The 57,671-nt window shown below is 59.6% G+C and carries 48 protein-coding genes (1 of these 48 running past the window's edge); 34 read left to right on the forward strand and 14 right to left on the reverse strand.

Annotated elements, in window-relative coordinates; genetic code table 11:
* The 18 genes from NP603_RS10410 to NP603_RS10495 all read left to right on the forward strand — a co-directional run.
* Window positions 1–747, forward strand: a 747-nt coding sequence (locus NP603_RS10410; RefSeq protein WP_256610809.1) for a hypothetical protein, incomplete at its 5' end; no start/stop codon positions are given.
* 15 nt (window positions 748–762) lie between these two features.
* On the forward strand, window positions 763–8,289 hold the full coding sequence (locus NP603_RS10415) for a non-ribosomal peptide synthetase (protein WP_256610810.1): 7,527 nt from the start codon (window positions 763–765) through the stop codon (window positions 8,287–8,289).
* 166 nt (window positions 8,290–8,455) lie between these two features.
* Window positions 8,456–8,647, forward strand: coding sequence for an MbtH family protein (locus NP603_RS10420; RefSeq protein WP_256610811.1), 192 nt, complete (start codon window positions 8,456–8,458; stop codon window positions 8,645–8,647).
* The gene (locus NP603_RS10425; protein WP_256610812.1) at window positions 8,644–9,933 is read left to right on the forward strand and encodes a DUF711 family protein; all 1,290 of its coding nucleotides are present in this window, start codon (window positions 8,644–8,646) and stop codon (window positions 9,931–9,933) included. Before NP603_RS10420 ends, NP603_RS10425 begins: the two co-directional genes overlap by 4 nt.
* Before the next feature lie 24 nt (window positions 9,934–9,957).
* Complete coding sequence (locus NP603_RS10430) at window positions 9,958–10,764, forward strand: thioesterase II family protein (RefSeq protein ID WP_256610814.1); 807 nt, start codon at window positions 9,958–9,960, stop codon at window positions 10,762–10,764.
* 19 nt (window positions 10,765–10,783) lie between these two features.
* Complete coding sequence (locus NP603_RS10435; protein WP_256610816.1) at window positions 10,784–11,494, forward strand: ABC transporter ATP-binding protein; 711 nt, start codon at window positions 10,784–10,786, stop codon at window positions 11,492–11,494.
* Complete coding sequence (locus NP603_RS10440; RefSeq protein WP_256610818.1) at window positions 11,494–12,735, forward strand: ABC transporter permease; 1,242 nt, start codon at window positions 11,494–11,496, stop codon at window positions 12,733–12,735. The genes NP603_RS10435 and NP603_RS10440 overlap by 1 nt, the downstream gene beginning before the upstream one ends.
* Window positions 12,728–13,477, forward strand: a complete 750-nt coding sequence (locus tag NP603_RS10445; RefSeq protein ID WP_256610820.1) for an outer membrane lipoprotein-sorting protein — start codon at window positions 12,728–12,730, stop codon at window positions 13,475–13,477. Before NP603_RS10440 ends, NP603_RS10445 begins: the two co-directional genes overlap by 8 nt.
* Before the next feature lie 6 nt (window positions 13,478–13,483).
* A complete protein-coding gene (locus tag NP603_RS10450; RefSeq protein ID WP_256610822.1) occupies window positions 13,484–14,776 on the forward strand; it encodes a hypothetical protein in 1,293 nt (430 codons plus the stop codon).
* A gap of 10 nt (window positions 14,777–14,786) precedes the next feature.
* Entirely contained in the window at window positions 14,787–15,608 is an 822-nt protein-coding gene (locus NP603_RS10455; protein WP_256610823.1) for a 4'-phosphopantetheinyl transferase family protein, read from the forward strand.
* A 585-nt stretch (window positions 15,609–16,193) separates the two neighbouring features.
* The gene (locus NP603_RS10460) at window positions 16,194–16,817 is read left to right on the forward strand and encodes a TetR/AcrR family transcriptional regulator (RefSeq protein WP_256610825.1); all 624 of its coding nucleotides are present in this window, start codon (window positions 16,194–16,196) and stop codon (window positions 16,815–16,817) included.
* Window positions 16,814–18,007 carry an efflux RND transporter periplasmic adaptor subunit gene (locus tag NP603_RS10465; RefSeq protein WP_256610827.1) on the forward strand — a complete coding sequence of 398 codons (1,194 nt, stop codon included), beginning with the start codon at window positions 16,814–16,816 and terminating at the stop codon, window positions 18,005–18,007. The genes NP603_RS10460 and NP603_RS10465 overlap by 4 nt, the downstream gene beginning before the upstream one ends.
* A complete protein-coding gene (locus NP603_RS10470) occupies window positions 18,004–21,054 on the forward strand; it encodes an efflux RND transporter permease subunit (protein WP_256610828.1) in 3,051 nt (1,016 codons plus the stop codon). Before NP603_RS10465 ends, NP603_RS10470 begins: the two co-directional genes overlap by 4 nt.
* 2 nt (window positions 21,055–21,056) lie before the next feature.
* Window positions 21,057–22,562, forward strand: coding sequence for an efflux transporter outer membrane subunit (locus NP603_RS10475; RefSeq protein ID WP_256610829.1), 1,506 nt, complete (start codon window positions 21,057–21,059; stop codon window positions 22,560–22,562).
* A gap of 29 nt (window positions 22,563–22,591) precedes the next feature.
* Complete coding sequence (locus NP603_RS10480) at window positions 22,592–22,747, forward strand: hypothetical protein (RefSeq protein WP_256610830.1); 156 nt, start codon at window positions 22,592–22,594, stop codon at window positions 22,745–22,747.
* Between the two features lie 57 nt (window positions 22,748–22,804).
* Window positions 22,805–23,251: a hypothetical protein gene (locus NP603_RS10485; RefSeq protein ID WP_256610831.1), complete on the forward strand. Its 447-nt coding sequence runs from the start codon at window positions 22,805–22,807 to the stop codon at window positions 23,249–23,251.
* 154 nt (window positions 23,252–23,405) lie between these two features.
* The gene (locus NP603_RS10490; RefSeq protein WP_256610832.1) at window positions 23,406–23,681 is read left to right on the forward strand and encodes a hypothetical protein; all 276 of its coding nucleotides are present in this window, start codon (window positions 23,406–23,408) and stop codon (window positions 23,679–23,681) included.
* 24 nt (window positions 23,682–23,705) lie between these two features.
* The gene (locus tag NP603_RS10495; protein WP_256610833.1) at window positions 23,706–25,028 is read left to right on the forward strand and encodes an HD-GYP domain-containing protein; all 1,323 of its coding nucleotides are present in this window, start codon (window positions 23,706–23,708) and stop codon (window positions 25,026–25,028) included.
* On the opposite strand, the gene NP603_RS10500 is transcribed toward NP603_RS10495, so the two are convergent.
* Both NP603_RS10500 and NP603_RS10505 read right to left on the reverse strand, forming a co-directional pair.
* Entirely contained in the window at window positions 25,008–25,310 is a 303-nt protein-coding gene (locus NP603_RS10500; RefSeq protein WP_256610834.1) for a hypothetical protein, read from the reverse strand. The two genes, NP603_RS10495 and NP603_RS10500, sit on opposite strands and share 21 nt — an antisense overlap.
* Before the next feature lie 49 nt (window positions 25,311–25,359).
* A complete protein-coding gene (locus tag NP603_RS10505) occupies window positions 25,360–26,217 on the reverse strand; it encodes a ribonuclease T2 family protein (protein WP_256610835.1) in 858 nt (285 codons plus the stop codon).
* A gap of 255 nt (window positions 26,218–26,472) precedes the next feature.
* Here NP603_RS10505 and NP603_RS10510 point away from each other — a divergent pair, with 255 nt between their 5' ends.
* The 3 genes from NP603_RS10510 to NP603_RS10520 are packed head-to-tail and all read left to right on the forward strand — an operon-like array spanning window position 26,473 to window position 27,799.
* Window positions 26,473–27,093 carry an STN domain-containing protein gene (locus NP603_RS10510; RefSeq protein WP_256610836.1) on the forward strand — a complete coding sequence of 207 codons (621 nt, stop codon included), beginning with the start codon at window positions 26,473–26,475 and terminating at the stop codon, window positions 27,091–27,093.
* On the forward strand, window positions 27,090–27,674 hold the full coding sequence (locus NP603_RS10515; protein WP_256610837.1) for a TonB-dependent siderophore receptor: 585 nt from the start codon (window positions 27,090–27,092) through the stop codon (window positions 27,672–27,674). Before NP603_RS10510 ends, NP603_RS10515 begins: the two co-directional genes overlap by 4 nt.
* Entirely contained in the window at window positions 27,635–27,799 is a 165-nt protein-coding gene (locus NP603_RS10520) for a TonB-dependent receptor (protein ID WP_256610838.1), read from the forward strand. The genes NP603_RS10515 and NP603_RS10520 overlap by 40 nt, the downstream gene beginning before the upstream one ends.
* A 12-nt stretch (window positions 27,800–27,811) precedes the next feature.
* Here the strand turns inward: NP603_RS10520 and NP603_RS10525 are convergent, their stop codons facing one another.
* A complete protein-coding gene (locus tag NP603_RS10525) occupies window positions 27,812–29,227 on the reverse strand; it encodes an Nramp family divalent metal transporter (RefSeq protein WP_256610839.1) in 1,416 nt (471 codons plus the stop codon).
* Window positions 29,228–29,487: 260 nt separating this feature from the next.
* Here NP603_RS10525 and nhaD point away from each other — a divergent pair, with 260 nt between their 5' ends.
* Genes nhaD through NP603_RS10540 form a run of 3 tightly spaced genes read left to right on the forward strand, consistent with a single transcriptional unit; the run spans window position 29,488 to window position 33,215 of the window.
* Window positions 29,488–30,933, forward strand: a complete 1,446-nt coding sequence (nhaD, locus tag NP603_RS10530; protein ID WP_256610933.1) for a sodium:proton antiporter NhaD — start codon at window positions 29,488–29,490, stop codon at window positions 30,931–30,933.
* A gap of 30 nt (window positions 30,934–30,963) precedes the next feature.
* The gene (locus tag NP603_RS10535; protein ID WP_256610841.1) at window positions 30,964–32,520 is read left to right on the forward strand and encodes a DUF4118 domain-containing protein; all 1,557 of its coding nucleotides are present in this window, start codon (window positions 30,964–30,966) and stop codon (window positions 32,518–32,520) included.
* Window positions 32,517–33,215 (forward strand): response regulator, encoded by a 699-nt coding sequence (locus NP603_RS10540; protein WP_256610842.1) that lies wholly within the window; start codon window positions 32,517–32,519, stop codon window positions 33,213–33,215. The genes NP603_RS10535 and NP603_RS10540 overlap by 4 nt, the downstream gene beginning before the upstream one ends.
* 32 nt (window positions 33,216–33,247) lie before the next feature.
* On the opposite strand, the gene NP603_RS10545 is transcribed toward NP603_RS10540, so the two are convergent.
* A complete protein-coding gene (locus NP603_RS10545) occupies window positions 33,248–33,457 on the reverse strand; it encodes a DUF1289 domain-containing protein (RefSeq protein ID WP_256610843.1) in 210 nt (69 codons plus the stop codon).
* A 329-nt stretch (window positions 33,458–33,786) separates the two neighbouring features.
* Between NP603_RS10545 and NP603_RS10550 the strand changes: the two genes are divergently transcribed.
* Window positions 33,787–36,231, forward strand: a complete 2,445-nt coding sequence (locus tag NP603_RS10550; protein ID WP_256610845.1) for a TonB-dependent receptor — start codon at window positions 33,787–33,789, stop codon at window positions 36,229–36,231.
* A 188-nt stretch (window positions 36,232–36,419) separates the two neighbouring features.
* Here the strand turns inward: NP603_RS10550 and cysZ are convergent, their stop codons facing one another.
* Genes cysZ through NP603_RS10575 form a run of 5 tightly spaced genes read right to left on the reverse strand, consistent with a single transcriptional unit; the run spans window position 36,420 to window position 45,302 of the window.
* Entirely contained in the window at window positions 36,420–37,169 is a 750-nt protein-coding gene (gene cysZ, locus NP603_RS10555; RefSeq protein ID WP_140914349.1) for a sulfate transporter CysZ, read from the reverse strand.
* Window positions 37,163–38,200 (reverse strand): S-methyl-5-thioribose-1-phosphate isomerase, encoded by a 1,038-nt coding sequence (mtnA, locus tag NP603_RS10560; protein WP_256610846.1) that lies wholly within the window; start codon window positions 38,198–38,200, stop codon window positions 37,163–37,165. Before mtnA ends, cysZ begins: the two co-directional genes overlap by 7 nt.
* On the reverse strand, window positions 38,197–39,861 hold the full coding sequence (locus NP603_RS10565; RefSeq protein ID WP_256610847.1) for a bacteriohemerythrin: 1,665 nt from the start codon (window positions 39,859–39,861) through the stop codon (window positions 38,197–38,199). The genes mtnA and NP603_RS10565 overlap by 4 nt, the downstream gene beginning before the upstream one ends.
* Before the next feature lie 17 nt (window positions 39,862–39,878).
* Window positions 39,879–44,165, reverse strand: a complete 4,287-nt coding sequence (locus tag NP603_RS10570; RefSeq protein WP_256610848.1) for a PAS domain S-box protein — start codon at window positions 44,163–44,165, stop codon at window positions 39,879–39,881.
* A gap of 27 nt (window positions 44,166–44,192) precedes the next feature.
* Complete coding sequence (locus NP603_RS10575; protein ID WP_256610849.1) at window positions 44,193–45,302, reverse strand: HD-GYP domain-containing protein; 1,110 nt, start codon at window positions 45,300–45,302, stop codon at window positions 44,193–44,195.
* 118 nt (window positions 45,303–45,420) lie between these two features.
* Here NP603_RS10575 and NP603_RS10580 point away from each other — a divergent pair, with 118 nt between their 5' ends.
* The 6 genes from NP603_RS10580 (at window position 45,421) to NP603_RS10605 (ending at window position 50,543) form a co-directional block, all read left to right on the forward strand.
* On the forward strand, window positions 45,421–46,731 hold the full coding sequence (locus tag NP603_RS10580) for a TRZ/ATZ family hydrolase (protein ID WP_256610850.1): 1,311 nt from the start codon (window positions 45,421–45,423) through the stop codon (window positions 46,729–46,731).
* A 113-nt stretch (window positions 46,732–46,844) separates the two neighbouring features.
* The gene (ubiG, locus tag NP603_RS10585) at window positions 46,845–47,552 is read left to right on the forward strand and encodes a bifunctional 2-polyprenyl-6-hydroxyphenol methylase/3-demethylubiquinol 3-O-methyltransferase UbiG (protein WP_256610851.1); all 708 of its coding nucleotides are present in this window, start codon (window positions 46,845–46,847) and stop codon (window positions 47,550–47,552) included.
* 2 nt (window positions 47,553–47,554) lie between these two features.
* Entirely contained in the window at window positions 47,555–48,226 is a 672-nt protein-coding gene (locus NP603_RS10590) for an HAD family hydrolase (protein ID WP_256610852.1), read from the forward strand.
* Window positions 48,217–48,945 carry an SDR family NAD(P)-dependent oxidoreductase gene (locus NP603_RS10595; RefSeq protein WP_256610853.1) on the forward strand — a complete coding sequence of 243 codons (729 nt, stop codon included), beginning with the start codon at window positions 48,217–48,219 and terminating at the stop codon, window positions 48,943–48,945. Before NP603_RS10590 ends, NP603_RS10595 begins: the two co-directional genes overlap by 10 nt.
* Before the next feature lie 8 nt (window positions 48,946–48,953).
* Window positions 48,954–49,502 carry a putative Fe-S cluster assembly protein SufT gene (sufT, locus tag NP603_RS10600; protein WP_256610854.1) on the forward strand — a complete coding sequence of 183 codons (549 nt, stop codon included), beginning with the start codon at window positions 48,954–48,956 and terminating at the stop codon, window positions 49,500–49,502.
* Between the two features lie 153 nt (window positions 49,503–49,655).
* The gene (locus NP603_RS10605) at window positions 49,656–50,543 is read left to right on the forward strand and encodes a GGDEF domain-containing protein (protein WP_256610855.1); all 888 of its coding nucleotides are present in this window, start codon (window positions 49,656–49,658) and stop codon (window positions 50,541–50,543) included.
* Between the two features lie 48 nt (window positions 50,544–50,591).
* Here the strand turns inward: NP603_RS10605 and NP603_RS10610 are convergent, their stop codons facing one another.
* The 3 genes from NP603_RS10610 to mrcB form a co-directional block, all read right to left on the reverse strand.
* Window positions 50,592–51,068 (reverse strand): copper resistance protein NlpE, encoded by a 477-nt coding sequence (locus tag NP603_RS10610; RefSeq protein ID WP_256610856.1) that lies wholly within the window; start codon window positions 51,066–51,068, stop codon window positions 50,592–50,594.
* A 71-nt stretch (window positions 51,069–51,139) separates the two neighbouring features.
* Entirely contained in the window at window positions 51,140–51,763 is a 624-nt protein-coding gene (gene lolA, locus NP603_RS10615; protein WP_256610857.1) for an outer membrane lipoprotein periplasmic chaperone LolA, read from the reverse strand.
* A gap of 1 nt (window position 51,764) precedes the next feature.
* Window positions 51,765–54,092, reverse strand: coding sequence for a penicillin-binding protein 1B (gene mrcB, locus NP603_RS10620; protein ID WP_256610858.1), 2,328 nt, complete (start codon window positions 54,090–54,092; stop codon window positions 51,765–51,767).
* Window positions 54,093–54,251: 159 nt separating this feature from the next.
* On the opposite strand from mrcB, the gene NP603_RS10625 reads away from it, so the two are divergent.
* Window positions 54,252–55,493: a glutaredoxin family protein gene (locus NP603_RS10625; RefSeq protein WP_256610859.1), complete on the forward strand. Its 1,242-nt coding sequence runs from the start codon at window positions 54,252–54,254 to the stop codon at window positions 55,491–55,493.
* A gap of 57 nt (window positions 55,494–55,550) precedes the next feature.
* A complete protein-coding gene (locus NP603_RS10630; protein ID WP_256610860.1) occupies window positions 55,551–55,820 on the forward strand; it encodes a PilZ domain-containing protein in 270 nt (89 codons plus the stop codon).
* Window positions 55,821–55,884: 64 nt separating this feature from the next.
* Here the strand turns inward: NP603_RS10630 and NP603_RS10635 are convergent, their stop codons facing one another.
* The gene (locus NP603_RS10635; RefSeq protein ID WP_256610861.1) at window positions 55,885–56,385 is read right to left on the reverse strand and encodes a putative metalloprotease CJM1_0395 family protein; all 501 of its coding nucleotides are present in this window, start codon (window positions 56,383–56,385) and stop codon (window positions 55,885–55,887) included.
* Between the two features lie 56 nt (window positions 56,386–56,441).
* Window positions 56,442–57,509 (reverse strand): tRNA epoxyqueuosine(34) reductase QueG, encoded by a 1,068-nt coding sequence (queG, locus tag NP603_RS10640; RefSeq protein ID WP_256610862.1) that lies wholly within the window; start codon window positions 57,507–57,509, stop codon window positions 56,442–56,444.
* A 151-nt stretch (window positions 57,510–57,660) separates the two neighbouring features.
* Here queG and NP603_RS10645 point away from each other — a divergent pair, with 151 nt between their 5' ends.
* Window positions 57,661–57,671, forward strand: the start of a protein-coding gene (locus NP603_RS10645) for an NAD(P)H-hydrate dehydratase (RefSeq protein WP_256610863.1). It continues 1,453 nt past the right edge of the window; only the first 11 of its 1,464 coding nucleotides appear in the window; it begins with the start codon at window positions 57,661–57,663; its stop codon lies off the right edge, out of view.

Here is a 57,671-nt window from a genome sequence, read left to right on the forward strand (position 1 = left end):
GCCGCCGCCGCCGATTTGGCCGCCGCCGGCGAGCGCGATGCTCAGGCCGAGATCGCCGGCTATGCCGCGGTGCCGGACCAATCCGCAGCGCTGGCAGCGACCGGCGCTTGCGCCGCCGCGGCCGAAATCCGGATCGAGGCCGACCAACTCCAGGGCCTGGAACGCCTGCGCGTCGCGTTGAATCTTGATGCCGAAGATCTGCTGCTGGCGGCATTGGCGGCCAGCATCGGCGAATGCTTCGGTCTGGCGCCGGTCGCGGTCCGCTACGTGCAAACCCATATCGTTGCCGAATCCGGTGCCGTGTTGCGCTACAGCTATCCGCTCTGTCTGGAAACGGACAGCGATGCATTGACGGCGACCACCCTGGCCAAAGCTGCCCGCAAGCAGGCGCCCAGCGCCGGTTTCGGATTTGAGTTAGCCGCTTCCGGGTTGCCGTTGCCGAGCCTGCGTTTCACCTGGCTGGGCCAATGCGGTTGCGGCCGGTTCGAACCGGAGGCCGTGCTGGCCGCCGGCGAGGCCTTTGCCGTCAGCGCCTGTCTGACAGCAGACGGATTGCTGTTGCGGTTGGCTATGGATGCCGAACAGGTAGAGCAATTGCCGCGACTAAGCACGGCGTTGGAAAACACCGTGATTGCCTACTTGGCTGCAGCCGAACAGGCCCAGGGCCGGGGATTTACCGCAGCCGATTTCGGCGACGCCGGTTTGTCCGAAGAAGACTTCGCTACCTTGTTCCAAACCATCGAATAACGAGTTGATAGAGCCATGACCATCGATCGCGCCAACATCGCCGATATTTACAAGCTGACGCCGATTCAGGAAGGGATGCTGTTCCATTCCCTGAGCAGCCCCGACTCGGGGGTGTACGTCGAACAGTTCAGCCAAACCGTGCCGTTCGGCGTCGACCCCGGCCTGTGGCAGCAAGCCTGGAACCGGGTAATCGCCCACCACGACATCCTGCGTAGCGGCTTTTTCTGGGAAGGCCTGGAAAAACCGGTGCAGGTGGTGCAGCGCCAAGCCGAAATCCGGGTCGAAGCCCTGGATTGGTCTGATCTGGCCGAGACGGAACGCGAGCAAGGCCTGCAAGCGCTGCGCGTTGCGGACGCCAAAGCAGGGTTCGATTTGGCCAAGGCGCCGTTGCTGCGCTTGCGGGTGATTCGGACCGGGGCGGAGCAGAGCGTGTTGCTGTGGACCTACCACCACATCCTGCTCGACGGCTGGTCGGCGTTTATCGTGCTGGACCAGGCCCTGCAAGCTTATATGGCATTGGCGGACGGCCGCGAGCCTGAACTGCCGGCCAGTACGCCGTATAAAAATTACTTGCGTTGGCTGGGGCAGCAGGACCGGACCGCGGCCGAGACTTTCTGGCGCGATTACCTGGCCGGCTTCGCCGCGCCGACGCCGCTCGGCCTGGTCGAGGGCAATCCCGGCGCCGAGCCGAACTGCGACTATGCCGTGGTCCGTCGGGCGCTGGGCCAGACGCGGGCGGAGCGTTTGCGCGAATTCGCCCGCGCGGCGCGCTTGACGCCGAATAGCGTGATTCAGGGCGCGTACGCTTACTTGCTGGCTTTGTACAGCGGCGAGGACGACGTCGTGTTCGGCTGCACCGTGTCCGGCCGGCCGCCGGAACTGGAAAGCTCGCAGCACATGGTCGGCCTGTTCATCAATACGCTGCCTTTGCGGGTGCGCATCGGCGCCGAGCAGCCGGTGGCGGCCTGGCTGCGCGACTTGCAGGACGACTTGCTGGCCTTGCGCAGCTACGAACATAGCCCGCTGGTCGAGATTCAGGCCTGGAGCCCGATCGGGCCGGGGCTGTCGCTGTTCGATTCGATGCTGGCGGTGGAATCGTTTCCGCAGTCCAGCCAGGTGCAATTGCCCGATGTCGCGGTGGCGCAAAAGACCAATTACCCATTGACGCTGGTGGTCGAACCGGTGGGCGAGATGAATATCCGCGCCATGTTCGATCCGCGCCGCTATGCGCCGGCTGTGGTCGAACGTTTGCTGGACCACTGGCAAACCGTGCTGGACCAGATGCTGCTGGATGCCGAGCGGCCGCTGGCCACGGTCAGCGCGATGGCGGAAGCCGAACGCCTGCGTCAGGCGGCCTGGAACGCAACCGCGACCGATTTTCCGCGCGAGCGCGACTTGGCCGCGTTGTTCGCCGAGCGGGCGGCGTTGCACCCGGAGCGGACCGCGCTGGCGGTCGGCGACGTCCGCCTGAGTTATGCCGAACTGGAGCGGCGCGCCAATAGTCTGGCCCATTTTCTGTTGGCGCAGGGTGCCTCAGCCGGCGGCCAAATCGCGCTATTGCTGGAGCCTTCGGCGGAACTGATCATTGCGATACTGGCCGTGGTCAAAACCGGCAATGCTTACGCGCCGCTCGATCCGAAGGCGCCCGCCGCCCGGCTGGCCGGCATGTTGCAGGACCTGAGCTTTAGCCAATTGCTCAGCCACCATGGCCGCGGCGACGCGCTGGCGGCGGACGGGCTGCAGATTATCGATCTGGACCGGACTTGGGCGAATTGGAGCAGCCAGCCGGATACCGCGCCGGCCGTGGCTGTCGATACCCGGCGACTGTTCTACGTGATCCATACCTCCGGTTCCACCGGCAAGCCCAAAGCCGCCGGGGTCTACCACGACAGTTTCATTAATTTCATCTTGTGGTGGAACCGCGAATTCGGTTTCGGCAGCGCCGACAAATGTCTGTTGATCAATAAAATTACCTTCGATCTGGCGCAGAAAAACGTCTGGGGCGCCTTGCTCACCGGCGGCGAATTGCACCTTGCCGTCGGCGACCATTTTGATCCCGACTATGTGCGCCGCAGCGTGGCCGAGCAGGGCATTACCTGGATCAACTGCACGCCGAGCATGGGCTATGCGCTGGCCGAAGGCGAAGACGTCGATTACCGCGACTTGGCCTCGCTGCGCTACTTGCTGCTGGGCGGCGAGCCGGTAAACAAGGCCAGACTGGCGCCGTGGCTGTTGTCGGCACACAGCCGCTGCGAATTGGTCAACACCTACGGCCCGACCGAATGCACCGACCTTTGCACCACGCATCGCTTTAGCCGGGAAGAGTTAGAGCATCCGGAGTGGCCGGTCACGGTCGGCAAAAACCTGCCCAACGTGCGCATGCTGGTATTGGACCGCTTCAACAATCCGTTGCCGGCCGGCATTGCCGGCGAGGTGATGATAGGCGGCGTCTCGCTCGGCGTCGGCTATCTCAATAATCCGGGCTTGACCGCCAGCCAGTTCATTCCGCATCCGCAGCCGGAAGTTGCCGGCGAACGCCTGTACCGCACCGGCGACTTGGGCTACTTCCGCGAGGACGGCAGCATCGTCGTCAAAGGCCGGGTGGATTTTCAAGTCAAGGTTCGCGGCTATCGGATCGAGCTGGAGGAAATCGATACGGTATTGCGCGGCCACGCCGCGGTGCAGGACGCCGTGACCGTGGTCAGCGGCGGCGACCGCCAACAACTGGTCAGCTACCTGGTGCCGGCGGCGGCTGTCGCCGAGCCGGCCGAGTTCCGCGCCGAGTTGCGGGCTTATCTGGCGCAACGCCTGCCGGATTACATGGTACCCAGCGTCTTCGTCCTGTTGGCGGCGATTCCGTTGAACGCCAACGGCAAGGCCGACCGTTCCGCGCTGCCGGCACCGGAAGAAACCGATGCGTTGCAGGCTGCGCTGGCGCAAGCGCCGGCCGACGCGGTGGAAGAGGCCTTGCTCGGCGTTTGGCAGAAAGTGCTGGGCCGCGACGACATCGGCGTCAACGACAATTTCTTTGCCTTGGGCGGCCATTCGTTGACGATCACTCAGGTGTTCTCCAGGATTCCGAAGCTGTTCGAGGTCAAGCTGGGCCTGTCCGAACTGTTTCAACAGCCGACCATCGCCGGGCAGGCTGCATTGATCCGCAACCGGCAAGCCGGCGGCGCGCCGGCTTATCCGGCATTGGTCCGGCAGGAACGCCCCGAGCCCTTGCCGCTGTCCTACGCCCAGAGCCGGCTTTGGTTCGTGCAGGAATATGCGCCGGACAATCCGGCCTATAACGTTCCCAACGCGGTGTTCCTCGATGCGCCGGCCGATGTCGAAGCCGTGCGCCTGGCACTGGCCTGGTTGACCCGCCGCCACGAATCGCTGCGCACCTGCTTCCCGGCCGTCGGCGGCGAACCGCGCCAGCAGATTTTGCCCGATTTCGTGCCGCCGCTGGTCATCGACGATCTGTCGGCGTTGGCGGAGTCGGAACGCGAGCTGCGCATGGCCGAGCTGGCCACGGCGGAAGCGCAGGCGACCTTCGATTTGGCCGCCGCGCCGCCGCTACGCTACCGGCTGCTTTCGAGTCCGGAAAATGCCGTGTTGTTGGCAACCTTGCACCACATCGTCACCGACGGCTGGTCCACCGATATTTTCGTGCGCGAATTTCGCCAGGCCTACGCCGCCTACCAACTTGGCACGGAGCCGGATCTACCGGAACTTGCGCTGCAGTACGCCGATTACGCGTTGTGGCAACGCCAGTTTTTGACTGGCGAGCTGCGCGAAACCCAGCTGGCCTACTGGCGCGGCGAGCTGGACGGCGCGGTGCATACCATCGGCCTGCCGTACGATTTTCCGCGGCCGGCGCAACTGTCCTGGCAGGGCGGTATGGTGCGCGACCGCTACGCGCCGGAACTGGCCCAGGGCTTGAAAGCGCTGGCGGAACAGCAGGGAGCGACGCTGTTCATGGCGCTGATGGCCGCCTTCGAATTGTTGTTGTACCGCTGGTCCGGCCAGGACGATTTCGTGCTGGGTACGCCGATCGCCAACCGCCATCTCGAAGAGACCGAGCCGGTGATCGGCTTTTTCGTCAACACTTTGCCGATCCGGGCCCGGATCGACGCCGGCCACAGCTTTAACGATTTGTTGGCGGCGGCGAAACAAACGGCGCAGGCGGCCTACGAACATCAGGATCTGCCGTTCGAAATGCTGGTCGACGAATTGAAACCGGCGCGCAGCGCGGCCTACAACCCGTTCTTCCAGGTCTGTTTCGCGTTGCGTAACGCTTACGAGGACATGTCGCTGGTCGATAGCGACGAGTGGGTGGCGCGCTGGGATTTGTATGTGGTGTTCAACGAGCAGGACGGCCTGAGCGGGCAATGGGAATTCAGCCGCGCGCTGTTCCGCCCGGAAACCATAGAGCGGCTGGCGCAGTCGTTCGCGGTGCTGCTGCCGCAACTGGTGGCCGATCCGGACCGGGCGCTGGCCGATTACGATTTGTTGGATGGCGCTGGTGCCGCCGAGATGTTGGCTTTGGGTAAAGGGCCAAACCTGGATTTGGACAGTCGCCTGTTTCCGCAGATGTTCATGGCGCAGGTGCGCGACCGGCCGGAAGCTCCGGCGGTCCTGTTCCAGGATAGCGTTATCAGTTATGCCGAGTTGAATCGGCGAGCCAATCGGCTGGCTCATTTCCTGATCCGGCTGGGCGCCGGCAGCGAATTGCGGGTGGGTTTGTGTCTGGAGCGCAGCCCCGACTGGATCGTGGCGATTCTGGCGGTGTTGAAATCCGGCGCCGCCTATGTGCCGCTGGACCCGAACTATCCGGCGGACCGGCAGCAATTCATGCTGGAGGATGCCGATTGCCGCTGGTTGATCGCCCACAGCCATATTGCCGAACGCATCGCGCTACCGGCCGGCATCCGTTTGCTGGCTCTGGACGGCGAATACCTGAGGGAAGCGATCGCCCGCGAATCGGTCGAAGAACCGCAGGTCGCCGGCATGCTGCCGGAGCAGTTGGCATACGTGATCTATACCTCCGGCTCGACCGGCCGGCCGAAAGGAACCTTGATCGAACACCGCAACCTGGCGCTGGTCAGCGTGGCGTTGGCGAATCGCTTCGATTTTCGCGGCGGCAGCCGCATGTTGCAGTTCGCCTCGTTCAGTTTCGACGCCTCGGTCTGGGAATGGGCGGTGGCCTTGGCCAACGGCGGTTGCCTGTGCATGGCCGCCGACGACGTGATCAAAAGTCCGGATCGGCTGGCCGATTTCGTCGCTACCGCGACGACCAGCCACGCGCTGTTGCCGCCGTCGTTATTGGCTTATCTCGACCCGGCGAAATTGGCCTGCCTCGACCATTTATTGGTCGGCGGCGAAGGCTACCAACAGGCGCTGGCCGAAGCTTGGAGCCCGAATCGGCACTTTTTCAACGCTTACGGTCCCACCGAAACCACGGTGATCTGCATGGCGGCCGATTACCAGCCGGGCGACGCCAAATTGACGTTGGGCCACGCCTTGGCCAACACCGAATTGTTCATCCTCGACGCCAAACTGCGGCCGGTGCCGCTCGGCGTGCCGGGCGAATTGTGTATCGGCGGCGGCGGCGTCTGCCGCGGTTATCTGAACCGGCCCGAATTGAACAACGAAAAATTCATCGCCCATCCGTTCCGGCCCGAGAGCGGCGAGCGTTTGTACCGCACCGGCGACCTGGTGCGCTGGTTGGCGGACGGCACCATCGAATTCCTGGGCCGGATCGATAACCAGATCAAAATCCGCGGCTTCCGTATCGAGCTGGGCGAGATCGAAGCCCGACTGATGGAACACGAGTGGGTGCGCGACGCGCTGGTGTTGGTGCGCGACATCGATGCCGGCAACCGGCAATTGGTCGGCTACGTGCTGTGCGAAGCGGGCGCCGACGGTTTGGCCGCGGAGCTGATGGCAAGGCTGCGGGAAAGCTTGCCGCACTTCATGGTGCCGATGGCGGTGATGGCATTGGCTGCCTGGCCGATGACGCCCAACGCCAAGATCGACCGCCGCGCGCTGCCGTTACCGGGCGCGGCCGACACGGCAAGCCGGGTTTGCGAACCGGCCGCAACCGAGCGCGAGCGCTGGCTGGCCGAATTGTGGCAGGAGATTCTGGGCGTCGACACGGTCGGCGTCAGCGACGACTTTTTCGAACTGGGCGGCCATTCGCTGAGTGCGACCCGGTTGATGGCGCGGGTGCGGGAAGAATGCGGCCGATCGATGCCGCTGAAGGACTTTTTCGTGGCGCCGACCGTGCGCAGCATGGCGGCCTATCTGGATGCGGCCGGAACGGACACCCAAGCCGAAGCGGAAGACACTGCGATTCTGTTGCCGCCGCGGCCGGTGGATTTGGAAGCCGAATCCGCCATCGCGCTGCCGACGCCGTTGCCGCCGGCCAGCGGCATGATGCAAAACGTGTTGCTGACCGGCGTCACCGGTTTCGTCGGCGCTTATTTGCTGGAACAAATGCTGGAACGCTGGCCGGAGACCACGGTGCACTGCCTGGTGCGCGCCGGCTCGGCCGAAGACGGCTTGCGCCGGATTCGGGCCAATCTGGAGGAATACGGCTTGTGGTGGGACGGCTATGCGCCGCGGATCAAAGTCGTGGTCGGCGACCTGGCCAAGCCCAACCTCGGCTTGAGCGGCGAAGTGCGCGATTACCTGGCCTCGGAAATCGACTTGATTTTGCATAACGGCTCGCATCTGAACCACGTGTTGCGCTACGGCCAACTGGCCGCGGCCAACGTCGGTTCGACCAAGGCTCTGCTGGAATTGGCCGCCTACAACCGCTTGAAACGATTCGCTTACGTCTCAACCGGCGGCGTGTTCAACACCGAAATTTCGGGGCGGAAAGTGGACGAAGACAGCGATCTGGCCGGCGAAGGTTTTAGCGATCTCGAAGGCTACAACGCCAGCAAATGGGTGGCGGAAGCGGCGGTCAGGAAAGCCGGACGGATGGGCCTGCCGATCCAGATCTTCCGGCTGGGCCGGGTGGCGGTGGACAGCCGCAGCGGTGCTGGCCGCGACGACGACTTTATCGGCTTGTATCTGCGCACCTGCATCCAGCTCGGGGTCTATCCGGATTACCCGCTGGTCGAAAAGGCGATACCGGTGGATTACGCGGCGCGGGCGATTATTGCCTTGGCCGGACAGCCCGGCGGCGGCGAAATATTCCATTTGATGGGCGAAGAAAGCTACGACTGGAGCAAATTGCTGTCCCAGCACGTGGCAGGCAGCGTCGGCCTGAAACGCATCCGCGCCGACCATTGGGTGGACCGGGTCAAACAGGCTTCGACCGAAACCCCGCTGCCGTTCGCGCCCTACCTGTTTTATTGGGATACCGACCGCGGCGCGCCGGACAAGGGCAGTTTGCAGATCGGCCAAACGAAAACCCTGCGCCGGCTGGCCGAGCTGGATCTGCCGGCGCCGCAGATCGATCGCGCGGCTTGGCAACGTTACATCGAGCGCTTGTTCGTTAGCGAAGGCCGCGAAGTGGCGTTCAAGCGCCGCGGCTGGTTTTATTAACCCGGCCTAGTTAACACTGGCATTCCGTTCGGGCTGAGCTTGTCGAAGCCCGATGTGGAGAGCCCTTCGACAAGCTCAGGACGAACGATATTTAAACGCCGGGTTAATAAGCGGTGCGGTCGCCCGCATGCATTGAACTTAAATTAAGAATTGGAGAATGGTCGCTATGGCTGAAGAATTGGAAACAGGTTTCGTCGTGGTCTGCAACCACGAACAGCAACACGCCTTATGGCCGGCTTTCAAGCCGGTGCCTGCCGGTTGGCAGCAGGTCAAGGCTGCCGACAGTCGGGAAAACTGTCTGGACTATGTCAATCAACATTGGCCCGACATCCGGCCGTTGAGCTTGAGAACGCTATGAAACCGATGACTGCTCAGGAAGAATTCGGAACGCGGCCGCCGTCGCCGGTGGTGCGCACCGTGACATTGGGGCTGAACCTGGACCCGGACCAGCCGGAGCGGGGCGCGGAAGCGGCGCGGCGCTTTTTCGGGAAGGCCGGCAACAGTTTGGCGGAAAGCGGCCTGCGGGCGCGTTGTTTCCGCCTGGCCGGGCAACCGCTGGACCGCTTGCTGCAAGGTCGCCGAATTCGGGCCAATGCCGCGGCCGAATTTGCGGTGCGGATGGAGAACGCGTTGGGCGATATCTGGTTCTGCATGCCCGGCCCGTTTTTCGTCGATGCGGCCGACGACCCGGAATTGCTGGCGCTGGTGCCGGCCGTGATCGGCGCCACCCGCCACGTATTCATGAATACTTTGGTCAGTTCGGCTGCCGGCATGCACCGCGGCGCATTGCGCCGGGCCGCTGCGGTGGTGCGGGAACTGGCCATGCTGGACCAACAGCACCAGGCCAATTTCCGGTTTGCGGTGATGTCCAACGTCCAGGCCAATACGCCGTTTTTTCCGGCGTCCTGGCACCAGGGCGAGGCCGGATTCAGTATCGCGCTGGAGTTGTCGGAACTGGCCAACGCCGCGTTTTCGCAGCCGTTGCCGTTCGACGAGAAACTGGCCCTGTTCCGCAATCAGGTGCGGCGGGCGGCGCGGGATGCGGCCGAGTGCGCCGAGGCGCTGGCCGCCGAGACCGGCGTCGGTTTTCGCGGTATCGATTTCTCGCTGGCGCCTTACCCCGGCGAGGACACCAGCGCCGTCAGCGCGATCGAGGCGCTGGCCGGCAGTCCGGTCGGCAGTTTCCAATTCCTGTTTTCGCTGTATGCGGTGAACAATTTGCTGAAGCAGGGCTTGGCCGATTTTCCGCAGGTCGGCTACAACGGCACCATGCTGTCGGTGTTGGAAGACAGCCATCTGGCGCGGGCGGTGGGCAACGGTAGCGTCGATGTCAAGGATTTGCTGCTGTACTCTACGGTGTGCGGCTGCGGTCTGGATATGGTGCCGCTGGCGTTGGACGTCGGCGTCGGCCAGATCGCGGCCTTGATCGAAGCGATTTGCACCGAAGCCATCAAATGGAACAAGCCGTTGATTACCCGCCTGTTGCCGAGCAGCGTCGGCGCCAACGGCGAAACCAATTTCAACCATCCGTTTATCGTCAATACCCGGCCGATTGCGCTGAACCGCAATGCGTTTGCGCCGGCCAACGATAGCGAGGCCTTTTTCGATCCCCGACGCTGGGCGCCGACCGCGCTGCCGGCTTGATTTGACTACTACCAAGACAGAGCGATGACTACCGACAATTGGTTTACCGATTTTAATCTGGGCGGCCGCGCGCCGTATCTGCTGGTCTGCTTTCCGTATTCCGGGGCCGGCGCCAACGTGTTTCGCAGCTGGGCCGGCGCGTTGGATAACGCCGACGTGCTGGCGGCGCAGTTGCCGGGCCGCGAACGCCGCATCGCCGAACCGGCCATCGGCGATCTGGACGCGTTGGTCGCCGGCTTGCTGCCGGCGCTGATCGCGCGGATCGACCGGCCCTATCTGCTGTTCGGTCACAGCATGGGCGCGTTGATCGCTTACCGGGTGGCGCTGGAGTTGGAGCGCCGCGGCGTGCGGCCGCCGAAACAACTGATCGTTTCCGGCTACCGTTCGCCGGAACTTGGCAGCCGCAACCGCGTGTTGCATACGCTGAGCGACAGCGAATTCATCGTCGAATTGCAACGCTACGGCGGTACGCCGGACGAGGTGTTGCAACACGAGGAAACCATGCAGTTGTTGTTGCCGATGCTGCGCGCCGATTTTCGCATCCACGAAACTTACCGCCACGCGCCGCAACCGGCGGCGCAATTCCCGATTGCCGCCTTCACCGGCATGGCCGACCATCTGGTGCCGGGCGAGGATATGGCGCCCTGGCGCGACAAAACCGCGGCCGGCTTCGAACAGCGCCTGTTCGGCGGCGGCCACTTCTTTTTACTGGAGAACCGCGACGCCGTGCTGGGCGCGCTTCAGGACATCGTCAACGAGCATATCAAGGACGATATCCTGCTGCCGATGGCGCGGACTCCTGCCGCAGCCGGTTACGAACCGGTCTTTTAAAATGACGAGACTACTAGTTATGACGCAACCGATCATCAAATTGGAACATATCACCAAGTCCTACGGCCACGGCGACGGCGCCGTCAACGTGCTGCAGGACTTGAACCTGTCGATCCAGCAGGGCGAGTTCACCTGTATCTGGGGCGCTTCCGGCAGCGGCAAATCGACGCTATTGAACCTGATGGGCCTGCTGGACCGGCCGGATCAGGGCCGGATCGCGATTAAAAACGCAGAAGTCCTGGGGCTGAACGACAATCGGCTGGCCGATTTCCGCAGCCGGCACCTGGGCTTTATTTTCCAAAGCTTCAATCTGGTGCCGGTGTTGTCGGCCCAGGAAAACACGATGCTGCCGCTGCAAATCCGCGGCGAAGCGGACGATACGGCGCGGCGCAGGGCGCGCGACCTGCTGGCGGAACTGGGGCTGGAGCGGCACTTGCACAAACGGCCGGACGAAATGAGCGGCGGCCAACGCCAGCGGGTGGCCATCGCCCGGGCCTTGATCGGCGATCCGGATATCGTGCTGGCCGACGAACCGACCGCGAATCTGGATTCGGCCAACAGCGACGCGATCATTTTGTTGATGCAAAAGCTGAATCAAAAACGCAAGGTCACCTTCGTGTTCGCCACCCACGATACCCATTTGCTGTCCTACGCGGCACGCTCGATCCAGGTCCGCGACGGCCGGATCGTCGACGACCGCCACAATACTTATTTAAAAGAGGCCTCCTGATGTCCATGTCACTCGCAATGCGCTGCAAACTGGCGGCGCGCAACGTCATGAAAAACCGGCGCAGAAGCCTGGTCACCGTGCTGTCGGTGGCGATCGGCTTTCTGGCGCTGAGCTTGTTCGAAGGTTATTTCACCTACGTCTACCGGATTCTGAAGGACCAGGCCATCGTCGGCGAACGTCTGGGCCACTTGACCGTGGTGCGCCGCGGCTTCTTCGACCAGGGCACGCTGGACCCGGAAAAATTCCAACTCGATGCCGCCGCGCTGGACTTGGTGACCCGCACCGTCCGCCAGGTGCCGGGCGTGAAATTGGTCAGCCCGCGGCTGGCCGTCAGCGGCTTGGTCAGTAACGGCACCACCTCGCATATTTTCATCGGCGAAGCGATATCGGCGGAAGACCAGAAGGCACTGCGCGGCACCGAATACGCCTATCTGCCCGGCAAACTGGCGCCGGGCCAGGACGATGCCGCCGTGATCGGCCAGAAGATGGCGAAGATAATGGGCTTGCAGCAGGGCAGCGACGGCGTGTTGATGGCGTCGACGCTGTCCGGCATGGTCAACGCGGTCGATTTCCGGGTCGGCGAAATCGCCAACACCGGCTCGATGGGCACCGACGACAAGTTCGCGCTGTTGCCGTTGGCCTTGGCTCGTAAGTTGTACGGCAGCGACGGCGCCGACCGGGTAGTGGTGGTGTTGGATGCGGTCGATTCGATTCCGGCCGTAAAGCCGGTGTTGCTGGAAAAACTCAAGGCTGCCGGCTTCGACGCCGACATCAAGGAATGGAGCGAATTGTCGGTGTACTACACTCAAGTCAAAGGTTTGTTCGACATGATGTATCTGTTCATCATGGTGGTAGTGGTGATGGTGGCGATGACCAGTGTGGTCAATACCATGACGATGGCGATTGCCGAACGCACCCGCGAAATCGGCACCTTGCGCGCGATCGGCATGCGCTCGATGACGATCAAGAGTCTGTTCGTGATCGAAGGCGTCATCATCGTCTTCGTCGGCTCGCTGGCCGGGATGGCGCTATCCTATGCCATCGGTGCCGGCATCAATCTGGCGCAGATTACTTATTCGCCGCCGGATTCGTCGGAACAGGCCGCGCTGGTGATCGAATTGTTGTTTAATAACATGTTCGGTTCTTTATTCACTCTGTCGGTGTTGGCCGCGGTCGCTTCGTATTTCCCGGCCCGCCACGCCACGCAAAAAACCATTGTCGGAGCCCTGGGCCATGTTTGAATTCGTCCGCACCCCTTTATTTGCAATATTAATGCTGGCGGCTTCGGCTGCGGCCGCAGAGCCGACGCCGCTGGAGCTTTTAAAAGCCAGCGACCGTGCCCGCGGCGGCGAGATCGGCGGTATTACCATGACCAGTACCGTCATCGCTTATCAGGACAATGTCGAGGATAAAAGCTATACGCTGAAGATCGAGGCCGACCAGGACAATTCCCTGGTGACCTTCCTGAAGCCGGCCACATCCGCCGGTAAGATGATGCTGATGCAGAACCGCAATATGTGGTTCCTGTCGCCCGACGTCAGCAAGCCGGTGCCGATTTCGCCGCGGCAACGCCTGCTCGGCGAGGCCAGCAACGGCGACGTCGCCACGACCAATTACAGTCGTGACTACGACGCGACGCCGGCCGGCGAAGCGGAAGTGGCAGGGCAGCCGTGTTACGTACTGGAATTAAAAGCCAAGGACGCGAACGTGGCCTACGACAAGATTCGATATTACGTCGCCAAGGACAGCCAGTTGGCGTTGAAAGCCGAATACATGACGGTTTCCGACAAGCATTTCAAAACCGCATTGATGGAATACGCCAACCGGGTCGAGGTTGCCGGCAAAAGCCAGCCTTTCGTCAGCAAAATCGAGATTCAGGACGAAGTGCAAACCGGCCAGAAAACCGTGTTGGTTTACGACAAAGTCGAAGCCGCGGCGGTGCCGCCGAGCCGCTTCGATCTGCGGGCCTTGCTCAGCCGCTAACGGCCGATGGCTTCGGGGAATGCTCTGCGCGGCTTGCGGCCGGCGTTGCTGGCCGTATCGCTGCCGGGCATCGCCGCCGCAGCCGACAACAATTTCGAGTTCGAACACAGCTTCATGCTGCAAAGTTTCGGCGCGATTTACGATATTGCCAAGAACAGCAATCTGAATCCGGACAACCAGTTGGCGCAACTGGACAATTTTCAGCAGGGTACCCGGCTGCGGTCGAAATTCACCGCCCGTTACGGCGGCTTCAGTGCCAAGCTTAGCCCGCGCTTCGGTTACTTTTTGAGTAACCAGGCCGACGGCGGCAACGTGGTGGCCGGCGAGCATTATTTCCAGGATTGGCTGGCGCAATATGCGACGGACGATCTCAGCCTGTCCTATAGCCGCGAATTGCTGTACTGGGGGCCGTCGTTGTTCGCGTCGCCGTCCAATCCGTTTTTTCCGAACAGCAACCAGACCAATCCCTTCATCGAGCCCGGCGCCCAGGATTTCGTGCAACTGCAGTATTTTCACGATTATTCCAACACGCTGGCGCTGATCGGCAGTCTGGCCCGGGGCCGTTCGACGCTGGAGACGCCGAATTTCAAGAAAACCGTGGCGCTGAAGTACGACCACCGCGGCGACGATTATTCGCTGAGCGCGATTGCCGGCTACCGCGAAAACGACGGCCTGCCGCAGGGCGGCATGTTCGGCCAGTGGACGCTGAACGATTCGACGCTGCTGTATTTCGACGTCGGCATGAAAGGCAAAAGCTATGGCTTGTATCCGCATGCATCCGATTCGCCGCTGGGTTACGAATTGGCGCCGAACGGCAACGGCCGTGGCTGGTTCGTCGACTTCCTGGCCGGCGGTTCCTATACCTTCGACAACGGCGACGTATTGAACCTGGAATACCGTCACAGCAACGAAGGTTACAGCAATGCCGACAGCTCCGCTTACCGGCGTATGGCGCAGAACGCCGCCGGGCACCTGGTGGGGCCCGACCCCAATTTGCAAGGCTTGGCCGCCGGTACCCTGGCCCAGGCCTCGTCGGTGCAGATCCGTTCGCTGAATCAGCATTATCTGTACGCCAATTACCGGGTGCACGAAATCGTCGAAGACCTCAGCCTTAATGTGCTGTATTCGCAAAACCTGCAGGACGGAGGCGCACAACTGGTACCGATTGTCGAGTACAACCTGTTCGGTCAGGTCAATCTGGCCGCCAACTTGGTATTCAATCTGGGCGGTAGCGATACCGAGTTCGGCGGCTATCTGAATAATATCTATTTCCTGGGCGTGAAATATTACTTCGACTGAGCGCCGGCTGATGAACATGGATAACTCGGGGTCTGGCGCTCTGCCGAATTTCGCGGATTTAAGGCAACGGTTTCCGTTGGTTCCGGCGCCGACGCCGGGGAGGGCGCAAGTCTGGCTGGCCTGGACCGAGCGTTTCGCCGAGCCCGAGGCGCTGGAAATCTGCCGCAATCTGCTGTCGGAGGACGAGCTGAAAAAATGGCGGAAGTTTCATTTCGAGCGCGACCGCCAGTTGTATCTGGTGGCTCACGCCATGGTCAGATTCGTGTTGGCCGCTTATCTGGATACCGAACCGGACAGATTGCAGTTCACGGCCAATCGCTACGGCCGTCCGGAATTGGTCCGCAATCCGGGCATGGCCGATGTCCGTTTCAATCTGTCGCATGCACAGGGTTTGGCCGCGCTGGTCGTGAATTGTGGCGTGGATTGCGGAATCGACGTCGAAGCCCGGCGCGATTTGGGCGATCTGACGGCGATGGCCAGCCAGGTGCTGACTGCAACAGAACGCGATTATCTGTGGCGTTTGCCGGCAGCGGAACGGAATTGGGCGTTTCTGAAGTTCTGGACTCTGAAAGAAGCCTACATCAAAGCGGTGGGCAAGGGGCTGTCGCTGGCACTGAACGAATTTGGGTTTGCCCTCGGCGAGCATATCGCAATCAGCTTCCAATCCGGCTGCGCCGACGATCCTGATGCATGGCAATTCGCGCAACGCTACCCGAGTCCGGACCATGTTTTGGCGCTGGCATTGCACCGCGGCGAGGGCCCTGAACTGCATACGTCTTATCGCGAATGGCTGCCGCGCCGGGAGGTTGGGTCGAGCGTTGCGGGGCTATAAAAGGGATACACCGCGATGACCTGTCCGCCGGTATCAGATTATCATGGGGTTGAGGTTAAATTTTTTAGATTTAATGAAATTGGACAGCTCGGTTACGACCCTTTCCCGCCGTCGCGTTTCTCCAAAGCGGACAGTCAGCCAAATCCAGAATCTGCGAACTGGGGGTCTACAAAGCAGCCATCGAAGCCGCTCCCATTCAGACTCGACGGATCGATATAAAAACGGCGGCTACGTTTTGAGTAGCCACCACCAAAGGTTTCCCCCTCAGGTTCTGCCCCTCTGTAGATACTCCCTACGTTTATACGTGCCATCGCTGTGCTTGCCAAATGCAGCCTTGACTTGGGTTCCTTATCCTCCGGACGTTTCCAGCTACTAGGGAAATAACTGAAGCGATTTCAGCTTTGAGACGTTCAACTTCACCAAAAAATTGCATCGGTGACTGGTCGAAGCCCCCTAACCCGTATATGGCATCGATGTAATCAGATGTCCGTCTCTCAAAGCTACTAAGCCACCCTGAGATTGTTTACTTGACAAAACATAACTACGATTTTTAAGATAACAATGTTAAGTAAATAAATGGTGTTTATGAGCATATCCGAACGGCGTGAGCGGGATCGCCTGAAAGTCCGCAACAAAATTCTCGATGCGGCGCGCTGGTTATTTGCTAGCGAAGGTTACGACGCAGTGACCATGCGCCGCGTTGCCGAGGAAATTGAATATTCTCCCACCACCATTTATCTCCATTTCAAGGACAAGGATGCCTTGATTCGAGAACTGTGCCGGTTGGATATGATGTCGTTGATGCAGGCGATTCAAAACGCCGCCGACGAGCCCGAGCCGCTGGAGCGGCTGCGTAAGACCGGGATGGCTTACGTGAAATTCGGCATCGAATATCCCAATCACTTTCGGCTGATGTTTATGAGCAACCGGCTGCATGAAGTGGAACAACTGGCTGAAATGGGGCACGGCAATCCGGAGACCGACGCTTATCTGCTGCTGTTGAATACCTTCGAAGAAGCCATCGCAAAGCAATTACTCGCTCCCGAATTCACCGATCCCCATTTGTTGGCACAAGTTTTCTGGGCCGGCACGCACGGAGTCGTCGCCATTCATATCAACCTCTACGGCGACCCCTGGATAGAGTGGCGTAGCGTCGAAGAAACCGCCAAAATGACCATTAACGCGATGATCAGAGGAGTACAACGATGAATCATAACGTTTTGATGATGTTGGGTTACGCTAGGTTCGGCAACAGCTTTCTAAGTTGCCTTAACTTCTACGTCCATGCCGTCGCAACCCACGCGACACATCTACCGCTCGTTTGCCGTGCCAAACTCATTGCCATGGTGACCGTAAGCGCAATTTTCCTGACGGCCTGTTCCGAATCCAAGACGGCCGAGCCCCAGCCCCGACCGGTTAGAGTGGTCAAGGCGCAATACCGGCAAACGGCGACCACCGCCCGCTATTCCGGCGAAATCAGGGCTAGACACGAGAGCCCTTTGGCTTTCCAGGTAGGCGGCAAGCTGGTCAAGCGTGTGGTGGACGTGGGAGCGAGCGTCGAACGCGGCCAATTGCTGGCGACCTTGGATCAGGCCGACGTGCGTTTAGACGAAGCCGGGGCCGAGGCGCAACTGGCGGCGGCGCAGGCCGAGCTGGATCAGGCCCGCAAGGATCTCGACCATCTCGCCAATCTGCAGGAAAAAGATCTGGCCAGTCCGGCCGCGTTGGAGCGCCGCCGCGACCAGGTTCGTGGCGCCAAAGCCCGCGTCGCTGCCTTACACGCCTCGCTGGGAAGTTATGCCCGCAAATCCGCCTACGCGGAACTGCGGGCCGACCGTGCCGGCGTCATCACCGCCGTCGATGCCGAGCCGGGACAGATCGTTGCCGCCGGCCAGGCCATCGTTCGTCTGGCGCAAATCGACGAGAAGGAAGTCGTGATCAGCGTGCCGGAAAACCGCTTACAGGACCTGCGTGCCGCCACTTCTATCAAGGTTAATCTCTGGGCCGAGCCTGAGCATTTCTACCAGGGCCGGCTCCGGGAAGTCTCGCCGGGCGTGGATGAGCTGCTACGCACTTATACCGCCAAGGTAGCGCTGGCGGACGCCGACGCTAGCGTCGGCCTGGGCATGACCGCCACCGTGCATGTGCATAAGGACGAGGCACGGCCCGTGGCCAGTCTGCCGTTGACGGCGCTGACCCAGGATAACGGTAAAGCGGCGGTATGGGTGTTCGACCCGCCGACCGAAACCGTTAACCCGCGTGCCGTCACGGTGGCAGGATACGACAGCGAGAATGCCAAATTGATCGAAGGGGTGGCCGAGGGCGAAACCATCGTCACCGCCGGCGTGCATAAGCTGGTTGCGGGGCAGAAGGTACGCCTGTTTGGAGTAAGCCCATGAAGTCATTGAACCTCTCCGACTGGGCCTTGCGCCATCAGTCTTTCATCGCCTATCTGTTTGTGGCCGTCACCTTGGCCGGAACGTTGGCTTATTTCACGCTGGGGCGGGCCGAAGATCCGGATTTCACCATCAGGACCATGGTCGTCAGCGCCGAATGGCCGGGGGCGACGGCGCGGGAGATGGAACAGCAAGTAACCGATCGCCTGGAAAAGAAATTGCAGGAGACGCCCTGGCTGGATTACGTGAAAAGCTATTCCGAGTCCGGCCGCTGCTTCATTTTCGTCAACCTCAAGGAATACGCCCCCAATACCCAAGTGCCCGATGCCTGGTATCAGGTTAGGACGAAACTGAAAGACATCGCCCATACGCTGCCCGAGGGCGTGCGCGGGCCGTTTTTCAACGATGAATTCGGCGATACCTACGGCACGATTTACGCCTTCACTGCCGACGGTTTCAGTCATGCCGAACTAAAGGACGCTGTGGACGACGTGCGCCAGGAACTGCTGAGAATTCCCGGTGTCGCCAAGGTCGATTTGATCGGCGTGCAGCAAGAGAAGGTCTACATCGAGGTCTCGCACCGCAAATTGGCAACGCTGGGCATAGACCCGATGATCATCGCTAAGACCCTGCGCGAGCAGAACGGCCTGAATCCCGCCGGCAGCATCGAAACCTCCAGCGATAAGCTCTACCTGCGCGTCAGCGGCGACTTGAAAACGGTCGAAGCGATCCGCGAAATCGGCATCGAAGCCAACGGTCGGCAGTTCCGGCTGGGCGACATCGCCCGGGTTTATCGCGGTTACGCCCAACCCATGACGCCCAAGTTCCGTTACAGTGGCGAGGACGCCATCGGCTTAGCGGTATCTATGACCAAGGGCGGCGACATCCTGGCCTTGGGCGAACAACTATCCGCCGAAATCAACCGGCTGTCAGCCAACCTGCCGATTGGCATCGACGTGCATCAGGTGTCCGATCAGCCGGGCGTCGTCAAGGAGTCGGTCGCCGAATTCATGAAGAGCCTGGAAGAGGCGCTGGTCATCGTGCTGGCGGTCAGCTTCCTGTCGCTGGGATGGCGTACCGGCTTGGTAGTGGCCTTGTCCATCCCGTTGGTATTGGCCATTACCTTTTTGGTGATGAAGTTGTTGGGCATCGATTTGCAGCGCATCTCACTGGGTGCGCTGATCATCGCCTTGGGGCTATTGGTGGACGATGCCATCATTTCGGTCGAAATGATGGTGGTGAAGATGGAACAGGGTTGGGACAGGATCAAGGCTGCTACTTTCGCTTACACCTCCACGGCCTTTCCCATGCTGACCGGCACCTTGGTGACGGCGGCAGCTTTCACGCCGGTCGGCTTCGCCAAGTCTTCCGCCGGCGAATATTGCTTCACGATTTTTGCGGTGGTGGGCATTGCCTTGTTGGTGTCCTGGCTGGTCGCCGTGATCTTCACGCCCTATATCGGTTATCTGCTATTACCGGATCTCACGGGTCACGATGTGCATGACGAGGCAGAGGTCTATAACAGGGGTATCTATCCTAAATTTCGGCGGTTGATGGCCGGCTGTCTGCGCCGCCGGCGTTGGGTGCTGACGGCGACCGCCGTGGCATTCGTGCTGGCGATGGCTTCGTTACGCTGGGTCGAACAGCAGTTTTTCCCGTTTTCCGCACGTCCCGAAGTGCTGGTGGATCTTTGGCTGCCGCAAGGATCGTCGATCCTGACCACGGAGCGCGAAACCCGAAAAGCCGAAGCCTTGCTGAAAGACGATCCGGACATCGTCAACTTCGCCAGTTACGTCGGCGCCGGCTCGCCCCGCTTTTATCTGCCCCTGGATCAGCAGTTGGAGCACGACAACTTCGCTCAGATCGTGATACTGACCAAGGATATGGCAGCGCGGGAAAAGCTGATCGCCCGCTTGCTTGCCGAGTTCGACAACGACTTTACCTTGCTGCGCGCACGCGTCAACCGTCTGGAAAACGGGCCGCCGGTCGGCTTTCCGGTGCAATTTAGGGTGTCCGGGCGCGACATCAAACAAACCCGCGCCATCGCCGAGGAAGTCGCTACCGTCATGCGCGGCAATCCGCATACCCTGGATGTGCAGATGGATTGGAGCGAGCCAAGCAAGGCGGTGCATCTGGAAGTGGATCAAGACAAGGCGCGGGTATTGGGCGTCAGCTCCAAGGATATTTCCCTGACACTCAATACCGTGCTGTCGGGATTCGGAATCACCGATTACCGGGAAAACAACAAATTGATCGAGGTGCTGGGCCGCGGCGAATCCGACGAACGCAACGATCCGTCGCTGATCGAGGAGATCAATATCCAGACCCGAAACGGCAAGTCGGTGCCGCTGAGCCAGTTGGTGCGTGCCGAATACGGTTTCGAGGAAGGCATCATCTGGCGCCGGGATCGCTTTCCGACCTTCACGGTGCGTAGCGATATCCGCGACGACACCCAAGCGCCGGAAGTGACCGCGCAAATCGAGCCCTTGCTGGAGCCCCTGCGTGCCAAACTGCCCGACGGCTATCGGATAGAAGTGGGCGGTGCGGTGGAGAGCAGCCAAAAGGCTCAGGCCTCGATCAACGCGGTGATGCCGGTGATGCTGTTCGGTCTGGCGACCTTGCTGATGATGCAGTTGCAGAGCGTCAAGCGTACCGCGATGGTACTGTTGACGGCGCCGCTGGGCCTGATAGGCGTGACAGCCTTTTTATTGATCTTCGATCAGCCTTTCGGCTTCGTCGCTACATTGGGTGTGATCGCGCTGGCCGGGATGATCATGCGCAATTCGGTGATTCTGGTCGATCAGATCGAGCATGACATCGCCGCCGGCGTCAGGCCTTGGGATGCGGTGATCGAGTCCGCCGTGCGTCGCTTGCGCCCCATCGTGCTGACCGCCGCCGCAGCGATCCTGGCGATGATCCCCTTGGCCGGTAGCGTGTTTTGGGGCCCGATGGCCGTGGCGATCATGGGCGGCTTGCTGGTGGCCACTGTGCTAACACTGTTGTTCCTGCCGGCTTTGTATGCTGCTTGGTTTGGCATACGGGAGGAGTGAAGATGGCTATGCACCTTTCTGATTCCTGCGCGGCGCGCGGGAACGATACCACACTTATTTTTCGGCGGCTAAGTTTGCTGGGTCTTGCCTTCCTGCTCACCGCCTGCGCGGTGGGTCCCGATTATCAGCCGCCGCAACCGGCCATGCCGGAGCGCTGGACCGAAATCGTGCCTACGGCCTCCGCTGCTGCCCGTAACGATCTGGCCGAATGGTGGCGGGGCTTCAACGACGACAGGCTGAATCGGCTGGTCGAGCGGGCGCTGCAAGGCAACCTCGACCTTAAGGCTGCCGAGGCTCGTATCCTGGCTGCCAGAGCCCAACGCGATGCGACCGACGCGGAACGCTGGCCCAGCGTCAACGCCTCCAGTGCGTTTCAACGGCAACGGATCAGCCCCAATGCCTTATTGGGCGCGCTGGGTTCGATACAAGGAGGAGGACAAAGCAACAACGGCCTGCTTTCCACTTTGGGTTCTATCGGCACGCCGTTTAACTTGTTTCAGGCCGGTTTCGACAGCTCCTGGGAACTGGACCTATTCGGCGGCATTCGCCGCCAACAGGAAGCGGCCGAAGCCAACGCCGAGGCGATAGCCGATAGCCAGCTCGACGTTCAAGTCAGCCTAATCGCCGAAGTGGCTAGGGCCTATCTGGAATTAACGGCGCTGCATTCCCGGCTAGCCATAGCCGAAGATAACCTGAAAAACCAGCGTGAGATCTTGCGTCTGGCTGAAGCCGGCTTTCAGGAAGGCATGGCGACGGCATTGGATGTGCAGCGAGCAACGGCAGAGTTGGAAACGGCCGAGGGTAGCGTTGCGCCTATCTCCGCGCAGATCAAGAATACCCGGCATGCTCTGGCGCTGCTGGCCGGCTTGCCGCCGGCCGGATTGGAAGGCGAATTGGCCGAAGTCCAGGCGGCGATTCCCGTCCCGCCCGCCGTTCAGCCCGGCATGCCCTCCGATTTGCTGCGGCGGCGGCCCGACATCCGCCAGGCCGAACGCACAGTGGCATCGGCTTCCGCATCCATCGGCGCGGCGGTGGCGGAGTTATTCCCCAAATTATCCCTGACCGGTGCGGCCGGCTTTCAGAGCCAGGATTTGAGCAACTTCACCAGCCTGTCCAGCGGCTTCTACGGCTTCGGTCCGCGCGTTTCGCTGCCGATTTTCCAGGCCGGCCGCCTGCTGGCGAACATCGATGCTCAAGAAGCCCGTCACCAGGAAGCGCTGATGGCCTATGAAAAATCGGTTTTAGCGGCGCTGCGGGAAGTCGAAGACGGGCTGTCCACGCTGCAGGGCGAACACAGCCGGCGGTTGGCCCTGGAAAGCGCCGTGCAGTCGGCAAAAAAGGCCGCGGAAACCGCGGAGGCTTATTACTCCGAAGGCGAGGCCGATCTCTCAAGTGTGCTGGATAGCCGCCGCAGTTGGCACAATGCCCGCGAGCAGCTGTTGCAAAGCCGTTTGGCGTGGGCGACGGGGCATGTTGCTTTATATAAGGCTTTGGGCGGGGGATGGTGACGGTGGCTTTACCTCGCATGAGTCGGCGGATGGGTAACCTCTGCAACTTAAGAGAAGGCAGCGATCGCTCCGGTATTTTCTCCAAGGGGCTGGGTTTCGCCGACCTAAGTCTCGGCATACTGTCTCTGGTCATCGCCATTCCGGTAATCCAGGGCATGAGCGGCGCACTGCTGAAAGAGCAGTAGTTTTGTTCGCGCGGAAAAACCAACGGATTTTTCAAATCCATATAAGAGGTACCAGCAATGGATCAATCTATCATCAGCGGGCTTTCCGCTGTTCTCGGATCTTTGGTAGGTGGGGTTTCCAGCATCGCGACCGCGCGGTTTACTCAAAAAGCCCAGAGCAAGCGTGAATCGATCAATGCTGAAATACGCCGGCGCGAGCTGGTCTATACCGAGTTCATTGATGAATGCTCCAAGTTGGCGATGGATGCCTTCGATCGCACGCTGGAGCATCCCGAAACCCTGATGAATGCCTATGCGCTGCTGAACCGTATCCGACTTACTTCTTCGGATTCGGTCGTTGATGCCGCGGACCAAACCATAAAGCGCATCGTGGAACAGTATTTTCGACCCAAACTGTCTATAGAAGAACTACCCAAAATGGCGGCTTCTGGACTTGCAGACCCGCTGAAAGACTTCAGTTTTGGCGCCAGGCAGGAACTGCTCAGACTGAGCCGAGATAGCTAAGCTTCCGGAGCCGGTGTTCCGAATTTATAAAGCAGCCTCGACCACGATACCAAGATGTTGGTGAGCGGCGACGAAGACCGCTCATTGTTCAGTAGGCACTAATTTCATCTGCAAATCGTTAGTGCCGTAAATCCAACAATTAGGAGGAATTAACATGACTGAATTTTCAAACGACCAGGGCATCGCGATAGTGCTATTAGAGAGACTTACCAGCGAGATCATGCCAAGAGCTAAAAGTATTCAGGAAAGGCTGGCAAATGGGGAGCAGTTAGATCATTGGGATAGGCAGTTTTTGGAGGAATTGATTAGGGAGGCCCAACGAATCAAACCATTAGTAGACCAGCATCCTGAGTATCAAGCGTTATATTCTCAAGTCGCTCATTTGTATAAACAAATTACTGATCAAGCGTTGTTGAATGAAAAAAATTAGAATCGCATACTAATCGGCTTATCGATGAAATCACGAATTGGTTCTTTACGGAAGATATTGATAGTCCGGCTGATAGCCTTGTCGACCGTAGTGTCCATTCTGGTTGGAGGCAGCGTATTTTGGCTGGAGCGCGGCCGCTTCGAAGCCGTCATTGCCGAGCGTACCCATCTATCCATCGAATTACTGAAACTAAGGATCCAGGATATTGAGGCACTCAGCCATCGCCCTTGGGAATCGCAAGTACAGCAAGCGGTGGACGATTTGCGGAAAGTTTCCATGAACAGTGCCTTCGGGCATTTTGTCTGGTTATCGATTCACAATGCCAAAGGCCTGGAAATTGGACGCATGGAAGATTTGGACTATCCCCAGTTACAAACTCTGATTCAGAACCATGATCGGCAAGCCGCCGCTAGCGGAAACAAGCTTGCCTTGACGCCATTGATAGGGCCTGACGGCAACCCCGTGTATGCGATTGGCTTGAACATCATGGATGCCGATGGCCAAATCGTGGCGACATTAAGGGGTCTTTATTCGGTTGCTCCACTGGCTATCGCGGAATTATGGCGCGATATTATCCATTCGGTGGCCGTTTCGGTATTGCTCGTCCTGTTAGTGACGGCGTTGCATTATCCGGTGGTGCGCCGTTTATTCGATCACCTTGGACGATTATCGATACATCTGCTGGATGCGAATCTGGAAACCTTGCAAGCTTTTGGCAGTGCGATTGCCAAACGCGATAGCGAGACCGACGCGCATAATTTTAGGGTGACTATTTATGCCGTCAGGCTAGCCGAGGCGGCTGGATTGAAAGCCGGCGGTATTCGTACGCTAATCAAGGGAGCCTTTTTGCATGACATTGGCAAAATTGCAATTCGGGATCACATATTACTGAAACCTGGAAAGCTGGATGCCGGCGAATTCGAAGTTATGAAAACGCACGTTTTGCATGGACTGGACATCATCAACCATTGCCAATGGTTACGCGATGCCGGCGATATCGTCGGTAACCATCATGAAAGATTCGACGGCAGCGGTTACTATTCAGGTCTGAAAACCCAGGAAATTCCGCTGACGGCACGTATTTTCGCCATCGTCGACGTCTTCGATGCCTTGACGTCGGCGCGTCCTTATAAAATGGCATTGAGCTACGAAGATTCGATAGATCACCTCCGACGAGAGGCTGGCAAGCATTTTGATCCGGAGTTGTTAGACGTTTTCGTGGGCATTGTAGAGCCCTTATACCATCGCTTCGCGCGGCATGAAGAAGATGCCAGAAATGAATTGGCAGACATCATTCAACGATACTTTAAATGCGATATTTCTGATTTATTTGACGAAAATCTTTAACTTATTGTCATGGCCCAGCAGCAGGTCACGGTAGAAGTACCGGTTGCCTGGTATATCCCCCGAACTGTCTGAAACCTGCCGCTCACGGCCTGCAACTCTTGGCTGCGGTGAGGCAGTGGTTACGGCACTTTGTTCGCCGAATACCGGACGTTCGGCGGTGTCACCGGATGCCTGAACCATTGAAATTGGATAGTTACCCCGACCTGTTGTGGCCGAACTCGCTCCTTCCGCCGCATAGTCCAAAATAGTCAAGGCAACCTCAAGCGCTAACGTTTCCGACAAATGATCTACCGCCGGAAACGCTCAAACCCGCCTGCAAATCCCTAAAAAATCAAGGCGCTTTTTTCCAGCCCGCCGCCATTGCCTGCTTGACCGTGTCGAAACAACGTTCGCCTCTGCTGACGTCGATGACTACGCCGGCATAGCTCGGGTGGCTTGGCACGAAGTAGTATTTGCGGTTCTTGCCGGAGATATTGCCTTTGACCGGGCAGGCGTCGGCATTGCCGTTGTCGTCGTCCGAATCGTCGCCGTTATGGCCGGGGCGGGGGCAGGCGAACGGCGCGAAATCGCGGTCGTAGCAGACCCGCCATTCCTTGGTGTTGTTGTCGAAGTAGACGCTGTCTTCGGGCAGTTGCGGATTGTTTTGCACGAACCAGGCTTTGCCCTTGGCTTCGTTGGTGAACTGTTGGTTCGGCAGGCGCAGTGCGCTGTGCAGTGCCAGCGCTTTATCGAAATAGGCCTCGGGAGTACGCAGATTCCGGTCGATCATGCAGGTGCCGTGGTTTTCGTATTCGTGTTGCAACAGCCAGGCGCTGGGCGTCATGCAGAAATATTTCGCCATCAACGCGCGGTCGATTTTAGGCTGGTCGCCGGCGCAGGCCCGCGGGTAGTCGTTGGGTTTGGCCAGGGTGCCTTGCGGCCACAGCCCGTGCAGGATGTAACCGAAACGTGCGTTACTGCCGCATTGTAGATAATCTTTTTGGCCGGGACGGCGTTTGTCGCCTTTCTCGGCGCAATAGCGCGGCGCCCAGGAGTACGACAACACGTAAAATTCCGACGGCCGGTCTTGCGCGGCGTCGGCGACCTCGTTGTAGGCATCGTAAGTGTCTTTGGGGTCCACGCAATCGGCATGGGCTACGGCGGCGCAAAGCGTCAGGTAAATCACGGCAAGCAGGTTCGATCTGGACATGGGCGCGCTCCTCATCGTTATTATGGAGTAAGTCGGTAGCGCGGCCCGCCACGGCGCGCGCTAGAAGGATTATGCCGCACGCGCCGTGACGATATGAAGACTTTTTCCCGCCCGAGGCTTGGGCTGGTTTCCCTCTCACAGCAATAATTGGCCGAGTCATTAACGCCGCGCTAATGTGGATTCTTCCGCCGATTCCGTCTTTACCGTTAGCAGCCGCAGTGCTGCCCCGTAACCGAGACGAAATCAGGAGTGTTCATGTCCCACGCAACGCATCGCCGTTCGATTGTTATCTGCCGTTCGCTAGTCGCGTCGACGGCCCTGGCACTGGCCCCGGCGGCGCAGGCGGAAAACGTCGGCGCCAAGCATTATTACGACATTCCGGCCCAAGCGCTGAACCAGGCGCTGTTGCAGTTCGGCAAGCAGAGCCGGCAGCCTTTGATCTACGGCACCGACATCGCCGAGCAGCTGCGCAGCCGGGCGGTGCAGGGCGAGTATACCGACGCCGAAGCGCTGAATAGGCTGTTGGCCGATTCGCCGTTGCGGGCGCAAACCACCGGCGACGGTACCGTGACGATTCAGCCCAAGCCGCCGGAGCTGCACAACAAAACCAGCCCGGAGCTGATGCCGGCGATGACGGTGGTCGGTAAGCCGGTATATGCCTGGAATGCGCCGGACAATCCGGATTACAACCGGCCCAAGGCGACCACGGCCACCAAAACCGATACCCCGGTGATGGAAACGCCGATCTCGATCCAAATTGTGCCGAAAGCGGTGTTGGCCGACAAACAGACCATGACCTTGCCGGACGCGGTCAACGGCCACGTCAGCGGCGTGTTGGGCCGTACCGGCGGCGGTTACCTGTACGACATTTCGTGATCCGCGGCTTGGCCGGCTCCGATTTCGGCGATGCTTACCGCAACGGTTTGTTCAACCGCCAGGACATTTACGATATCGCCAACATCGAACAAATCGAGATTGTGAAGGGGCCGGCGGCGATGTTGTACGGCCGGATCGAGCCGGGCGGTTTGGTCAATTACGTGACCAAAAAGCCGCTGGCTACCGCGTATTACTCGTTGCAGCAGCAGTTCGGTTCCTTCGACCAATACCGCACCTTGCTCGACGCCACCGGACCGCTCGATGCCGGCAAGACCTTGTTGTACCGGCTGAACGGGTCGTATACCGACCAGCAATCGTTTCGCGATTTCGTCGGCAACCAGCGCTTTTTCGTCACCCCCAGCTTGAGCTGGCGGCCGAACGCCCGCTTCGAAACCAACGTCGATCTGGAATACAAACACGACCAATTCAATGCCGATGACGGTATCCCGGCGATCAGCGGCCGGCCGGCGCCGATTCCGCTCAGCCGGAGCCTGAAGGACGGCTTCCACCGCCAAACTCTGGAAAGCACCTCTTGGATGCGATGGCGGCTTACACCCAGAAAATCGGCCAGCAGTGGTTGACCGCGCAATTGAACATCAACAACCTGCTGGACAAGGAATACTACGCCAACTCGGCCGGCAGCAATCTCGGCGTGATTCCCGGCGCGCCGATCAATGTATTGGGCTCGTTGAAATACGAGTTTTAAAGCGGTTGGCCGTTACAAGCTAGCGCGCAGGTACAGTAGCGCCAGCAGCAGATACACGGCAAAGCTCAATGCCAGCAGCCAGGGCCGGCCCTTGGGCTTGGCCCATTCCGGCAAATGGGGCGGCAATAACCGGTAATTCAATAAATATAAGGCCGCCGGAAACATAATGGTGCCGGCGAAGCCGATCACGGCGCTGGTCAGGATCAACGGTCCCGGCGCATCGAGCTGCATCGTGAACGAGGTGATTACGGTCAGCAGCGCCAGAAACAGGTAATACCAGCGCCGGGCCGGCCAGCGTTGCGCCTGCGGAAACAGCGTCAACACGATATCGGCCTGGATTCGGCTGACCGCGTCGGCGGTGGCCAGCCAGGTATCGGTCAGAAACGCCGCGGCCACCACCAAAAACAGCAGCCGGCCGACTTCGCCCCAACTCACGGCAAAGAACTGGCTTTGCACGACCGCCAGTTCGTATTCCTGCGGCAGCAAGCCTTTCGGAAACAGCAGCGCATAGGCCAGCAGGCAGGTCATTAACGTGGTCAATAAATTGCCGACGATGCCGACCAGGATGTCCGCGCTCAAGAATCGGCGCCAGGATTGCCAATTTTGCGCGCTTGGTGCGGCATCTTCCGGCAGAAAGCCGTCGCTGAGCACCGCTTCCTCGGCGCCGCCCAGACCGGTGATGCGGCCGACCAGGCCGGCCATGCCGGCGCCTTTGTCGCGCAACCAGTACGAGTAAAACAAGATCCAGAAGCCGCCGAGGCCGGCGAAGGTGATGGCGGTCAGCAGTTTGCTGGCGTCATGGTTATCCCAGGGCCGGGGCATGTCGCCGACCGGCCCGAACAGGCCTTGGCTGAACGCCGGCAGCGCCTTCAGCACGTCGGTTTGCAAACAGGCCGACAGCAGGCCGATCACGGTGACGACGGCGACCAGCTTCATGAAACGCTCGATCAAGGTATAGACCACGCCGCTGGCCAGAATCGCCGTCACGAACACCGCAATCGAGGTGTAGCCCCAGAACAGGCTTTGGCCGCGCTGGCTCCAGCCCTCCGGCCAATGGGTCAATTCGGCCATCGCCGTGCCGCCGGCCGAGGCGAACGCGCCGAACCACAGAAACGATACCGTCATCAGCAGCCATAAAAACACGCCGAAGCTGCGGTTCAAGCGGATGAAGCCGTGAAAAATGCTTTCCCCGGTCAGTAATGTGTAGCGGCCGATTTCCAGATTCAACGGGTATTGCAGCAAACAGGCCGGCGCCAATAACCAGAGAAAGGTCAAACCGTACTTGGCGACCATATACGGCCACCAGATCAGTTCGCCGCTGCCCTGGGCCAGCGCCATCCACACCACGCCGGGTCCCAATGCGGCCCACCAGCCGGGGAAGTTGGGGACGTTGTGGCGGGGCAGGTCGGCGAGGGCTTTATTTTTCATCGGGCTAACGATCGGTTCGGGCTAAAACCGCCCATTTCCGCAAATTTGCCGGGATTTGGCAAATCCTCGGCAACTGTGCTGGCCGCTCTTTACGCCTTTTTTACGTCCGGCTGCTTAGAATTCCGGGTCGTGAAAGTGCTCGCGGCCCGGTCGTTGCGGCGGCCGGCCGGCGGAAACATTAAGGCGATGGCGCCGAGCTTGGTGGAGCGTTCCGTCGATTCGGAGCGCTTGCGAATCAGCGTAAGGAGAAATTTGTGCAGATGATGATATCGGGCCTGCTGGGACTGGCAGCCCTGGCGCTGCCGTCACTGGCTGCCGCGGATGCCGGCTCGGCGGCGGAAAGCCTAAAACCTTTGGATTTGACCGGCCATTGGGCAGGTTACATTTCGCTTTTGGTCATGGTGGCGGCGTATATCGCGGCGATGCTGGAAGAAGTGACCGAACTGCGCAAATCCAAACCCATGCTGTTGGCGGCGGCGTTGATCTGGTTCGTCATCGTACTGGCCTACCGGGAACAGGGCCGCGACGAGCTGGCGGTCGCCGCGTTTCGTAGCAATTTGCAGACTTACATCGAGCTATTGTTGTTCATCATGGTATCGATGACCTATCTGAACGCGATGGAAGACATGCGCCTGTTCGACACGTTGAAGGTCTGGCTGGTTACCAAGCATTTGAGTTACCGGCAATTATTCTGGATTACCGGGTTTTTGGTGTTCTTCCTGTCTTGTGTCGTCAACGGCCTGACGGCCGGCCTGCTGATGGGGGCTGTGGCGGTCGCGGTCGGCAAGAGCAATCCGCGCTTCGTGTCCTTAGCGTGTATCAATATCGTAATCGCAACCAATGCCGGCGGTTCGTTCAGTCCTTTGGGCGGGATTTCGACCTTGTTCGTCTGGCAGCACGGCATCCTCGGTTTCACCGAATTCTTCAAGTTGTTTTTACCCTGCCTGGTGAATTTCCTGGTCCCGGCGCTAGCGATGCATTTTGCGCTGCCGCGGGAGGTTCCCAGCATCGAAATGGCGGATGTCGCGCTGCCGCGCGGGGCGAAGCGCCTGCTGTTTCTGTTCGGCGTGACGATTGCGTTGGCCGTGGTGTTCGATATGGAACTGCATTTGCCGGCCGCGGCCGGCATGATGGCGGGGTTGTCGTTGTTGCAGTTTTTTTACTATTACCTGCACCAAACCGAAAAGGCGCAACCGTTGAGCCAGTCGGAGTTCTCGCTGTTTTTCGGCGGCGGCGATTACCGGACCGCTGCCACCCAATCGACGCGTTTCGATATTTTCGACAAAGTCGGCCGGCTGGAATGGGACACGCTGCTGTTCTTCTACGGCGCGATGATGGGCATCGGCGGCCTGGGTTACATCGGTTATCTCGACGCCGTCTCGCACCTGCTTTACGGCCAACTCAGCCCGACCTTAGCCAACATCGCGATCGGCCTGTGCTCGGCCTTCGTCGATAACGGCACGCTGATGTTCGCGATTCTGACCATGCACCCCGACATTACCCAAGGCCAATGGCTGCTGTTGACTTTGACCCTGGGCGTCGGCGGCAGCTTGTTGGCCATCGGTTCGGCACCGGGGATTGGCTTGTTGGGCCAGGCCAAGGGACAATATACCTTCAGCAACCACATGAAATGGTGTCCGGTGATCCTGCTCGGTTATTTCGCCAGTATCGGCGTGCATTTTCTGGTCAACGCCCATTCCTTTTGACGCGGATGTCCGGCGGGAAGGGTGAGGGCGATGTTAGGTAGCAGGCGGTGGCAGAGTCATGCTGGACCGGAAGCGCGCCTGCCGGCCAGGACCCGGCGCGAGCGTTTCATCGGCTACGTTTGCGGTATCGCCGCGCCGTTCATCTGCACGTTGGCGGCTTGGCCGTTGCGGAGCATATTGGAGCCGGCCAGCATTCTGATGAGCTATATGCTCGGCGTATTCCTGGTCGCCAGCCGCTACGGCCGCGGCGCGTCGCTGACCGCCTCGCTGCTGAGCCCGCCGGTGTTCGCCTATTATTTCGCGCCGCCGATTTTCTCGTTTGCGATTTCCGATCTGGAAAACATCGTCGGTTTGGCCATCATGATCGTCGTTGCCAGTCTGACCAGCAATTTATTGGATCGGGCTCGCAGTCAAGCCGAAATTGCCCGGCAACGGGAAAACCGGGCCAACGCCTTGTACCGCTTAAGCCGGGCCTTGTCCGATGCGCAGAGCCGCGAGGCGATTGCGGCGTTGGCTGCCGAGCGGATACGGGACGAATTCGGCGCCGAAGCGGTCATCGTGCCGGCCGACGAGAACCGGCGCCTGCCGGTGGCGATTGCCGAAGTTGGGCCGGGTTTCGATGCCGAAGCGGCCCGGCAGGCGTTCGCGGCGAACTCGACTCGCCACAGCCAAGGTGCAGCCTATTATCCGTTGGCCGGATCGCAGACCGTATTCGGCGTGTTGTTGGTCAGAGCGGAGCCTTCGTCGCGCTTGGCGCATCCGGAGGCACTGGCTTTGTTCGAAACCTTCCGCAATCTGGTCGGCCAGGCGCTGGAGCGCTTGTATCTGGCCGAACGCGCCCGCGAAGCCGGCCTGCAGGTGCAGGCCGAAGCGTTACGAAACGCCTTGCTCAGCGCTATCTCCCACGACTTGCGCACGCCGTTGACCCGGATCAGCGGTGCGGCCGGCGCATTGATCGACAATGCCGACCGCTTATCGGCGGCCGAGCGCCAGGAGTTTTACCGGGCGGTATTCGACGAAGCGCAACGGATGGCCGAATTGACCAGCAAGATTCTGGACATGGCCCGGCTCAGCAGCGGCGAAATTACGCTGCATTGCGAATGGAACGCGCTGGAGGAAATCGTCGGCAGCGCGTTGACCCGGCTCGATAAAGCGTTGCGGGAGCGGCCGGTGCGTACCCAAATTCCGGACCGCCTGCCGTTGTTGTGGGTCGATGCCGTCTTGTTCGAGCAAGTGCTGGCCAATCTGATCGAGAATGCGATCAAATACACGCCGCCGGGCAGCCCGATCGATATCGGCGCGGAACTGGCGGCAGACGGTTTGCAATTGACCGTTACCGATTACGGCGCCGGGATTCCGGACGGCATGCAGCAGAAAATCTTCGACAAATTCTACCGGCTGAGCGGCGAGACCGAACACGGTGGCGTCGGCTTGGGACTGGCATTGTGCCGTACCATCATTGCCGCCCATGGCGGCCGGATTCGGGCGACGAATGTGGCCGGTAAGGGCGCGGCGTTCATTATCGATTTGCCGTTGCGCGAGCCGCCGGCGCTGGATTGGGGCGAGACCGTAGAGAGTGGCGGATGAACGATGCGGCACCGTTGATTTTACTGATAGAAGACGACAGCCAGACCCGGCGCTTTTTGAAAACCAGCTTGGCCAACCGCGGCTGGCGCATCGCCGAAGCCGATTGCGCCAAGTCCGGGCTGGCGCTGCTGAAAAGCGAGCAGCCCGATTGCGTGATCCTGGACTTGGGCTTGCCGGACATGGATGGGATCGCCGTGGCCCGGCGCTTGCGGCAACTGTCCGATCTGCCGGTGCTGGTGTTGTCGGCCCGTAGCCAGGAGCAGAACAAGATCATGGCGCTGGACGCCGGCGCCGACGATTATCTGACCAAACCGTTCGGCAGCGGCGAATTGCATGCCCGTTTGCAGGCCTTGTTGCGCCGGGTGGCGCGCAGTATCGCGGCTAGCGAGACTTTCGAAACCGGGCAATTAAAAATCGATTTGGCGCGGCGAAAAGTGTTCATCGCCGGTAACGAAGTGCGGATTACGCCGATCGAGTTTCGCCTGCTCGGCATCCTGGTGCGTCATGCCGGCCTGGTCGTGACCCATCGGCAATTGCTCGGCGAAGTTTGGGGCGCCGAGCATATTCACGACCAGCACTATCTGCGCATCTACATGGGCCAATTGCGGCACAAGCTGGAGGTGAATCCGGCCCGGCCGCGCTATTTGTTGACCGAAGTCGGCGTCGGCTACCGGCTGGCCGCCGACGGCAGCTGAAACTCGCTGCGCTTGTTGGGCTTACAACCCGCTCAGCCGTTGGCTTTTTGCAGCTTTTTCAGAATGCTTTTGCCGATGCGGTCGACAAATTCTTCCGGGTTGTCGTAACCCTGTTTCTGGATGAAGTCGACCACCGTTTTGACCAATTGCTTGGTTTCGGCGATTTCCTGGTGCGAGCGGCCGCAGCCTGAGCAATGAGTACCGTCAGTGGTGCATTGGTCGACGCAAGGGCTGTATTTCATATCGTGTTTTCCGAAAAGTTAGGTGATTGAAGGCACGCTATTGTAAGTCTGCGCCGCCGTTTCCGGCAAAGTCGGCGTCGCGACGGATTGCTTTGCGGCCGGCGCGATTGTATGGACAAGGCGGAGATACCGCGAAAAGCGGCGGCGCGGATTGCGGCATATCGCCTATTTTGCATGTGGCATATAACATAGTTTCAGAGAATTCATAAAACATAAAATTAGAAATTTATAATATTACAAAGCCTTACAATTTGGTGCGCTTGTTGCTTAACTCAGTTCTGGCCGAACCCTGGCGTTCGCCCAGATTTCAGACTTTCGAAAGGCAAGCAATGAACAATTTCAATTCAAATCTACCGTCGCATCTTCCGAACCAACCCGCGGCAACGTCCTCCTGCAACCGGTTGCGTTGCGATAACTGGCTCGGCACGGTATCGCTCTGTTTCGTGGCTTCGGCGTTAGCGGCGGAGACCGTGCCGGAACCGGCCGGAACCGAAACCGAAGTGGTGTTGGAAAAAGTGATCGTCACCGACAAGTTCCCCAGCGTTAAGAACCTGGGGGCATCGGAAATGGAAGCCGATATTCTGGAAAGCAAGCGCGCCGCGGTCAGCGATACCGCCAAGTTATTGGAGGATACGCCCGGCGTCAGTTTGTATGGGGCCGGCGGCGTGTCCAGTTTACCGGTGATCCACGGCCTGAACGACGATAGGGTCAAAATCGACATCAACGGCATGACCTTGACTTCGGCTTGCGCCAACCACATGAATCCGCCGCTGTCGTATATCGACCGCAGCAATATCGGCAAGATCACGATTCTGACCGGGGTGACGCCGGTGAGCCTGGGCGGCGACAGCATCGGCGGCACCATTTCGGTACAAACGCCGGAACCGGTGTTTGCCGAGCCGGGCAAGGATATTTTGCTGGACGGTTCGGTGTCGTCGTTTTACCGCAGCAACGGCGACGCCTTCGGCGGCAGTATCGCGGCCGGCGTCGCTACTCAGAACGTCCGGCTGGACTACACCGGTTCGCATACCGAAAGCATGAATTACAACGACGGCAACGGCCAGATCGTCAACTCCACGGCTTACGTCAACCAAAACCACTCCGCGGCGTTGTCGTTCAAATCCGACAACCATCTGGTCGTGGTCAGAGGCGGCCAGCAGCACATGCCCTACCAGTTGTTTCCGAACCAGCGCATGGACCTGACCAACAACGACAGTATCTTCGGCAACATCATGCACAAGGGCAGTTTCGATTGGGGCACGCTGGAAAGTAAGTTCTACTTCGAGTCGACCCAGCACAGCATGGACATCGGCGACGACAAGCACAACCGCTATCTCGACGGTACGGTGTCGGGCGGCGGCTTTGCTTTTCCGAACGACAGGATGCCGATGGAAACCCGCGGCCGCAACCTGGGCTACAAGATTTTGGCGGAAATCCCCTACGGCAAGCGCGATACCTTCAGAATCGGCAACGAATACCACGCCAACAAGCTGAACGATTACTGGCCGGCGGTGCATAACGATCCCGGACCGGCCAACCCCACGCCGAATCCCGCATACTGGATGATGGCGCCGCAGAATTACATCAATTTGAACAATGCGGAGAAGGAGCGGGTTGCCTTTTTCGGCGAATGGGAAGCGCGCTGGAACCAACAATGGAAAAGCTTGCTGGGTTTGCGCTACGAACACACCAGCACCGATACCGGTAACGTCAGCCCCTACAACCCGAATCTGCTGGGCACCAATGGCAATTTGGCGAACAATCCCGATCCGGCAGGCGCGAAATTAGCCTTGACGGCGGCCAACGCCTTCAACGCTCGCGATAAAGGGCGGACCAACGACACTTTCGACGTGACGGCTCTGGTGCAGTTCACGCCCAACGACATCAGCCAGTACGAATTGGGTTATGCCCGCAAGAACCGCACCCCGAATTTATACGAGCGTTACGTCTGGGGCGCGCGGAAAATGGATATGGCGATGATAGGCTGGTTCGGCGATGGCAATGGTTATGTCGGCAATATGGATTTGACCGAGGAAACCGCCCATACCGTCAGTTTGACCGCAGCATTTCACGAGCCGCAAAACAATTTGTGGGAAGTCAACGTCACGCCGTATTTCACTTACGTCAATAACTTCATCGATGCGGATCGCTGTCTGGTCAATACCAATCCGGCTCGCGACGCCAACGGTTGCCGCACCGCGGCAACGTCGTACACGGGCGGGCCTACCATCAATAACTTGACGGTGGACAATCAGTACGTCTATTTACAATACGCTAACCACGATGCGCGGCTATGGGGTATGGACGTGTCGGGCCGCACCCGCTTGTATAAAGACCAAACGCTCGGCGAATTTGCGGCCCATACCACGATGAGTTACGTCCGCGGCGAGCGGATGGACGGCGGCAACCTGTACCACATGATGCCGTTCAATATGAAATTGAGTCTGGACCACCGCTTGAGCCGTTGGCAGAGCGCGCTGGAAATGCAGTTCGTCGACGGCAAATCCCATGTCCAGCAAATCCGTAACGAAGTTCAGACGCCGTCCTACATTCTGCTTAACGCCAGAACCGGCTACGAATGGGGCAATGTCAGGCTGGACGTCGGCTTGGACAACGTGCTAGATAAGCAATATTTCCATCCGTTGGCCGGCTCCTATCTCGGCGACCGCTACGGCATGAACCCGACCGCCGCCCCCAACGTCACGGTACCTTGGGGCCGAAACGTGCCGGGTATGGGCCGCTCGGCTTTCGTCGGCGTCACGATCAAGTATTGATGGAGCGGCGGCCTCCGGCTGGGCTGGCGGGGATTATGCCGTTGGTTAATAGCCGTGCGTCACCCCGGCAGGGAGCGCCGGGGGCCTGTTGCTATGGACGGCGAATGCTTCATGCGTCCTTGTCACCCGGGTTCGCTTCGTCTCGGCGATCCCTAGCGCAAAGTCGACGCAACGGTATTGCGCGGGGCTCAGGATGCGGCGGCGGACTCGGTATCTGGGGCCGAAAGCCGGTAGATGTAAATCGTCGCGCCGATCACGGCGGCTTGGCCGATGACCAGATTCAGCAGCGGCAGCGTCAAGCCCAGGCTGGTCAGGCCGCCGAAACTCAGCGCGCCCCAGCGTACCTGCTGTAAAAACTGTTTTTGCCCGGCAAACGCCAGGCCGCGCTGTTCCAACGGGTAGGCCATGAATTCCAAGGCCATGCCCCAGGCGGCGAACCCGGCCCATAACAGCGGCGCCAACAAGTTCACGACCGGTACCGCGAACAACAGCAATAACGGCAGCACCCGCAATAGCAGATAACCGATCCGGTGCAGTTCGCCGAAAAACACCTTGTCCCAGGCCAATTCCGCCGCCGGCAGCGGCTGGCCGCTGATCAGCGCCAGGGTCTTGGCGGACAGCCGGCTGTAATACGGCGCGGCGATCAGGTTGGCCAGCAACGCAAAACTGAAAAATCCGACCACCAGAAAGCTGACGAAAAACAGCGGCCACAGAATCCAGTTCAGCCAGGACAACCAGTCCGGGATGAACTGGTGGATCAAGGCCGACACCATGTGGTAACCCAGCACGAAACCGCCGGTGTACAGCACCATATTGATGAACAACGGAATCAGCAGGTAATTGCGCAACTCCGGGCGGATCAGCATGCGCACGCCTTCCCAGAGGCATTGCACCGCAAACAGCGGACTATTGCCGCTTTTGAAATTCAACTTCAACATGGTTGCAAACTCCTGACGCCGTGTTTGCCGGGGTCGACGACGGCGCCGCGTTCGGTGACGATCGCGTCGATCAAGTCGGCCGGCGTGACGTCGAACACCGGGTTCCAGGCGCTGACCAATGAGCCTTCGTGCAAATAGCAATCGGCCAGCAATTCCCGCGGATCGCGTTGTTCGATTTCGATGCCGGCGCCGTTTTCCAGGTTGAAATCGAAAGTGGAAGAGGGCGCGGCGACCATGACTTTGACGCCGTGTTGCTTGGCCAGCACCGCCAGCGAATAGGTGCCTATCTTGTTGGCGACGTCGCCGTTGGCGGCGATGCGGTCGGCGCCCACCACGATCCAGTCTATCTTGCCGGATTTCATCAGCCAGGCCGCCGCCGAATCGGCGATCAGCGTGGCGGGGATGCCGTCCTGCGCCAATTCCCACACCGTCAGCCGCGCGCCTTGCAACCAGGGCCGGGTTTCGCCGGCGTAGACTTGTTGCAAGCCGCCGCGGCGGTGCAGGCTGCGGATCACGCCCAAGGCGGTGCCGTAACCGCCGGTCGCCAACGCGCCGGCATTGCAATGGGTCAACACCGCTTGTGCCGTACCGATCAGGTCCGCGCCGCGCTCGCCCATGGCTTGGTTGGCAGCATAATCGTCGGCGTGGATGGTTTGTGCCAGCTCGGTCAGCGCGGCGACCGGATCGGCCGGATTATTCGCGATCAAGCCGCGCATCCGGTCCAGCGCCCAGAACAGATTGACGGCGGTCGGCCGCGAGGCGGCCAATTGCTCGATGTCGCGGCCGACCGCGGCTTGCCAATCGGCTTGCGGGTAATGGCGCATGGCCGACAACACCACGCCGTAGGCGGCGGCAATGCCGATGGCCGGCGCGCCGCGCACCCGCATTGAGGCGATGGCTGTGGCGACGCCGGCGGCGTCGCGGTATTCGTCGTAAGCGATGGTTTGCGGCAGGACGCGCTGGTCCAGTACGTTCAGGCTGTGTCCGGTCCATTGCAGGGCTTGGACCGATAATTGCGAAGTTTGGCTCATGTAGTTCGGTTGTCAGGGTTAGCGGATGCCGTGCCGTCGGCGGGCAGGGTTTGCCCGAGCGCGGCGGTGATTCGGTTCAAAGTCAGCAAGGCCTCGTCGAAAGCGTAGTTGTCGATCTGCTGCGCCATGGTTTGCGCCGCTGCGGCGTCGAGCGTACTCAGAAAAGGCCGCAATTCGCCGAAACGTTTGCGGGCGACGATGTTGCTCTGGCTCAGCTCCATTTTAAGCTGGTTCAGCGCGGCGCTGGTAGCGTCCCGGTCCAAGCTTTGGCCGGAGCCGACCGGGACGGCCTGTGCGTCGACCGCCGCCAGCCACAGGCTGATTCGGAATACGCTGCCGCCGCCGGGCGTGCTATCCAGCGTCAATTCGCCGCCCAGCAACTTGGCCAGGCGCGCGGCGATCGCCAGCCCCAGGCCTATGCCTTCGAAGCGGCGGCTGGTGGTGGCGTCGAGTTGCTCGAATGCCCCGAAAAGTTGGTTTTGCCGTTCCGGGGCAATGCCGCCGCCGGTATCCTCGACTTCGAAGCTCAACAGCAGGCGGCTGTTGTTGCGGTCGAGCAGCCGGACCCGGAGTTGTACCGTGCCGGATTCGGTAAATTTGACCGCGTTGTTGACCAAGGCTTCCAGCGCCAGGCCCAACAGCTGTTGGTCGCCGAGCAGCGCGGGCAGGGCGGGATCGCTGTCGCAGGTCAAGGCCAAGCCTTTCTGGTAAGCCGACTTGGCCAGGCGTTCCTGCAATCGCGCCAACAGCGCCGCGGCCTGGAACGGTGCGTAGTCGATATTGACTTCGCCGGCTTCCAGCCGGGAAAACTGCAACACATCGCCGAGCAGAGCCTGTAGCCTTTTGCCGGCGGCGCCGATCCGGTTCGCCTGTTCCTTGGCCTTGGGCGGAATCTCGGATTGCTCCAGCAAATGGGCGAAACCGAGGATCGCGTTCAACGGCGTCAGCAGTTCGTGGCTGACCGTGCCGAGAAAGCGGCTTTTGGCATGGGACGCGGCTTCGGCGGCTTCCTTGGCCTGGCGCAGTTCGGCGGTGCGGGTCTCCACCTGCTGCTCCAGGGTGCGGCGATAGGTATCCAATTCCCGGTGCGCAACTTGCAACACGGCATTCTTTTCCGCCAGCGCCCGATTTTGTTCAGTCATTTGGCTGAACAGGTTGACCAGGGCATTGACCAGCACGTCGTTGGCGCCTTGCAGGATTTCGGCTTTGCCGCCTTCGGTGCGTTCGTAGGCTTCGCCGGCCGTGATGCCGGCGCCGATGGCTTTCAGTTCGCGGGCCATGCGCTGGTCTTCGCCGAGGATGTGGAACGCCAGCCAGTTGGATAGAAATCTGAGCACTTCGGTGCCGTCGAGATCGTCGCCGGATTCCACCCGCCGGCGTAACGCCAGCACTTGCCGGTGGAACTCGCCGTGTACCGCTTGGTGGTGTTGCAGATGGCGGCTGTCGATGCCGGAACGCACCATGATGCGCTCCTCGGTTTGAAAATGGGCCGAGACGTAATCCAGCAGGCCGTCCAGCAGCGGTAATGCCACGTCGACGGCCAATGCCGTGGCGGCCAGTGCCGGCGCGGCGTCGTTGATCATGGCGACCAGCGTCTTATGTTGCCGGTCTATGGCTTCGATACCGGTCAGGTAATTGTCACTCCAGGTCATGAAGGTCATAAGCGGTCCGTTCGGATTCAGGTGGCGGAGGGCTCGGTGGCTTGGTTGCCGTTGCCGGACAAGCCGGGATAGGCGTTTAACAGCCGGCGCAGGCTTTCCAGCGCGGCCGGCAAGTCGTAATTTTCGATTTGTTCGGACAAACCGGCAACAGCCGCTTCGCCGACCTGCGCCGCCAGAGCCGGTTTCAGCCCGCGCCAAGTGGCTGTCGCAGCGAGGTTGTCGGCGGCCAGCAGGTTTTCCAGTTCGGCGATATCGCGTGCGTCCGCTTCCCGCGGGCCTGGCCGGGCCGAATGCGCATGTCCTGTTTCGATTTCGGCGGCCGTGGCAGCCAGCAGCCGGGCCAATTCGCCGACTGCGGCATCCAGGTCGACGCCGGTGGCGGGCGGATTGCCGATGGCAGCTTCGATGGCGGCGCTTTGCGCCTGGATCGGTTCCAGGCCCAGATTCGCCGCGACCCCGCGCAGTGAATGCGCCAGCAGTTTGGCTTGTGCCAGGTCGCCGGCGCCGAGTGCGGCGGCGATCTTGCCGGCATCGGCCGCATGCCGGGTGCAGAAGTGGCGCAACAGGTGGGCAGCCGGTTGCCGATTGCCGCTGCGCGGGCTGGATGGCAACGGTGCGGCGGGAGCGGCCTCGGCCGCAATTTGGGTGGGGAGCCAACGCGCCAGTGCGGCCAGCAATAAATCCGGATCGACCGGTTTCGACAGGAAGTCGTCCATTCCCGCTGCCAGGCAGCTTGCGCGGTCTTCGGTGAAGGCGTTGGCGGTCATCGCCAGGATTGGTATGCCGGCATAGGCGGGTAGTTGCCGGAGCCGGCGGCAAGCTTCCAGACCGTCCATGACCGGCATTTGTATGTCCATGAAAATCAAATCGTAGCGGTTGGATTGGGCCATTTCCAGCGCCTCGCCGCCATGGTTGGCGACATCGGTGCGCAGGCCGGCCGATTCCAGCAGACGGCGGGCAACTTCCTGGTTGATCTCGTTATCTTCCACCAACAGTATCCGGGCATCGCGACGGTAATCGCCAGCGGCCGGGAGAAGCGGCGGCTGTCGCGGGTGCGGATCGCGTTTCAACGTCAGCCTCAACCAGAAAGTACTGCCTCGGCCCGGCTCGCTGTCGACGCCGACTTCGCCGCCCATCATCTGCGCCAGATGCCGACTGATCGCCAACCCCAGGCCGGTACCGCCGTAGCGGCGGGAGGTGGAGCTTTGGCCCTGTTCGAAGGCGTCGAAAATGCGCTGTTGCTGCTCCGGATCGATGCCGATGCCGCTGTCTTGCACCGCAAAGCGCACTGCCACCTCGCGTTCGCTCTGCCGCTCGATGCGGATGCCGAACACGATTCGGCCGCTATCGGTAAATTTGACCGCATTGCCCAGATAATTCAACAAAATCTGGCCGATCCGCAACGGGTCGCCCAGCAAAGCCATCCTGTCCAGATCGGGCGCCAGGTCTTTGACCAACGTCAAGCCCTTGCTGCACAGCTTTTCGTGGACCATGCTGCATACCCGGTCCTGAATCGCGGCCAGGTTGAGCGGCGTCTCTTCGATCGCCAGGCGTTTGGCCTCGATCTTGGACAAATCCAGAATGTCGTCGATCAAACCCAACAGGTGTTTGCCGGACGCCATGATTTTGTCGAGTTTTTCCAATTGTTGCGGGTTGTCCAGTTCCCGCTGCAATAACGCGGACAGCCCTAAAATCGCATTCATCGGCGTGCGGATCTCGTGGCTCATATTGGCCAAAAACGCGCTTTTCGACAGGTTGGCTGCTTCCGCTTGCTCTTTGGCCTGGCGTAATTCGATTTCCAGTTGTTTGCGGGCCGTCAGGTCGGTGTGGGTGCCGACGGCCCGGACGGGTTTGCCGTTATTGTCGCGCTCGACGACTTTGCCGCGGCTCAGGATCCACTTATAGCCGCCGTCGCGGGTACGCATCCTGAATTCCAGCTCGTAAGAGCCGAGCTCGGCCAGTTTCCGGCTGGCTTGTGCCTGAATTTGCTCTGTTTCGTCCGGATGCAGCAAATTCACCCAGCAACTGTAGACATCGCCGGCCAATTCTCCGGATTGGTAACCGAGCATGGCGAAATAGGCCGGGCTGCAGTAACTGGTATTGTCGGCGATATTCCAGTCCCAGATGCCGTCGTTACTGGCTGCGAGCGCATAACTGTACAATTCTTGGCTGCGCTTGAGCTGGCGGTTGGCGGCATCCAACGCTTGGGTGCGCTCGACCACCAGCTCTTCCAAATGTTTCCGGTAACTGTCGAGTTCCCGCTGTGCGCGCTTTTTTTCGGTGATGTCGCGCCAGACTACGTGCAACAGGTTCTTGTCTTGTTGCCGGATCACGGTCAGCAACACTTCGGCATCGAAAGGTTGGCCTTGGGCGGTCAAATGTACCCATTCGAACTGATGGGCGCCGCATTCTTCGGCGATGCGTATCATTTCCTGGCTTTTGACGCTGGATGATTGGCCGTCGGGTTGAAATTCCGGCGAGATTTGCGCCGGTGCCAGCGGTGCGATTTCGGTAAAATCCTGCATGCCCAACATCTGCAACGCCGCCCGGTTGGCGTCGACGAAATAACCGTCTTCGATCAGCAGAGAAGCTTCCTTGGTTTCCTCGAACAAGCTGCGGAAACGCTCCTCGCTTTGCCGCAGCCGTTCTTCCGCCCGATGGCGCTCGGTAATGTCCATATGGGTGCCGCTAATCAGCAACGGCCTGCCGTCGGCATCGCGGCGGGTGACCCGGCCGCGGTCGGCAATCCAGACCCAATGCCCGCGTTTGTGGCGCATGCGCAGATCGCACTCGTAGTATTCGGTCTCGCCGGCCAAATGCCGCTCCAGCAAGGCATTGGCGCGTTGCAAATCGTCCGGGTGTACGAATTGCTCCCAGGTGCGGGTCGAGAACGGCTCCAGTTGTTCCAGGCGGTAGCCGAATATTTCGGCCCAGCGTTCGTTGAATACGGCGGCACCGGTTTGCAGATTCCATTCCCAGGTGCCGGCGTGGGTGCCGTCGATAATGGCTTGCAGGCGCTCGCGTTCGTTGGCCAAGGCGGTTTCGGCGTTGCGTAAACGGGTAATGTCGCGTGCGACGCCGAGCACGCCGATCAAGCGGTCGCCGGCGCCAGCCACCGGAGTCTTCACGGTTTCGTAAAGAGCTCGGCGCTTGCCGTCGGCGTGGTCCAGCCATTGTTCGCTCGTCACCGGCGCGCCGCCGGCGACGGCATCCAGGTCTTGTCGGCGAAAGTGGTCGGCCAGTTCGTAGCCGAGCAGTTGGTAATCGGTTTTGCCCAGGATTTGTGCGCGCGGCAGTCCGCAGAGGCGCTCGAAACTTCGGTTGCACAGCACAAACGTGCCGTCGGGGTCTTTCAGCCAAACTACGTCCGGCATCGCATCGATCAGCGTCCGCAATAATTGTTCTTTTTCGCTGAAGCGTGCCAATGTGCGCCGGCGTTCGCCGACGTAGCAGCTCAATGCCATGCCGACCAGCGCCAGCGCGGCCATGAATGCCCAATAGTCGAGCAACGGATTGCCGCCGTGGTCGGGAAAGGAAAACGCCCAGCGTTGCAAGTGTAAACTGGTGGCGGCTTGGGCGGCGAGGACGGCCAGGACCAGCGTAGTCAGACGCGGGCCGCCGCGTAGCGCGGACCAGGTTACGAACAGAAACGCCGAATGGCTTATCGCGTAATCGCCGATATTGCCGTCGAATAAATCCAGGAATACCGTTTGCCCCACCAGTGCGTTGGCGGCCAGCAGAAACGCCGCTTCCGCGGCTTGCCGCCTGCTTAGTTGCGGCAGCGGACGGCTCCAAGCCAGAATTAGCGGTGCGATCAGCACCACACCCAGCGTGTCGCCCATCCACCATTGTCCGCCGCGGGCGAGGATGTCCCGGATACTGCCGGCGTCCGCCGATAATACCAACGTACCGCACAGGGCCGACACCAGGCTGGCGAGGCCGCCGCCTAGCGCGACCAACGAAAGGTAGTCGCGCAAGCGCGGTAGCTCCGGACTGAATTCGGGATCGGCGCGGACCAGCCGGGCGCCCAGCCAGGCGGCCGCGCTGCTGCCGGCCGCGATCGGAACCGAGAGCAAAATCGAGCCGTGTTGCCAGATATTAAGCAACAGGGCGCCTACTAGAATCGCCCAAAGGCAAGTCTCGCCCTGCAACAGTACGCAGGCCAGCGCCAAACCGCTGGGGATAAAAAACAGGCTGGATTCGCCTGCTGAAGTGAAATAAGACAACGATAAGCTGCCGCTGGCCGCGTACAGCGCGGCAATCAGCGCCAGCTTCGCTAGACCTATAGCACGCTGTGCTGCCATGGGGTTTCCGCGCGCCGACGTCGGTCGTCAATCGTTGTCGGCATAACGTTCGGCGATGGTGGCGAATTGGCCGAGGCGATTGGTGAATGCTTCGACCACTCTCGGGTCGAAGTGAGTGCCCTTGCCGTCGACGATGATGGTGGCGGCTTGATCGATTGTCATCGGCGCTTTGTAACAGCGGCGGTTGACTAAAGCGTCGAATACGTCGGCTAGCGCCATCAACCTGGCCGGTAACGGTATCGCATCGCCGCGCAGACCGTCCGGGTAGCCGCTGCCGTCCCATTTCTCGTGGTGGGAATGGGCGATCTCGATGGCGGTATGCAAGAAGTCGAACGAGGATTGGTCGGATTCGCCGCGAATGGCGCGGCTGATCGCGTCCGCACCTAACTTGGCGTGGGTGCGCATCAGCCGCCACTCGTCGTCGCTCAGCTTGCCGGGTTTGAGCAGGACGTGGTCGGGAATGCCGACTTTGCCGATGTCGTGCAACGGCGCGGCCTTGGTAATCAATTGCACGGTGTGCGCATCGAGTAGGCCGGAAAAATGGCTGCCGGCCAGTTCGTCGCAGAGGACGCCGACGTAGCCCTGGGTGCGTAGGATATGGTTGCCGGTCTCGTTATCGCGGGTTTCGGCCAGGCTGGCCAGCGCGCGGATGCTGACGTCCTGGATTTTCTGGTTCTGTTGCAGACGGCGGGCAACTTCGCCTTCCAGCCATTGGTTTTGGTCGCGCAGGCGGTCTCTGGCGTGTTTCAGTTCCAGTTGGGCGCGGACTCTGGCGAGTACAATCGGCGGCCGAATCGGTTTGGTGATGTAATCCGCAGCGCCCAGCGCCAGGCCCCGGCTCTCGTCTTCGCTGGCGTCCAGCGCGGTGACGAAGATCACCGGAATATCGCGGGTCGCAGGGTCATCTTGCAGTCGGGCCAGTACCGCGTAGCCGTCCAGCCCCGGCATCATTACATCGAGCAGTATCAGGTCGGGCCGTGGCTCCTTTACTGCCGAAGCGAGCGCACGCCGACCGTCGGTGGCGACTTTGACCGTGTAATGGGATTGCAGTAATTCGCCCAGCACGGTGATATTTTCCGGAGTGTCGTCGACAATCAGGATAACCGGCTGGTGCGGTGTCGGGTTGCATTGAGTCATGGCTGGTCGCATAAGTCGGCCGCGGGCAATGGTGGTAAATTGTATATGGTTTTTTGCCGAACGGGCGAGGACGCCGGCTTAACGGTTATAATCGCCGATTTATAACCTGGAGCAGAAAATGCAGGTCGATCTTGTGATTCAGGCACGCTGGATAATTCCGGTCGAACCGGCGGGCCAAATCCTTGACCATTCAAGTCTGGTAGTCCACGATGGCAGGATAATCGATTTATTGCCCGCTGCCGAGGCGAAGGCAAAATACCGGCCGCGCACGCTGGAGGTTCTGGATCGTCATGCCTTGCTTCCGGGTTTGGTCAACTGCCATACCCATGCGGCAATGTCCCTGTTGCGCGGTATCGCCGACGATTTGCAGTTGATGGATTGGCTGCAGAACCACATCTGGCCGGCCGAACAGAAATGGGTCGGCGAGGCCTTCGTCCGCGACGGCGTCGATCTGGCGATCGCGGAAATGTTGCGCTGCGGCACCACTTGCTTTAACGATATGTATTTCTTTCCGGAAATCGCCGCGCAACAGGCCGTGCAACACGGTATTCGCGCCAATATCGGCTTGATCGTATTCGATTTTCCGACCGTTTGGGCCGAAAACGCCGACGCCTATCTGGCCAAGGGCCTGGCTTTGCACGAGAAGCTGCGCCACGAAAACCTGCTCAGCCTGTCGTTTGCGCCGCATGCGCCGTATACCGTGTCCGATGCGCCGTTGCGCAGCGTGCTGACCTATGCCGACGAAATGAATTTGACGGTGCATATGCATCTGCACGAAACGGCGCACGAGGTCGAAGAACAAAAACAAAAGACCGGGCAAACGCCGATACAACGCCTGCAACAACTGGGTTTGCTGAATCCGTCGTTCATCGGCGTGCATATGACGCAACTGTCAGCCGCCGAAATTGCGGCGTATGCCGAAACCGGTGCCCATATCGTGCACTGTCCGGAATCCAATCTGAAATTGGCCAGCGGTTTCTGCCCGGTTGCGGAATGCCTGGCGGCGGGGATCAACGTCGCACTGGGCACCGACGGCGCCGCCAGCAACAACGATTTGGACATGATCTCGGAAATGCGTACGGCGGCATTGCTGGCCAAGGCGGTGGCGGGCGACGCCGGGGCGGTTTCGGCTGCCACGGCATTACAAATGGCGACGCTGAACGGCGCGAAAGCGCTGGGCCTGGATGCTGAAATCGGGTCCCTCACCATCGGCAAGCAGGCCGACGTCGCGGCGATCGACTTGAGCGAACTGGAAACCCAGCCCTTGTTCAATCCGTTGGCGCAAATCGTCTACGCCGCCGACCGCCGCCAAGTCAGCGACGTTTGGGTCGCCGGCCGGCAACTGTTGAAAAACCGGCAATTGACCACGATGGATCTGGCCGCGCTCAGCGAGCGGGTTGCGGTCTGGCAACGGCGTCTAATCGGCTAATTTAGTATCTTCCCGATATCGAGTTGGCAATGCGTTGCCGTCGGCACGCGAAGCTCATGACTAATAACCTAGTAATACAGTAAACTATAGGCACACAGATAAGGTTTAGCACTATGGCGACAGCAGATAACGTAAATCCGCACGAGATTCACAAGTTCGGTTCTTTGGCCGAGCGGTGGTGGGATAGCGAAGGCGAATTCAAGACATTGCACCAGGTTAATCCGTTACGTTTGCAGTTTGTCGGCGAATACGCCGATATCAACGGCAAGCAGGTGGTCGACGTCGGTTGCGGCGGCGGCATCTTGACCGAAGGTCTGGCCCGGCTGGGCGCCAACGCTCTGGGTATCGATTTGAGCCAGGATTTGCTGGACGTTGCCGATCTGCACGGTTTGGAGTCGGGTGTTGCGGCGACGTACCGCAAAATCAGCGCCGAGCAGTTGGCCGAAGAACAACCGGCCGGTTTCGATCACGTCACCTGTATGGAAATGCTGGAACACGTACCCGACCCGGCCTCGGTCGTCGCTGCTTGTGCGACGTTGGTCAAACCCGGCGGCATGGTGTTCTTTTCGACCTTGAACCGCGAGCCGAAAGCCTGGTTGCTAGCGATCGTTGCCGCGGAACATTTGCTGAAAATGGTGCCGAAAGGCACTCACGACTACAAAACCTTCATCAAACCGTCGGAGTTGGGGCGGATGGCGCGCGCTGCCGGTCTCGAATTGCAGGGCATGGTCGGCATCGAATACAACCCGTTCAGCAAGGCGTTTTATCTGGGCAAAGACGTTTCGGTCAATTACATCGCCGCTTTCAAACGCGCCGATTGAACATGACTGGATTTAAGCTCGATTGTGTGCTGTTCGATCTGGACGGCACTTTGGTGGATACCGCACCGGATCTGATTGCCTGTTTGAACCGGACGTTGGCCGCGCACGGTTTTCCGGAAGCGGACTCGGCGAGGGTGCGGCCGCTGATTTCTCATGGCGCATTGGCCATGATCAGGCACTGTGCCGCAGTAGATGAAGCGGAAGCCACGCGGATGCTGGAATTCATGTTGAACCAGTACGAGGATAACATCGCCGATTTCAGTCGGCTGTTCGACGGTTTGGCCGACAGTCTCCGGGCAATCGAATCGAAAGGACTTAAATGGGGCGTAGTGACCAACAAAAAGCGCCGTTTCACCGAACCGTTACTGGCAGCTCTGGGGCTGCGCCAACGCGCCGCCTGCGTGATCAGCGGCGATTCGACCCCCAGCAGCAAGCCCGACCCGGAGCCGATGTTTGCCGCCTGCCGCGAGGCTGGAGTCGCACCGGAAAATTGCGTTTACCTGGGCGATGCCGCCCACGACATTACCGCCGGTAAGCGCGCGAATATGAAAACCCTGGCCGCCGTCTACGGTTATCTGAAAGCCGACGACGTCCCCGAATCCTGGGGCGCAGACGGCTTGATCGAGCGGCCGCAACAACTGATGGAATGGATACAGGCGCAGATATGCCGTTAACAGACCAAGTCATTTTAATCACCGGCGCCGGCGGCGGCTTGGGCGCGACTGCAGCCTTAGCGTTGGCGAAGCACGGCGCTCAAATCATTCTGCTGGACAAGAATATTCCGAAGCTGGAGCGGGTCTACGATGCGATCGTCGAGGCCGGTGGGCCGGAACCCGTGATGTACCCGTTCGATCTGGCCGGTGCCAGCGAGGCCCAGTACCAGGAAATGGCCGATGCGATCGAACAGCGTTACGGCAGTTTGCAAGGCTTGCTGCATTCGGCGGTGGAATTCAGCGCATTCAGTCCGATCGTCAATTACAAAACCAAGGATTGGGGCCATGCACTGAACGTCAACCTGAACGCGCCGTTCATTCTGTGCCGGGTATTGTTGCCGTTGTTGCAACTCAGCGGGCATGCATCCATCGTCTTCACCGGCGATTCCGGCGCGCGCAAGGGACAAGCCTATTCCGGCGCCTACGGCGTGTCGAAAATCGCGCTGGAGGGTTTCGCCGCGATCCTGGCTGCCGAGCTGGAAGCCGGGCAAAAGATTCGGGTCAATACCCTGTGTCCCGGACCGGTTGATTCGCCGTTGCGTAAACGCGCCTATCCGGCGGAAGACAAGAACGCCATTCCGCCGATGTCCAGCCTGGAACCGCTTTATCTTTATCTATTCGGCGACGCCAGCATCGGCGTGACCGGTCAAATTATTGACGCGCAGACTTTCAAACCTTAAGAATCGCTATGGCAGACAGAGAAGTTGTTTTTCTAACCCGGGACGTCAACATCGTCACGATTCCGGACGGCAACCACGGTACCTTGCAAAAGGGCCAGGAAGTGACGATTCACCAATCTCTCGGCAGCAATTACACGGTCGTGACCGACTACGGTCACATGGTCCGTATTGCCGGCAGCGACGCCGATGCGCTGGGCAAGGAACCGCAGCATTTGCAAACCCTGGTATCGGAAACCGACCGCCAGGCGGTGGAAAAGAATTGCTGGGAAGTGATGAAAACCGTCTATGACCCGGAAATCCCAGTCAATATCGTCGATCTGGGTCTGGTTTACGGTTGCGACATCACGGGCAATGCCGAGGGCGGCAACGACGTGCATATCCGGATGACGTTGACCGCACCGGGTTGCGGCATGGGGCCGGTGATACAAAGCGACGTCGAGAAATCGATTCGCGCCTTGCCCGGCGTCAGCTCGGTGCAGGTGGAGGTGGTTCTGGACCCGCCTTGGTCGCGGGAAATGATGTCGGAAGTGGCTCAGGTTCAATTGGGCCTGTTTTGACCGGCAGTTCTGCGTAGCGGCGGAAAATTGCCGCTTCCCTTTTTTTGCGGCAAGGTATTTTTTGTAACTTTTTGTTTGTAAAAAAATAAATAGTATTGGCACGGTGTTGGCTTGATCGCTCTCGAACATTGATTCCAGATTCGAGGAAGCGTCATGAAAGAGAAAGCCGCCGAATTAGCCGTTGTCAGCAACAAAACCTTTGCCGCGTCGACAGCCGTTAATCTGCACCACTACGATATCAGTAGCGCGTTGCAGACCACTCTGGAATTCGACGAGCTGATTGCGATTTTTTGCAACAAGATTCAGCACACCATCCCGCATAACGGCGTCGTCTACACCAATCCGGAATTCGATTTGGATTACAAACGTGGCGTGTTGGCCCGCCATTCCTGTTCCTATGCGTTGAAAGTGGAAGAACAACAACTTGGGGAATTGAAATTGACCCGTAGCCAACGTTTCAGCAAAGACGAGCTGAAAATGCTGGAAAGTCTGTTGTGTTGTTTGATTTATCCGTTACGCAACGCCACGCTGTTTCAACAAGCCTTGAAAATGGCCTTCACCGATCCGCTGACCAAGGTCAATAACCGCACCGCGTTCAACGACAGTTTGCTGCGCGAGATCAAACGCGCTCACCGTAGCGGCAGCCATTTGTCGTTGATCTTCGTCGACGTCGACCATTTCAAATCGATCAACGACCAATACGGCCACGAATGCGGCGACTTGGCCTTGGCTTCGGTGGCCGCTTGGCTTAAAGACAGCGTGCGCGGCAGCGATGCGGTATACCGCTACGGCGGCGAGGAATTCGTAATTCTGCTCAGCGATACCGACATCGATGGTGCCATGGTGATCGGCGAGCGGATTCGGGCCGACATCGAATCGCATACCTTGGCCTACGGCATGGACGTGTTGAATTTGACCGCCAGTCTGGGCGTTGCCACATTGAAGGGAGACGATACGGTCGATAGCTTGTTGAAACGGGCCGACGCGGCGATGTATCGTGCCAAAAGACAAGGTCGAAACCGGGTCGAGGCCGATTCCTAACGAGAATTTGCCGATGCGGCCAATATCGGCCGCATCGGTTTTCACCGGTTAGTGGGCGTGCGCCGGTTCTTTTTCGGTAATCTCGTTGCGGCGCAGTACGTAACGTTCGGCTAGTTTACCGGTGTAGAGGATGCCGGCGCTGTCCAACTGCATCAGCATATTGTTGCCGATCAAATACTGGTTGCCGACCGCGCCTTCCTTCTTCGGCATCAAGGTCACCGTATTTTTTTTCTCGTCCCAGGTAAATTTGCCTTTCTCGACGAACTCGCGCTCCGATCTGCCGGAGAACGTTGTCATTAATATATAACTGCCGTTTTTGTTCAAGCCCAATTGGGTTTTGATGCCGGCGCAATCGGCGCAGGGCAGAAAGCCGTTATAGACGCCCAGCCAGTGATGCTCTTTGGCGGTGTGGTGGGCGTGGGCCGGATCGTGGCCGGCGGCTTCCGGTTCCGCCCACGCCGGCTGTTGCACCGCGAAGGTTGCGGCCAACAATAATAGACTCAGTTGCGGTTTGAATTTTTGCATGTGGACTCCTCGATACAATGGCTGGTGTTGTTATCGGCGATCAATATTCTGGCGGGTCGGAGTGATCGCAATTAATTTTCAAACACGTCCGCACCTTTGGGCGGCTTGAAGTTAAACAAACTGTCGTCCAGCTTTTGGTTGAGCTGAATGTTGGAAAAATAGATCCGGGTCAGCTGGCCGAAATTATCGCTAAGTTCCATGCCGCCGAGTTGGTTGCCGTTCATGCCGATCAGGATGTATTTGAAGCCGCTTTCCTCGTTTTTCGGCGATAGCTTGACCCAGTTCATGCCTTCGTCCTGGCCCTGTTCCTGAAGCACGAATTTTTCCTCGATATCGACTTGGCCGGTCAACAATAGCGCCGGCGTCGAGCCGAGCGAGTCGTCCAGTTGCTTGACCGTGACTTGTTCCAGGTCGGCATCGTAAAACCAGACTTTACCGCTGTTGGACACGATTTCCTGTTCGAACGGTTTTAGGTAGTTCCAGCGGAATTTACCGGGCCGGCTCAAATAAAATTTGCCGCTGCTGGACTGCGCCGGTCGGCCACTTTTATCGAAACTGACCTGCTTGAAATCGGCGGCGAGCGACGCGCTAGCCGACAGAAAGCTTTTCAGGCGGCTGATCGGCGCCTCGTCGGCATAAACGTTGGCAATGGATGCGATCGATAAAACCAGGGCAGTGCTTAAGTGACGTAGCATACTAAAAAGGGTTCAGATTATTGAGCCAGCTCTCGCCGGATTCAGGATTGGCGCCGCATTCGGCGAATTGGGTCGGTGCCGAGCCCTCGACGAACGGCAGCAATTTCGCGCCGGGGCAGGCCTCGCTGCTGAGTAAGCCGGTCTCCGGATCGATCCAAGTCATCTGGATATTATCCGGCGGCACCAGACTGACCGGCTTTTTTGAAACCTGCCGCATGGTTTCCGCCCAGATCTGTAGCGCGCCGCTACCGCCGGTCAGACCGGACGGCTTGTTGTCGTCGCGGCCGATCCAGACCACCGACAGAAAGTCGCCGCTGAAACCGGCGAACCAGCTATCGCGTAATTGGTTGGTCGTGCCGGTTTTACCGACCAGCGCCATTTCCTTCGGCAGGTAATTATACGCAGAGTGGCCGGTGCCGGCGTACATCACTTCCTGCAGAATGGTATTGGTGATGAAGGTGGCTGCCGGGTCCACCGCCTGCCGCACCGTCAACGGGTAACTTTGCAGGGCTTTGCCGTCCGCTGCGTTCACGGCACGGATCGAGCGCAACGGCGTGGCGAAGCCGTCGCCGGCCAGGGTTTGGTAAAGTTGCGTCACTTCCAGCGGGGTAAGCGGTTGCGCGCCTAGCAGGAAGGACGGGTACAAATCCACCGGCCGGCTGACGCCCATGTTTTTCAAGGTGTTGGCGACTTTGGCCAAGCCGATGTCCATGCCGATTCGCACAGTGGCCATGTTGTAGGAATGGGTGAGGGCGGTATGTAGCGGAACGACGCCGTGTTCGCGGTTGTCGTAGTTGTCCGGCGACCAGGACTTGCCGCGCTCGGCTTCGATGCTGATCTGGGTGTCGCTGACCGGCGTGGCGATGGTGTAGCGGTCCGGATATTCCAGCGCCGTCAGATAGACCACGGGTTTGATCAGCGAGCCGATCGGCCTGACCGCGTCCAGCGCACGATTGAAGCCGGTGGACTCGCTATTGCGGCCGCCGCTCAGTGCGACGATCTCACCGCTGTCGCGGCGGGTGACGATGGCAGCACTCTCCAGGTCGTTGCTTTTCGGACTCTTCTCCAATTGCTTGAGCTTAGTGGCCATCGAGCGCTCCAGAATGTCCTGGATCCGGGTGTCCAGCGTCGTGACGATACGCAAGCCTTCGGAGGTCAGATCTTCCTCCTTGTATTCCTGCTTCAACTGGCGTTTGACCAGATCGATAAAATCCGGGTAACGGTTGGCGGACCGGTGAATCACCGCCGCGACGCCGAGCGGTTGTTTCTTGGCTTCCGCGGCCTGCTGCTCGGTAATGTAGCCTTCGTTCAGCATCGAATCCAAAACCAGGTTACGCCGTTCCAGAGTATGTTCCGGCTTGCGGCGCGGGTCGTATTCCGAGGGGCCGCGTACCAGGGCGACCAGCGTCGCCACTTGGTGCAGCGACAGCGTCTTTAGCGATTGGCCGAAGTAGAATTCGCTGGCCAGGCCGAAGCCGTGCACGGCGCTGGCGCCGTCCTGGCCCAGGAAGATTTCGTTCAGATAGGCTTCCAGAATCTCGTCCTTGCTGTAGCGGTATTCCAGAATGAACGACATCAACGCTTCCTTGAGTTTGCGGCGCAAGGTGCGTTTCGGCGTCAGGAAGAAATTTTTCACCAACTGCTGGGTGATGGTACTTCCGCCCTGGACCATGCCGCCGGCCTTCAGATTGGACCACATGGCGCGGGCGATACTTTTCGGCGACAGGCCGAAGTGGCTGTAAAAATCGCGGTCTTCGGTCGACAGCAGGCCCTGCACCAGGGTTGGCGGCGCTTCGTCCAGTTTGATCAGAATCCGGTCTTCCTTGCGGGTTGGGTAAAAGCTGCCGATTTGTACCGGGTCCATCCGCACGATCGCCAGGTTTTCGCCGCTGCCGGCGTCGGTCAGGCCACTGATCGCGCCGCCCGAGAACGCGACGCTGATTTTGCGGCTTTCCTGCACGGTATCGCCGAAGTTGAAGGCGCGGGTACGGACGTTGACCACACTGCCCTTGGCGTGGTAAGAGCCTTCGCCGACCAATTGCGGGTCCTGCCGGTAATGCAATTCCAGCAGTAAATCTTCGAAGTTCTTGGCGGAAATTTCGTAGCCGGCATACAGCTCGACCGGGCTGGCATAGACCCGGGCCGGGATCGACCAGCGCTTGCCCTCGAATTGCTGGCGCACGGTGAAATCCAGATAGCCGACATAAACCGCCAATACGAAACCGCCGATGATAACCAGCGGAACCAGCAGGCGGAACAGCCAGGATGTCCGGGATTTGGGTTTTCTACGTCGAACGGCGGAACTGCGGGTTCTGGGTCTTCTGGCCATCGGGTTGGTTTGCTGCTTGCGCTGCGGCGATCGGCGGCGCGGCTAATGGATTGGGCGGTCGCGGCGGCTTGCGCGGCGATGCGGTTGGCCTGATATTATCCAATAAAATCGACAGGGCTGCGACTTTGGCTGGCAGCCCACATTAGTGGAGAAATGCCGATGCTTGCTGCAGTACTCGAGTTTCCGTCGTACCGGATCCGGCAGACTTTGTGGATTTGGCTGGCGCTGTTGGCGATGACGGTTCCACATCCGGCTTATACTGCGCAGGAAACCCAAGTGGATATCGAGGCTTTCGTCCGCGACGGTTGCACGCATTGCGAAGCCGCCGAAGCTTACTTGGCCGAGTTGCAGCGGCAACGACCCGAACTGACGATCGTATTGCGTAATGTCAGTCGAGAGCCCGATGCCTGGCAACGATTGCAGGCATTAGCAGCAGCCCAGAATCCGCCGGTCCCGCTACGGTTGCCGACATTCCGGGTCGGCGGCAAACTGGTTATCGGTTATTCGGCCGAAACCGGGGACCTGTTGTTGCGCGAGGCGTTAGCGGACACTCGCACGCCGGCTGCCGCCGCCGAGGAGGCAAGCGGCAGTTGCGAGGTCCAGAGCGTGCAAACATGTACGGCTGGCGATGGCGCGAGTCCGGCTGCGCCAGCCAATGCCGACCGGTTTGAGCTGACCGTGTTGGGCCGGCGACTGGTGCTGGACGATGTAGGTCTGCCGGCGTTTACCGTGGCGATGGGGCTGCTGGATGGATTTAATCCGTGCTCGATGTGGGTATTGGTGCTGATGGTATCGATGCTGGCGCCGATGGGCAACCGGCCGAGAATGTTGGCGATTGCCGGCGCATTCGTACTGGTCGAAGGCGCGGCTTACTTCATGTTCATGGCAGCGTGGTTAAACCTGTTTTTATGGATAGGCTTGTCGCGCGCCTCGGAAATCGCGATCGCGGCGATTGCCGTTGCCGCCGGCGCGCTGAATCTGAAAGATTTCTGGGCTTTGGGCGTCGGCCCGTCGTTATCGATTCCGCAAGCGGCCAAGCCGGATATTTATGCGCGGATACGGCGGATTTTGCAGGCGCAAAACCTGTGCGGTGCGCTGATAGGCGCTGTGATACTGGCAATACTGGTGCAAATCGTGGAATTATTCTGCACTTCCGGTTTTCCGGCGTTGTACACCCGGATATTGACCTTGCGTCAGTTGCAAGCCTGGGACTACTACGGCTATTTGCTGCTATACAATCTGGCGTATATGCTAGACGATATAGTGGTGTTGGCGCTGGGCATCGTAACGTTGAGCCAACACCGCTTGCAACGCAACCAGGGGCGTTGGCTGAAATTGGCCAGCGGCGCAGTGATGGTTGGCTTGGGCATGTATTTGTTTGCCCGCGGCGGCTACGCATAGCGGGTTCGTGGCCGGACTTGAACCGGTTTAAATTTTAGGCAGAATTCAGGAGAATTCGTGATTGACAATAAGCGCAGGCATCCGCGTTTAAAACACCGCGCCAAAATCAAATTGATCGTTCCCGAGTCGGTGGAAAATATCGTCGAAATGCGGGATTTTTCGGAAACCGGTTTGTTTTTGCAGTGCGACCAGACGCTGATTCCGCCAATCGGTACGTTACTGGAAGTCCAAACCACGGAAATTGAAGATGCTCCGGTGCAGTTGGTCAGGGTGGTTCGTATCGATCCCGCTTCCGGTTTTGCCGTCGAGTTTTGCAGCAGAGATTGATGCTATTTGCGCTTGCTCGACGGTCTCCGCCGTTCCGGCAAGCGTCCTATTCGGCAGGGAGAAATCAGGCGCTCAAATCGATCGTAGTCCCGCCGTTTGCAGAACGTTGCAGGCTCAGCAGCTCGGCGCGGGCTTTGTTCGCCATCGCCGTCGCTCTGGCGGCGACACTTTGGTCTTGGGCTGACGGATTGGCCGGGGCCAATGCGGCGCGGCGGATGCTGTCGGCTTTGAGTAGTGTGGCCTGCGGGTCGCCGGCCACTGCCGAAACGTCGATGCTGACATCACCGCCGCTGGCGTAGCGTTGGCCATCCGGGCCGGTGACGTAATCGTAGTTGGCGCCGCTGACAGCCAGATCGCCGGCTGCGCTCAAATGCGCCTGCTCGTGGGCGCGGACTTCGCGGTCGCGGGCTTTCAACTTTTCGACCAATTGGCGTTGTTCTTGGCTTAATTCGCCGCTTGTCTCGGCGCTAGCCGAGGGCTGGAATCTGTTCGAAACGGACGCGGCCGGAGATCGGCTTTGCGGGCCGTAGAGTTGATATGTATTCGACGCGGCGGTTACCTGCATGCTCGTCACCGAAAAGCTTTAACTGGTTCGCAAATATACGCTTTATTCGCTAAAACTCAAGCGCCAGTCAAGCGGCGTAATGCCCAACGGACGTGCTCTGCGACCAGATCGGAGGCGTCTTGCAGGCGACGGTTCAGCGCATGCAGAACCTCCGGTGCCGGCCTGCCGTTACCCAGTGCGGTGGCGATGTTGCGCAGCCAGCGTTGATGGCCGATACGGCGGATCGCCGAGCCTTCGGTTTTTTGCAGAAATTCCGTCTCGTCCCACGCAAACAAATCCAGCAAGGTGGCCTGATCCAAACGCTGGCGCGGCCGAAAGTCGGCTTCCGCGCTAAGTTTGGCAAAGCGGTTCCAGGGGCAGACCAGTTGGCAATCGTCGCAGCCGTAAATCCGGTTGCCGAGCAAAGGGCGGAACTGCTCCGGAATCGGGCCGTGCAGTTCGACGGTCAAATAGGATACGCAGCGACGCGCATCCACCTGGTAGGGGCCGACGATGGCCTGCGTGGGACAGATATCGAGGCAGGCCCGGCAGTCGCCGCAGTGGTTGCTTGCTGTCTGGTCGGCCGGCAGTTCCAAATCGGTATAGATTTCACCCAGGAAAAACCAGGAACCGGCGCGGCGGTTGATTAGATTGCTGTGCTTGCCGATCCAGCCCAAGCCAGCCTTTTCGGCGATGGCCTTTTCCAGCACCGGAGCGCTGTCGACGAAAGCCCGGTAGCCGAACGGGCCGATGGCTGTCGCGATTTGATCGGCCAATTTCTGCAGGCGGTTGCGTAAAACTTTGTGGTAATCCCGTCCCAGCGCATAGCGCGAGACGAATGCCGCCGCCGGATCGTCCAGAACTCGGTGGCTGGCAGCCGGGGATTCCGCCAGGTAATCCATTCGCACCGAGATAATGCTCCGCGTACCTTCCTGTAACAGCGCAGGGCGACTGCGTTTCAGCCCATGCGCGGCCATGTAGTTCATCTCGCCTTGGTAGTCTTGCTGCAACCACTTTTGCAGATGCTGTTCAGCCTGATGCAGGTCGGTGTCGCTGATGCCGATTTGCTGAAAGCCCAACTCCAGGCCCCATTGTTTGATGCGAGCAGCTAGCTGTGCGGGATCGAGAGAAACGGTCGCGGGCATAAAATTATCGATGCGGGTCGGGCTCCGGCGCTAAATTGCCGCGGCGGTAGGCGCCAATGCCAAAAGGCCATTGTGGCACAACTTCAGCGTTTTCCGCCGGTGCCTGCCGGTTTGACGATAAAATGGCGGAATATCGCCTCCGGAATTGATTATGCAGATTTC

The sequence above is a fragment of the Methylomonas aurea genome (genome assembly GCF_024505045.1).
Lineage (GTDB): Bacteria > Pseudomonadota > Gammaproteobacteria > Methylococcales > Methylomonadaceae > Methylomonas > Methylomonas aurea.

Bases quoted from the DNA above. Each gene is read 5' to 3' on its own strand.
- NP603_RS10480 (WP_256610830.1), top strand. From the start codon at position 22,592: ATGGGTAACCTCTGCAACTTAAGAGAAGGCAGCGATCGCTCCGGTATT.
- NP603_RS10415 (WP_256610810.1), top strand. From the start codon at position 763: ATGACCATCGATCGCGCCAACATCGCCGATATTTACAAGCTGACGCCG.
- NP603_RS10565 (WP_256610847.1), bottom strand. From the start codon at position 39,861: ATGACCTTCATGACCTGGAGTGACAATTACCTGACCGGTATCGAAGCC.
- NP603_RS10420 (WP_256610811.1), top strand. From the start codon at position 8,456: ATGGCTGAAGAATTGGAAACAGGTTTCGTCGTGGTCTGCAACCACGAA.
- NP603_RS10595 (WP_256610853.1), top strand. From the start codon at position 48,217: ATGCCGTTAACAGACCAAGTCATTTTAATCACCGGCGCCGGCGGCGGC.
- NP603_RS10550 (WP_256610845.1), top strand. From the start codon at position 33,787: ATGAACAATTTCAATTCAAATCTACCGTCGCATCTTCCGAACCAACCC.
- NP603_RS10625 (WP_256610859.1), top strand. From the start codon at position 54,252: ATGCTTGCTGCAGTACTCGAGTTTCCGTCGTACCGGATCCGGCAGACT.
- ubiG (WP_256610851.1), top strand. From the start codon at position 46,845: ATGGCGACAGCAGATAACGTAAATCCGCACGAGATTCACAAGTTCGGT.
- NP603_RS10520 (WP_256610838.1), top strand. From the start codon at position 27,635: ATGGCGGCTTACACCCAGAAAATCGGCCAGCAGTGGTTGACCGCGCAA.
- NP603_RS10435 (WP_256610816.1), top strand. From the start codon at position 10,784: ATGACGCAACCGATCATCAAATTGGAACATATCACCAAGTCCTACGGC.
- NP603_RS10570 (WP_256610848.1), bottom strand. From the start codon at position 44,165: ATGGCAGCACAGCGTGCTATAGGTCTAGCGAAGCTGGCGCTGATTGCC.
- NP603_RS10485 (WP_256610831.1), top strand. From the start codon at position 22,805: ATGGATCAATCTATCATCAGCGGGCTTTCCGCTGTTCTCGGATCTTTG.
- NP603_RS10460 (WP_256610825.1), top strand. From the start codon at position 16,194: ATGAGCATATCCGAACGGCGTGAGCGGGATCGCCTGAAAGTCCGCAAC.
- NP603_RS10475 (WP_256610829.1), top strand. From the start codon at position 21,057: ATGGCTATGCACCTTTCTGATTCCTGCGCGGCGCGCGGGAACGATACC.
- NP603_RS10610 (WP_256610856.1), bottom strand. From the start codon at position 51,068: ATGCAAAAATTCAAACCGCAACTGAGTCTATTATTGTTGGCCGCAACC.
- NP603_RS10590 (WP_256610852.1), top strand. From the start codon at position 47,555: ATGACTGGATTTAAGCTCGATTGTGTGCTGTTCGATCTGGACGGCACT.
- NP603_RS10580 (WP_256610850.1), top strand. From the start codon at position 45,421: ATGCAGGTCGATCTTGTGATTCAGGCACGCTGGATAATTCCGGTCGAA.
- NP603_RS10465 (WP_256610827.1), top strand. From the start codon at position 16,814: ATGAATCATAACGTTTTGATGATGTTGGGTTACGCTAGGTTCGGCAAC.
- NP603_RS10495 (WP_256610833.1), top strand. From the start codon at position 23,706: ATGAAATCACGAATTGGTTCTTTACGGAAGATATTGATAGTCCGGCTG.
- NP603_RS10605 (WP_256610855.1), top strand. From the start codon at position 49,656: ATGAAAGAGAAAGCCGCCGAATTAGCCGTTGTCAGCAACAAAACCTTT.
- queG (WP_256610862.1), bottom strand. From the start codon at position 57,509: ATGCCCGCGACCGTTTCTCTCGATCCCGCACAGCTAGCTGCTCGCATC.
- NP603_RS10505 (WP_256610835.1), bottom strand. From the start codon at position 26,217: ATGTCCAGATCGAACCTGCTTGCCGTGATTTACCTGACGCTTTGCGCC.
- NP603_RS10425 (WP_256610812.1), top strand. From the start codon at position 8,644: ATGAAACCGATGACTGCTCAGGAAGAATTCGGAACGCGGCCGCCGTCG.
- mrcB (WP_256610858.1), bottom strand. From the start codon at position 54,092: ATGGCCAGAAGACCCAGAACCCGCAGTTCCGCCGTTCGACGTAGAAAA.
- NP603_RS10545 (WP_256610843.1), bottom strand. From the start codon at position 33,457: ATGAAATACAGCCCTTGCGTCGACCAATGCACCACTGACGGTACTCAT.
- NP603_RS10455 (WP_256610823.1), top strand. From the start codon at position 14,787: ATGAACATGGATAACTCGGGGTCTGGCGCTCTGCCGAATTTCGCGGAT.
- lolA (WP_256610857.1), bottom strand. From the start codon at position 51,763: ATGCTACGTCACTTAAGCACTGCCCTGGTTTTATCGATCGCATCCATT.
- NP603_RS10470 (WP_256610828.1), top strand. From the start codon at position 18,004: ATGAAGTCATTGAACCTCTCCGACTGGGCCTTGCGCCATCAGTCTTTC.
- NP603_RS10445 (WP_256610820.1), top strand. From the start codon at position 12,728: ATGTTTGAATTCGTCCGCACCCCTTTATTTGCAATATTAATGCTGGCG.
- nhaD (WP_256610933.1), top strand. From the start codon at position 29,488: ATGATGATATCGGGCCTGCTGGGACTGGCAGCCCTGGCGCTGCCGTCA.
- cysZ (WP_140914349.1), bottom strand. From the start codon at position 37,169: ATGTTGAAGTTGAATTTCAAAAGCGGCAATAGTCCGCTGTTTGCGGTG.
- NP603_RS10490 (WP_256610832.1), top strand. From the start codon at position 23,406: ATGACTGAATTTTCAAACGACCAGGGCATCGCGATAGTGCTATTAGAG.
- mtnA (WP_256610846.1), bottom strand. From the start codon at position 38,200: ATGAGCCAAACTTCGCAATTATCGGTCCAAGCCCTGCAATGGACCGGA.
- NP603_RS10450 (WP_256610822.1), top strand. From the start codon at position 13,484: ATGGCTTCGGGGAATGCTCTGCGCGGCTTGCGGCCGGCGTTGCTGGCC.
- NP603_RS10525 (WP_256610839.1), bottom strand. From the start codon at position 29,227: ATGAAAAATAAAGCCCTCGCCGACCTGCCCCGCCACAACGTCCCCAAC.
- NP603_RS10540 (WP_256610842.1), top strand. From the start codon at position 32,517: ATGAACGATGCGGCACCGTTGATTTTACTGATAGAAGACGACAGCCAG.
- NP603_RS10535 (WP_256610841.1), top strand. From the start codon at position 30,964: ATGTTAGGTAGCAGGCGGTGGCAGAGTCATGCTGGACCGGAAGCGCGC.
- NP603_RS10510 (WP_256610836.1), top strand. From the start codon at position 26,473: ATGTCCCACGCAACGCATCGCCGTTCGATTGTTATCTGCCGTTCGCTA.
- NP603_RS10430 (WP_256610814.1), top strand. From the start codon at position 9,958: ATGACTACCGACAATTGGTTTACCGATTTTAATCTGGGCGGCCGCGCG.
- NP603_RS10440 (WP_256610818.1), top strand. From the start codon at position 11,494: ATGTCCATGTCACTCGCAATGCGCTGCAAACTGGCGGCGCGCAACGTC.
- NP603_RS10635 (WP_256610861.1), bottom strand. From the start codon at position 56,385: ATGCAGGTAACCGCCGCGTCGAATACATATCAACTCTACGGCCCGCAA.
- NP603_RS10575 (WP_256610849.1), bottom strand. From the start codon at position 45,302: ATGACTCAATGCAACCCGACACCGCACCAGCCGGTTATCCTGATTGTC.
- sufT (WP_256610854.1), top strand. From the start codon at position 48,954: ATGGCAGACAGAGAAGTTGTTTTTCTAACCCGGGACGTCAACATCGTC.